The sequence below is a fragment of the Ensifer sp. ENS11 genome, assembly GCF_014851895.1.
In the GTDB taxonomy this organism is placed as follows: Bacteria; Pseudomonadota; Alphaproteobacteria; order Rhizobiales; family Rhizobiaceae; genus Ensifer; species Ensifer canadensis.
In genome coordinates, this window is record NZ_JACVAN010000002.1 from 562,999 (window position 1) to 613,445 (window position 50,447).

The 50,447-nt window shown below is 62.5% G+C and carries 42 protein-coding genes, 3 pseudogenes and 1 riboswitch (1 of these 46 running past the window's edge); of the genes and pseudogenes, 23 read left to right on the forward strand and 22 right to left on the reverse strand.

Annotated elements, in window-relative coordinates; all coding sequences use genetic code 11:
- Positions 1-183, forward strand: the 3' end of a protein-coding gene (locus tag IB264_RS06880; RefSeq protein WP_025426170.1) for an invasion associated locus B family protein. It extends 348 nt beyond the left edge of the window; only the last 183 of its 531 coding nucleotides appear in the window; the start codon falls outside the window, past its left edge; its stop codon occupies positions 181-183.
- A gap of 142 nt (positions 184-325) precedes the next feature.
- Here the strand turns inward: IB264_RS06880 and ribB are convergent, their stop codons facing one another.
- From ribB to IB264_RS35560, 4 genes and pseudogenes are all read right to left on the reverse strand, one after another.
- Positions 326-1,426, reverse strand: a complete 1,101-nt coding sequence (gene ribB / locus IB264_RS06885; RefSeq protein ID WP_025426169.1) for a 3,4-dihydroxy-2-butanone-4-phosphate synthase — start codon at positions 1,424-1,426, stop codon at positions 326-328.
- A gap of 113 nt (positions 1,427-1,539) precedes the next feature.
- A complete protein-coding gene (gene aroC, locus IB264_RS06890; protein WP_025426168.1) occupies positions 1,540-2,640 on the reverse strand; it encodes a chorismate synthase in 1,101 nt (366 codons plus the stop codon).
- 222 nt (positions 2,641-2,862) lie between these two features.
- Entirely contained in the window at positions 2,863-4,917 is a 2,055-nt protein-coding gene (locus tag IB264_RS06895) for a bifunctional diguanylate cyclase/phosphodiesterase (protein WP_144239136.1), read from the reverse strand.
- Positions 4,918-5,399: 482 nt separating this feature from the next.
- Positions 5,400-5,774: pseudogene (locus IB264_RS35560) on the reverse strand (CHASE domain-containing protein); the annotation flags it as partial.
- A gap of 6 nt (positions 5,775-5,780) precedes the next feature.
- Between IB264_RS35560 and IB264_RS35565 the strand changes: the two are divergent.
- Both IB264_RS35565 and IB264_RS06905 read left to right on the forward strand, forming a co-directional pair.
- Positions 5,781-6,086 (forward strand): hypothetical protein, encoded by a 306-nt coding sequence (locus tag IB264_RS35565; protein WP_375154957.1) that lies wholly within the window; start codon positions 5,781-5,783, stop codon positions 6,084-6,086.
- A 252-nt stretch (positions 6,087-6,338) separates the two neighbouring features.
- Positions 6,339-6,599 (forward strand): DUF1344 domain-containing protein, encoded by a 261-nt coding sequence (locus IB264_RS06905; protein WP_025426167.1) that lies wholly within the window; start codon positions 6,339-6,341, stop codon positions 6,597-6,599.
- A gap of 157 nt (positions 6,600-6,756) precedes the next feature.
- Here IB264_RS06905 and IB264_RS06910 read toward each other — a convergent pair whose 3' ends face one another.
- From IB264_RS06910 to IB264_RS06925, 4 genes are all read right to left on the reverse strand, one after another.
- On the reverse strand, positions 6,757-7,341 hold the full coding sequence (locus IB264_RS06910) for a histidine phosphatase family protein (protein ID WP_025426166.1): 585 nt from the start codon (positions 7,339-7,341) through the stop codon (positions 6,757-6,759).
- A 49-nt stretch (positions 7,342-7,390) separates the two neighbouring features.
- Positions 7,391-8,209 (reverse strand): enoyl-ACP reductase FabI, encoded by an 819-nt coding sequence (gene fabI / locus IB264_RS06915; RefSeq protein WP_025426165.1) that lies wholly within the window; start codon positions 8,207-8,209, stop codon positions 7,391-7,393.
- A 205-nt stretch (positions 8,210-8,414) separates the two neighbouring features.
- On the reverse strand, positions 8,415-9,473 hold the full coding sequence (locus IB264_RS06920; protein ID WP_025426164.1) for a DnaJ C-terminal domain-containing protein: 1,059 nt from the start codon (positions 9,471-9,473) through the stop codon (positions 8,415-8,417).
- 212 nt (positions 9,474-9,685) lie between these two features.
- Positions 9,686-10,138 (reverse strand): RT0821/Lpp0805 family surface protein, encoded by a 453-nt coding sequence (locus IB264_RS06925; protein ID WP_025426163.1) that lies wholly within the window; start codon positions 10,136-10,138, stop codon positions 9,686-9,688.
- Between the two features lie 140 nt (positions 10,139-10,278).
- On the opposite strand from IB264_RS06925, the gene pdxH reads away from it, so the two are divergent.
- The gene (gene pdxH, locus IB264_RS06930; protein WP_025426162.1) at positions 10,279-10,899 is read left to right on the forward strand and encodes a pyridoxamine 5'-phosphate oxidase; all 621 of its coding nucleotides are present in this window, start codon (positions 10,279-10,281) and stop codon (positions 10,897-10,899) included.
- Between the two features lie 118 nt (positions 10,900-11,017).
- Here pdxH and IB264_RS06935 read toward each other — a convergent pair whose 3' ends face one another.
- Positions 11,018-12,067 carry a polysaccharide deacetylase family protein gene (locus IB264_RS06935; protein WP_192433219.1) on the reverse strand — a complete coding sequence of 350 codons (1,050 nt, stop codon included), beginning with the start codon at positions 12,065-12,067 and terminating at the stop codon, positions 11,018-11,020.
- Positions 12,068-12,391: 324 nt separating this feature from the next.
- Between IB264_RS06935 and IB264_RS06940 the strand changes: the two genes are divergently transcribed.
- Positions 12,392-13,657: a D-alanyl-D-alanine carboxypeptidase family protein gene (locus tag IB264_RS06940; protein WP_025426160.1), complete on the forward strand. Its 1,266-nt coding sequence runs from the start codon at positions 12,392-12,394 to the stop codon at positions 13,655-13,657.
- Positions 13,658-13,671: 14 nt separating this feature from the next.
- Here the strand turns inward: IB264_RS06940 and tldD are convergent, their stop codons facing one another.
- On the reverse strand, positions 13,672-15,087 hold the full coding sequence (tldD, locus tag IB264_RS06945) for a metalloprotease TldD (protein WP_057211534.1): 1,416 nt from the start codon (positions 15,085-15,087) through the stop codon (positions 13,672-13,674).
- A 77-nt stretch (positions 15,088-15,164) separates the two neighbouring features.
- A complete protein-coding gene (locus tag IB264_RS06950; protein WP_025426158.1) occupies positions 15,165-16,364 on the reverse strand; it encodes a winged helix-turn-helix domain-containing protein in 1,200 nt (399 codons plus the stop codon).
- Between the two features lie 113 nt (positions 16,365-16,477).
- Between IB264_RS06950 and IB264_RS06955 the strand changes: the two genes are divergently transcribed.
- The 5 genes from IB264_RS06955 to IB264_RS06975 are packed head-to-tail and all read left to right on the forward strand — an operon-like array spanning position 16,478 to position 21,035.
- The gene (locus IB264_RS06955) at positions 16,478-17,158 is read left to right on the forward strand and encodes an energy-coupling factor ABC transporter ATP-binding protein (RefSeq protein ID WP_025426157.1); all 681 of its coding nucleotides are present in this window, start codon (positions 16,478-16,480) and stop codon (positions 17,156-17,158) included.
- Entirely contained in the window at positions 17,152-17,757 is a 606-nt protein-coding gene (locus IB264_RS06960; protein WP_025426156.1) for an energy-coupling factor transporter transmembrane protein EcfT, read from the forward strand. Before IB264_RS06955 ends, IB264_RS06960 begins: the two co-directional genes overlap by 7 nt.
- Before the next feature lie 36 nt (positions 17,758-17,793).
- Positions 17,794-18,357: a biotin transporter BioY gene (locus IB264_RS06965; RefSeq protein WP_025426155.1), complete on the forward strand. Its 564-nt coding sequence runs from the start codon at positions 17,794-17,796 to the stop codon at positions 18,355-18,357.
- Positions 18,358-18,361: 4 nt separating this feature from the next.
- Entirely contained in the window at positions 18,362-19,864 is a 1,503-nt protein-coding gene (locus IB264_RS06970; protein WP_025426154.1) for a class I adenylate-forming enzyme family protein, read from the forward strand.
- Positions 19,848-21,035 (forward strand): thiolase family protein, encoded by a 1,188-nt coding sequence (locus IB264_RS06975; RefSeq protein WP_025426153.1) that lies wholly within the window; start codon positions 19,848-19,850, stop codon positions 21,033-21,035. The genes IB264_RS06970 and IB264_RS06975 overlap by 17 nt, the downstream gene beginning before the upstream one ends.
- A 12-nt stretch (positions 21,036-21,047) precedes the next feature.
- On the opposite strand, the gene IB264_RS06980 is transcribed toward IB264_RS06975, so the two are convergent.
- On the reverse strand, positions 21,048-21,449 hold the full coding sequence (locus IB264_RS06980; RefSeq protein WP_025426152.1) for a thioesterase family protein: 402 nt from the start codon (positions 21,447-21,449) through the stop codon (positions 21,048-21,050).
- 16 nt (positions 21,450-21,465) lie between these two features.
- Here IB264_RS06980 and IB264_RS06985 point away from each other — a divergent pair, with 16 nt between their 5' ends.
- From IB264_RS06985 to dxs, 5 genes are all read left to right on the forward strand, one after another.
- The gene (locus IB264_RS06985) at positions 21,466-22,440 is read left to right on the forward strand and encodes a zinc-dependent alcohol dehydrogenase family protein (protein ID WP_192433221.1); all 975 of its coding nucleotides are present in this window, start codon (positions 21,466-21,468) and stop codon (positions 22,438-22,440) included.
- A 63-nt stretch (positions 22,441-22,503) separates the two neighbouring features.
- On the forward strand, positions 22,504-23,433 hold the full coding sequence (locus tag IB264_RS06990) for a histone deacetylase family protein (protein ID WP_025426150.1): 930 nt from the start codon (positions 22,504-22,506) through the stop codon (positions 23,431-23,433).
- A 2-nt stretch (positions 23,434-23,435) separates the two neighbouring features.
- Positions 23,436-23,687 (forward strand): exodeoxyribonuclease VII small subunit, encoded by a 252-nt coding sequence (locus IB264_RS06995; protein ID WP_025426149.1) that lies wholly within the window; start codon positions 23,436-23,438, stop codon positions 23,685-23,687.
- A gap of 110 nt (positions 23,688-23,797) precedes the next feature.
- Positions 23,798-24,721: a pirin family protein gene (locus IB264_RS07000; protein ID WP_025426148.1), complete on the forward strand. Its 924-nt coding sequence runs from the start codon at positions 23,798-23,800 to the stop codon at positions 24,719-24,721.
- 236 nt (positions 24,722-24,957) lie between these two features.
- A complete protein-coding gene (gene dxs, locus IB264_RS07005) occupies positions 24,958-26,871 on the forward strand; it encodes a 1-deoxy-D-xylulose-5-phosphate synthase (protein WP_038575941.1) in 1,914 nt (637 codons plus the stop codon).
- Positions 26,872-26,873: 2 nt separating this feature from the next.
- Here the strand turns inward: dxs and IB264_RS07010 are convergent.
- Positions 26,874-27,821, reverse strand: a pseudogene (locus IB264_RS07010) (methyl-accepting chemotaxis protein); the annotation flags it as partial.
- Positions 27,822-27,936: 115 nt separating this feature from the next.
- Here IB264_RS07010 and IB264_RS07015 point away from each other — a divergent pair.
- Together IB264_RS07015 and IB264_RS07020 are read left to right on the forward strand one after the other, a co-directional pair.
- On the forward strand, positions 27,937-28,707 hold the full coding sequence (locus IB264_RS07015; protein WP_025426145.1) for a TlyA family RNA methyltransferase: 771 nt from the start codon (positions 27,937-27,939) through the stop codon (positions 28,705-28,707).
- Entirely contained in the window at positions 28,704-29,954 is a 1,251-nt protein-coding gene (locus tag IB264_RS07020; protein WP_025426144.1) for a class I SAM-dependent RNA methyltransferase, read from the forward strand. The genes IB264_RS07015 and IB264_RS07020 overlap by 4 nt, the downstream gene beginning before the upstream one ends.
- Positions 29,955-30,008: 54 nt before the next feature.
- Here the strand turns inward: IB264_RS07020 and IB264_RS07025 are convergent, their stop codons facing one another.
- The 4 genes from IB264_RS07025 to IB264_RS07040 all read right to left on the reverse strand — a co-directional run bounded on the left by IB264_RS07025 (position 30,009) and on the right by IB264_RS07040 (position 37,552).
- Positions 30,009-32,225: a methyl-accepting chemotaxis protein gene (locus IB264_RS07025; protein ID WP_309141642.1), complete on the reverse strand. Its 2,217-nt coding sequence runs from the start codon at positions 32,223-32,225 to the stop codon at positions 30,009-30,011.
- 341 nt (positions 32,226-32,566) lie between these two features.
- Entirely contained in the window at positions 32,567-34,645 is a 2,079-nt protein-coding gene (gene mcpU, locus IB264_RS07030; RefSeq protein ID WP_225906252.1) for a methyl-accepting chemotaxis protein McpU, read from the reverse strand.
- A 361-nt stretch (positions 34,646-35,006) separates the two neighbouring features.
- Positions 35,007-35,759, reverse strand: a complete 753-nt coding sequence (locus IB264_RS07035) for a crotonase/enoyl-CoA hydratase family protein (protein WP_025426141.1) — start codon at positions 35,757-35,759, stop codon at positions 35,007-35,009.
- Positions 35,760-35,770: 11 nt separating this feature from the next.
- A complete protein-coding gene (locus IB264_RS07040) occupies positions 35,771-37,552 on the reverse strand; it encodes an acyl-CoA dehydrogenase (RefSeq protein WP_025426140.1) in 1,782 nt (593 codons plus the stop codon).
- 197 nt (positions 37,553-37,749) lie between these two features.
- Here IB264_RS07040 and IB264_RS07045 point away from each other — a divergent pair, with 197 nt between their 5' ends.
- Entirely contained in the window at positions 37,750-38,739 is a 990-nt protein-coding gene (locus tag IB264_RS07045; RefSeq protein ID WP_025426139.1) for a transporter, read from the forward strand.
- Positions 38,740-38,802: 63 nt separating this feature from the next.
- On the opposite strand, the gene IB264_RS07050 is transcribed toward IB264_RS07045, so the two are convergent.
- Positions 38,803-39,234: a BA14K family protein gene (locus IB264_RS07050; RefSeq protein WP_025426138.1), complete on the reverse strand. Its 432-nt coding sequence runs from the start codon at positions 39,232-39,234 to the stop codon at positions 38,803-38,805.
- Between the two features lie 410 nt (positions 39,235-39,644).
- On the opposite strand from IB264_RS07050, the gene IB264_RS07055 reads away from it, so the two are divergent.
- The gene (locus IB264_RS07055) at positions 39,645-40,712 is read left to right on the forward strand and encodes a glycoside hydrolase family 25 protein (RefSeq protein WP_057211590.1); all 1,068 of its coding nucleotides are present in this window, start codon (positions 39,645-39,647) and stop codon (positions 40,710-40,712) included.
- 47 nt (positions 40,713-40,759) lie between these two features.
- Here the strand turns inward: IB264_RS07055 and IB264_RS07060 are convergent, their stop codons facing one another.
- Positions 40,760-41,854, reverse strand: a complete 1,095-nt coding sequence (locus IB264_RS07060) for a hybrid-cluster NAD(P)-dependent oxidoreductase (RefSeq protein WP_057212461.1) — start codon at positions 41,852-41,854, stop codon at positions 40,760-40,762.
- Position 41,855: 1 nt separating this feature from the next.
- Positions 41,856-43,100 (reverse strand): aromatic ring-hydroxylating dioxygenase subunit alpha, encoded by a 1,245-nt coding sequence (locus IB264_RS07065; protein WP_025426135.1) that lies wholly within the window; start codon positions 43,098-43,100, stop codon positions 41,856-41,858.
- A 105-nt stretch (positions 43,101-43,205) separates the two neighbouring features.
- Positions 43,206-43,408, reverse strand: a riboswitch (cobalamin riboswitch).
- A 316-nt stretch (positions 43,409-43,724) separates the two neighbouring features.
- On the opposite strand from IB264_RS07065, the gene IB264_RS07070 reads away from it, so the two are divergent.
- From IB264_RS07070 to IB264_RS07080, 3 genes are all read left to right on the forward strand, one after another.
- Positions 43,725-44,324, forward strand: coding sequence for a DUF6656 family protein (locus IB264_RS07070; RefSeq protein ID WP_025426134.1), 600 nt, complete (start codon positions 43,725-43,727; stop codon positions 44,322-44,324).
- Positions 44,325-44,410: 86 nt separating this feature from the next.
- Positions 44,411-45,385 carry an L-threonylcarbamoyladenylate synthase gene (locus IB264_RS07075; RefSeq protein ID WP_025426133.1) on the forward strand — a complete coding sequence of 325 codons (975 nt, stop codon included), beginning with the start codon at positions 44,411-44,413 and terminating at the stop codon, positions 45,383-45,385.
- Between the two features lie 152 nt (positions 45,386-45,537).
- The gene (locus IB264_RS07080; protein ID WP_025426132.1) at positions 45,538-46,971 is read left to right on the forward strand and encodes an FAD-binding oxidoreductase; all 1,434 of its coding nucleotides are present in this window, start codon (positions 45,538-45,540) and stop codon (positions 46,969-46,971) included.
- 9 nt (positions 46,972-46,980) lie between these two features.
- On the opposite strand, the gene IB264_RS07085 is transcribed toward IB264_RS07080, so the two are convergent.
- Complete coding sequence (locus tag IB264_RS07085; RefSeq protein ID WP_025426131.1) at positions 46,981-49,431, reverse strand: DUF1217 domain-containing protein; 2,451 nt, start codon at positions 49,429-49,431, stop codon at positions 46,981-46,983.
- A 327-nt stretch (positions 49,432-49,758) separates the two neighbouring features.
- On the opposite strand from IB264_RS07085, the gene IB264_RS07090 reads away from it, so the two are divergent.
- Positions 49,759-50,325, forward strand: coding sequence for a DUF6101 family protein (locus IB264_RS07090; RefSeq protein WP_025426130.1), 567 nt, complete (start codon positions 49,759-49,761; stop codon positions 50,323-50,325).
- Between the two features lie 16 nt (positions 50,326-50,341).
- Here the strand turns inward: IB264_RS07090 and IB264_RS07095 are convergent.
- Positions 50,342-50,447: pseudogene (locus tag IB264_RS07095) on the reverse strand (IS5/IS1182 family transposase); the annotation flags it as partial.

Sequence of the window (50,447 nt, forward strand, 5' to 3'; positions counted from 1 at the left end):
GCCTATTTCGTGCGCTGCTTCTCCGACGGCTGCTATGCCGAGGTCGTGCTCGAAGACGAACTGTTGAAGACCTTCCGTTCCGGCGCGACGGCAACCTTCATCGTCTTCCAGTCGCCGGAAGAAGGCATTGGCATTCCGGTCGACCTCAAAGGCTTCGGCGAAGGCTACGACGCCCTGCCGTGATGGCACTCGCCACAGACCGATTTTCAAAGCCGCGCCTCGTGCGCGGCTTTTTCGTTTCGAACACCAAGAACCGCGCAAAAAAAGCAAAAGCCCGGATGTTCGTCCGGGCTTGCGAGGTGTGCAGACGTGCAATCGCTCAGCGTCAGATGATGTCTGTCGCGGCGATCTTGATGCCGAAGCCTTCGAGGCCGACATAGTGGCGCTCGCGTGAGGCGATGAGCCGGATGGAGCTGATGCCGAGATCCTTCAGAATCTGTGCGCCGAGGCCGATCTCCAGCCACTCGCTTTCACGAGCCTGCGCCTCGTCATGGGCTTCGCGTTCATGCTTGCCCTTGCGGGCGGTCTGCGACACGCCGACGCCGACCGAGCCTTCGCGCAGATAGACGATGACGCCCCTGCCCTCTTCGGCCATGCGCTTCATGATCCGGTCGATCTGGCAGTCCTTGCCGAAAACGTCGGCACCGACATTTTCAAGGTGCAGGCGAACCGGAATGTCGACGCCGTCGCGGATGTCGCCGAAGACGACGGCGAGGTGTTGCATCGGATCCCAGGGGAGCGAGTAGGAATGTCCCTTGGCCATGCCGTAGGGTGTCTCGATGTCGAACGAACCGCCCTGCTCGATCAGCGTTTCCTTGCGCTGACGGTAGGCGATCAGGTCGGCGACGGAAACCTGCTTCAAACCGTGCTTTTCGGCAAACGCGCTGACCTGCGGGCCGCGCGTGACGGTACCGTCGTCATTGACCAGTTCGCAGATGACGCCGATCGGCGGCAGGCTTGCGAGCTTGCAGAGATCGACGGCCGCCTCCGTGTGGCCCGAGCGCATCAGAACGCCGCCTTCGCGGGCAACCAGCGGGAAGATGTGGCCCGGCCGCACAAAATCGGTCGGGCCGACATTGGGGTTGGCAAGGTTGCGCACCGTCAGCGTGCGATCGTCAGCGGAGATGCCGGTTGTCGTGCCGTGTTTGAAGTCGACCGAGACGGTAAAGGCGGTGGTGTGCGCCGAGTCGTTCTCTGCCACCATGGCATTGAGATTGAGGCGCTTTGCCTCTTCGCGCGGCATCGGCGTGCAGACGATGCCCGAGGTGTGGCGCACGATGAAGGCCATTTTCTCCGGCGTGCAATGGACCGCGGCGACGATCAGGTCGCCTTCGTTCTCACGGCCGCCATCGTCGGTGACGACGACAATCTCGCCGGCTTCGAAGGCACGGATGGCATCAACGACACGCTTCTGGTCATAGGACATCTTGTTCTTCCCGAATTACTTACAGCGGCGCGCCTGTCTAGGAGCGCAAGGGTCGCCGTAACACTTTGAGTTGCTGCATAATTTTGCCCTTAAATCGATCCCGATTTAAGGAGTTATGCAGTAAGCCGGCCGGTCTGGCCGCGGTCACGCAGGTAGTGATCCGCAATCGTGCAGGCAACCATTGCCTCGCCGATCGGCACGGCGCGGATGCCGACACAGGGGTCATGACGTCCCTTGGTGCGCACATCCACCTCGTTACCGTCACTGTCGATCGAACGACGCTCGGTGAGGATAGAAGAAGTCGGCTTGATCGCAAAGCGGGCGATGACCGGCTGGCCGGTCGAAATGCCGCCAAGGATGCCGCCGGCATTGTTGGACAGGAAGACCGGCTTGCCGTCTTCGCCGATGCGCATCTCGTCGGCATTTTCCTCGCCGGTAATTTCGGCGGCGCCAAAGCCGTTGCCGATCTCGACACCCTTGACGGCGTTGATCGACATCAGGTTTGCAGCGATGTCCTGGTCGAGCTTGGCGTAGATCGGCGCACCGATGCCGGCCGGCACGCCCTCGGCCACCACTTCGACGACGGCGCCGATGGACGAGCCGGACTTGCGGATGCCATCCAGATATGCCTCCCAGACGGGCACGATCGCCGGGTCCGGCGCAAAGAACGGATTGTTGTTGACCTCGGCCCAATCCCAGTTGGCGCGGTCGATCTTGTGCTTGCCGATCTGGACGAGTGCAGCGCGCACGACCAGCCCCGGCACCACCTTGCGGGCGATGCCGCCGGCAGCAACGCGCGCCGCCGTTTCGCGCGCCGACGAACGGCCGCCACCGCGGTAATCGCGAATACCGTATTTGACGTCGTAGGTGTAGTCGGCATGCCCCGGGCGATAACGCTTGGAGATCTCCGAATAATCCTTCGAACGCTGGTCGGTGTTTTCGATCAGCATCGAGATCGGTGTGCCGGTGGAAATCATCGTCTCACCGTCCTCATCCAGCATCACACCGGAGAGAACCTTGACGAGATCGTCCTCACGGCGCTGCGTGACGAAGCGTGACTGGCCGGGTTTGCGCTTGTCGAGCCAGGCCTGAAGTTCGCCGAGCGTGAAACGAATGCCGGGGGGGCAGCCGTCCACCACACAGCCAAGCGCCGGGCCGTGGCTTTCGCCCCAGGTGGTGACGCGGAAGAGGTGACCGAAGGTATTGTGCGACATAAGGCAACCGAACTCTGAGAAGCAACGGACGTACATGTTTCATGTACAGGCGCCCCTCTCTTAGTGCAAAGCCGGGACAGGGGGAAGTCTTTCCGACCACCGCTTAGGCACGTCGCGATCTTTCAGATCAACCCGTTGCGCTTCAGTTCTCTTGTTCCTGGGCGTGTCGCGCGAAACCGCGGCATATTTTTGCGGGACATATATCGGGAATTTGCAAGCGCCTCAGGAAGCGAGTCTCAACCCCCGATCTGTCGCAAATGCCAAGAAGTTCTCTGCGCTCAGCGGCTTCGAGAAGGCATAGCCCTGCAGCAGATCGCAGCCGAGAATGCCGAGCATCTCGGCATGTGCCATGGTCTCGACCCCTTCTGCCACCGTCTCGATGCCGAGCGAGCGAGCGATATCGATGATCGACCGGATCAACGCCTGTTCGGTGCGGGCGCCGAGAACCGGGACCACGAGCTGCCGGTCGATCTTCAACCGCTTCGGCTTGATCTTGAGCAGGCTGACGATAGACGTATGGCCCGTGCCGAAATCGTCGATCTCGATGTCGATACCGAGCTTCTTGATACCCTCGATATTGGCGGTGACGATGTCGTCGCTTTCATCGAGGAAGATCGACTCCACCAGCTCGAAGGAAATCTGCCCCGGCACGATGCTCAAGCCTTCGAGCGAGGCGAGTAGCCGCTCGTCCTGCAGGCGCTTGGCCGAGACATTGACGGAGATCTTCGGCACCCGCAGACCGGCAGCCGCCCATCGCATCTGGTCGGCCAGCGATTTCTCCAGGACGAGGCGGTCAAGCGCCGCGGTGACGTTCAGTTCATCGGCGATCGCCAGGAACTTGTCCGGCGTCAGAATGCCCTGGCGCGGATGGCGCCAGCGGATGAGCGCTTCCACACCGGAGAGTGCCAATGTCGAGGCGTCGAACTGCGGCTGGTACCAGGGCACGAACTCGTCGCGCTCGATGCCTTCGAGGATTTCATCGGCGACGCGCTTGGCGGTGACGACTTCAGCCTGGAGCATCTGGGTAAAGAACTGATAGCGGTTGCGGCCGTTTTCCTTCGCCCGGTAGAGCGCCATGTCGGCATTGACCAGCAGCTTGCGTGCGTCGGCATGCGCCTGGCGGGCCACGGCGACGCCGATGCTGACGCCGAAGCGACAGGGAAATCCGTTGTAATCGACGGGCTGGCGCATTTCCGCGATGATCCGATCGCAGAGCGCCGCAAGTTCGGCAGCGCCCGGCGCGCCGGTGACGACGACGACGAATTCGTCGCCCCCGATGCGCGCCACCATGTCACCCGGCGCCATGTTGGAACGCAGGATCTCCGACGCATGAACCAGCATCGCATCGCCGGCCGCATGGCCGAGCGTGTCGTTGATCTGCTTGAAACGGTCGAGGTCGATGTGAAGGATGGCAATGCTCTGGAGCGCATCGGTGTTCTGGCCGGTCAGACGCTCAAGCGCCTTGTCCAGCATCCGGCGATTGCCCAGGCCCGTCAGCGGATCGTGCAGCGAATTGTGCTCGATGCGGATGCGTGCCTGTTCGAGCTCGGCATTCTTGGCGTCGGCCATCGCCTTGGCGGCGCGCAATTGCTCGGTCATCACCACGTCGTCGGTCACATCAAGCGCGATGCCGACCAGTTTCCTGCGCCCCTCCGGCGAGACATGCAATTTGCCGACCGAACGAATGTGGCGGACAGCGCCCTCCGTCAGCACCACGCGGGCCTGGTGTACATAGGTTTCGCGCGCGCCGATCGCCGTGTTGACCGCCGATAGCGCGGATCCGCGATCGTCGGGATGCAGCGCGTTGAGCCATGTCGCTTCGTTCGTTGCGCCGTCGGTGTAGACCAACCCGTAGAGCTGGTGCATGCGCTCGTCCCAATAGGTGACGTTGCTGTCGAGATCCGCTTCCCACATGCCGCAGCGATAGCTGTCGAGCGCCAGATCGAGCCGACGCGACAGCTTTTCCAGATCCTGCTCGCGCTCGTAAAGCCCCATGAGGGCCTGCTCGAGCTCCAGGTTCTGCTGGTCAACCTGGGCCTTGGCAGCCCCAAGCCTTTCATTCTTGAGCACGTCATCGGTGACATCCCAGCTGATGCCGGTGATCTTGGACCGGCCATCAACCCCCTGATGGCCGGAGCCGACATTGCGGATATGGCGTATGCTGTCGTCGGCCAGCACGACCCGATACTGCGAGCGGTACTCCAGGCCCTCATCAAGGCTGCGGAAGAGCGCGTTGGCGGCGATACCGACATCATCGGGTGCACGGTCGAGCGCCATTCATCGTAGGTCGGCTCGTCATCATGGACCGTAAGCCCATGCAGATGGAACATGCGATCGTCCCAGGAGCGCTCCTGCGTGGCCTGGTCGATCTCCCATATGCCGATCTTGGAAGCTTCGAGCGCCAGGTTGAGACGATGCGAAAGCGTCATCACCTCGCCTTCGCGCGCCCGGAGCTTGGCGATGTTGCGCTGGCGCTCGTTGACCAGCCCGCCGGCCAGCAGAATAGGAATGACAACGACGGCGACCGCCGCCGCGATCGCCAAGCGCAGGTCCCTGCTGTTTTGGGGCAACTTTTCCCAGCCGCCGATCGGTGTCGCCGCCAACTCCCAGACACCACCAGGCAGAGTGAGCTGGCGTTTGGCCGGTGCCATTCGAAACACACTGTCGTCACCGAAGAAGGCATCCTGGATACGCTCCGGTTCCGACACGTCGCGGATTGCGAGATGCACGTCGACATGACGGTGGTCGCCGGTGAATTCCGGCGTTTCGACACCTTCCTCAAGCAGGCGGGCGGATCGGTAGAGAGCCCTTTCATCGAGGATTGCTTCAACGTAGCCCCATCGCTCCATGCGCCCCTGGATCTTGGCGAAGACCGGCAGGAAGAGTTCAAAGCCGTTGCGCCCGCTCGGCAAACGGATCGGCCCGATCATGACCGGTTTTACCGTGGACGATGCGCGCTCAACGGCGCGGCGAGTCGCCCCGAATTTGTTGAAGTCGGTGCCGACGAACCATTGCTGGCTTTCGCGCGGAAAGGCGATGCGAACAACGCCGCCCGGGGCCGCCGACGCACGCACCATTTGCGGATTCTGCAGCAGCAATTTGGTCGACATGATGGTGAAATCATCGGCGGTCATCTCGGGATGGACACCAATGCTGTTGGCGAAACCGTTGAGGGCCGCAATATTGGTATTGACCTCCGACTGGAGGCGATTGGCAATGAGGTTCAGTTCATTCTCGACGTCGATCCTGAGATCACTGCGGGCGTTTTCGCGGTTTTGGCGCTCATAGACATGGCCGCCGCTAAAGACGACGATGCCCGCGATGGCGGCCGGTATCAGCGACGGTTTCGCAAATCTGGCTGCCGCCCGAATGCGTTGGCGCAGAACGTCAACAATCTTCACTCTATTCCCCTCGATCCCCAACCGAAGGTAGCGATCGAGTCTTAAGATTGGCTTTCGTCACATTTCTTTGGAAAACCCTACAATTCATGGGGATACAGTGCTGATGCACCGCCGGCTCAGCCGGCGGAATGCTTGAAAACTGCACGTTTGGCGTTCAGTCTCCATCAACCGGCCGGGCATCCCCGAAATGGAGGGAAAGCCTGTCAAAAGCTACGGTGCAAGGCAATTTTTGCCACAATCGGGGATCAAAGGGTGATGACAAGAATAATCGCAGATACATTGAAAAGGGCAAGAAAGATGCGTTTTGTCATTGCCGCGCTCATGGCTACCGCCGGCTTGCTTGCGCCTTTGTCGGCCGTTGCCGAAAGTGCCGATGTAGAGGCCGTTATTACCGGGGTCGATACCGATCGCCTCAGCCTTCAGCTCGACGACGGCAAAAGCTATCAGGCGCCTGAAGAATTCAATTTTGAAGGTCTCACCGCCGGCGTCAAAGTTCTCGTGTTCTACACTGAGGTCGACGGCAAGCGCGTGATCAACGATCTGGAAATCGTTCAGTAAGACTATTTAAGAACCCAAGTCCCGCCCCTTGAGGGGCGGGTGTGCTGACCCGGCTTCGTCAGAGCTTTCCAGGAAAGGTGCGAAGCGGTTTTCCGTCAGGAAATGCGTGGAAACAAAAAGGTAGAGCATTTCTACCGGTCCGTTCAGGACGGAAGCCTCAGATCCAGCCGATGGAATTTCCGGCAATCCGCAACAGACGATCCTGCGGGATGGCAGCAGAAGCCGCCTCATCTTCGTCCATCTCACCAAAAAGCTTGAACAGCGCACGGATGACGCCGCCATGGCTGACGCAGACCGTCGGCTTGCTCACGTCCTTGAGCCATGCGGCAATCCGCCAGGACAGGATCTCGTAGCTTTCGGCATCATTGCCGGGCGGGATGAAATCCCATTTCACTTTGCGTCGCTCGGCGATGCGCTCCGGCACGGACCGTTTCAGCTCCGGTAGCGTAAAACCTTCCCAATCGCCGAAGGAGACTTCCTTCAGCCGGTCGTCGGTGCGGTAAGCGGTGGGATCAAGACCCATGGCCCGGCGAAGGCGCTCCATCGTTTCGCGGGTGCGACCGAGGGGGCTCGCGACGAAGTCGAACTGCGCGGCGTCGGCGCCGAGGATGGCACCAAGCGCAAGCCCGTTTCCGGTCGCCTGCTGGCGGCCGGTATCGTTGAGAGGGATGTCCTTCTGCCCCTGGAGGCGGCTTTCCGCATTCCAGTCCGTTTGTCCGTGACGGATCACATAGATCAGCACAACATTTCGCTCCGGGCAGGAGGCTGTTCGGGCCGGTCGGCGGCGCCGATCAATCCTTGATGACGGAGATATCCGGAGCGTCTACCGCCTTCATGCCGACGACATGGTAGCCGCTGTCGGCGTGGTGAACCTCACCCGTGACCGAGCGCGACAGGTCGGACAGCATGTAGAGGCCGACATCGCCGACTTCCTCGATGGTGACGGTGCGACGCAGCGGTGCGTTGTACTCGTTCCACTTCAGGATGTAGCGGAAGTCGCCGATACCGGAGGCGGCCAGTGTCTTGATCGGGCCGGCAGAGATCGCATTGACGCGGATGTTCTTCGGGCCAAGGTCGACCGCCAGGTATTTGACGCTCGCTTCGAGCGCGGCCTTGGCGACACCCATGACGTTGTAGTTCGGCATGACCTTTTCGGCGCCGTAGTACGTCAGCGTCAGCATCGAGCCGCCGTCCGTCATCAGCTTTTCAGCGCGCCGGGCGACCGAGGTGAAGGAATAGACCGAGATCTGCATCGTCTTGGCGAAGTTTTCCGGCGACGTGTCGACGTAGCGCCCGGTCAGTTCGTCCTTGTCGGAGAAACCGATCGCGTGAACGACGAAGTCGATCTTGCCCCAGTGCTTTTCAAGCGTCGAGAAAACCTCGTCGATGGTGGCTTCGTCGCTGACATCGCAGTGGCCGGCCATGAAACCGTCGATTTCCGCCAAGAGCGGCTCGACGCGCTTCTTCAGTGCATCACCCTGATAGGTCAGAGCAACTTCGCCGCCCTGGCCATGGATGGACTTCGCGATCCCCCATGCAATCGAACGGTTGTTCGCGACGCCCATGATGACGCCACGCTTGCCCTTCATCAAACCCGATGCCTGAGCCATGCATTGTCCCCAATACTATCTGCCGGCATCGACGATGGCCGACGCCAGACTTCACAAAATTCAAAAACGCCAGATCTGCGCTGTCAGCGCGCGTGCGGCAAATTGTCGAGAATTGCCTATGGCATAGCCGCTCCGGTGGTTCAAGCGCGGCCGGGATCAGGAACTGTTAGTCCCCGTAATATTGGTTCAGTGTGTCAGCAAACCGTCACAAATAAAAGCCGTCGCGCAGCGATTTCATGAGGTCGGTGACCTTGTCATCAGGCGTGTCGCGCAAAATGAGCCGCAACTCGACCAGCAGATCGCCGCGCGCGCCATAGGCACCCGGCAGCCCGAAGCCGTCGACGCGAATGACCTTGTCCGACCCGGACCAGGCCGGAACGACAACGGTCGCCTCACCGATCGGCGTAGCGATGACATGCTCGCAGCCCAGCACGGCGCTCTGCAGATCGACGGACAGTGTCGTGAACAGATCGAGTCCACTGGTTCGGAAATCGCCGCTCTGGTCGACGCGCAGGGTGACGACGACGTCGCCGCGTGTCATGCGGGTGACGCGATAGCCCTGCTCCGCCAGGCGGATCGTCTGTCCGTCGACGGCACCCGGCGGTATCTGGACCTTGAAGGTTTCACCGTCGGGCAATTCCAAGGACAGGCGTTGACGATCGATCAAGTCCTGGATGGTGACGGTCAGATCGACAGCGAGATCTGGAACCTTGTCGGCGGGTTTGGCCGCCCGGCCGCGAATGCGTCTGACGATGGCGGCCACCAGCTCGGCGGCGGGTGCTGCGGCACGCTGCATCAGCGGCGGCTCCGTCTTGGCGACCGCCTCCTGCTTCGGCTCAGTGACAGGCTCGGGTTTCGGCTCGGGGGCAGCGGCTGGCCTTTCGGGTGCTTTGGCCGCTGCCGGCTTCGGCGCGGGCCTGGCGGCGCTGGTACGGCTCTCTGTGCCGAAGATCCGCGAGACCGCCTCTTCGGCGGTTTCCGCATCGACCGGCTGCTCCTCCGGCTCGGGGCCGCGCATCTTCGCCTTCATCGCCTCCATGCGGCGCAGCTCGGCTTCGCGCCGGGCATAGTCGTAGCGGCTTCTCAGCTTCGGGTCGCGCAGCAGCTCGTAGGCCTTGCCTGCTTCGGCAAAGCGCTCGGCGGCAGTCGGGTCGTCCTGATTGTGGTCGGGATGGATGGCCTTGGCGACCGAGCGCCACGCCGCCTTGATTTCGTCCTGACCGGCGGTGCGCCGGACGCCGAGAATTGCATAGGGATCACGCATGGCTTGCTACCATCTTCTCTGATCGGCGGCCTCTCCCGGATGCCCGCCTTATGCCTCAAACCGGGGATCAAGTGCTGTGGCACGTCCCTTTCAGCGGCGAGGATGGGCAGAACTTGCTAAATATCGGTTAGCCGGGGCGACGACGGAGCAGGTCAAAACGACGATCGAACCGTTCCTGCCGCGGTTTGCCGAAACGTGGTTAACGCAGGATTTCAGGAGCGCGGACCGAAGCTGGTGAGATACCACTCGCCATCGCTGAGCTTGCAGGTGCTGCCGTCGAACTTGGCAATGCCCTCATAGGAATGGCGGGTCGTGGTGAAACGACGGCAAAGCATGCCGCTGGCGTTGTCTTCCTGAATGCTGCTGATGACGCCGGCGCTGCCGGACGTGGCGTTTGCCCAGGGAATAGGGTTGAGCGACCCCTGCCCGAGTTCGGCTGAGGTCACGGCGTTGCGAATCAGGACCGCATCGGAAAGGCCGTCGGAGGTTTTGGCAACGGGAACGGTACCGGTTGAAACGGTGCGATCGACACCACTGCCGAACATGTCGAGGCCGGCTCCCATGCAACCGGACATAATGAGCACGGGCAGGCAAATTGCCGCGCCACGCATCACCGAGAAGGAATACCCCTTCTTGCCATCGATCCACTTTGCTATGTCTTGCACGGCAATCCTGTCAGACTCGCAAGAGCCGCACGTTTCCCGAGGAAGTCAACAAGCAGGCTCTGACATTTTCGATGCGGAAACACCGCTCGGGCTCATCCCGAAGCGTTTCCGCGCCAGACATCACGGCGTTAGAAGGCAATATGGCGGTGAATGAGTTAACAAGCGGTGACTTCACGGAAGCAAATGAGCCCTTTTCCCTTTTCGGCACATGGCTGAAAGACGCGGAAGGCAGCGAGATCAACGACCCGAATGCCGTGGCGCTGGCGACCGTCGACCCCGACGGGTTGCCGAATGTGCGCATGGTTCTGCTCAAGGATTTCGACGAGCGCGGCTTCGTCTTCTACACCAATTTCGAAAGCCAGAAGGGCCGCGAAATTCTCGGCGCCCGCAAGGCCGCCATGTGTTTCCACTGGAAATCGCTCCGGCGCCAGGTACGGCTGCGCGGGCCTGTCGAAATCGTCTCGGAGGCCGAGGCGGACGAATATTTCAAGTCGCGACCGCGCGGCAGCCGCATCGGCGCCTGGGCTTCGAAACAGTCCCGTCCGCTCGAAAGCCGCTTCGCGTTGGAAAAAGCGGTTGCCGAATACACGGCCCGCCATGCGCTTGGCGAAATCCCCCGTCCGGAATACTGGTCCGGCTTTCGCATCCGCCCGACCTCGATCGAGTTCTGGCACGACCGGCCATTCCGACTGCACGACCGCCTGGAGTTCCGTCGCGAGACACCGGAAGGTGGCTGGGAAAAGGTGCGGATGTACCCATGATGGACGCGGTAGGCGGCGGCTGGAGCATTTCCAGGAAAAGTGTGCAGCGGTTTTCCGCCCGGAAATGCGCAAAAGTGAGAAGCTTGAGCGCTTCCGTTTCGTCTAAAGCGGAAAGATTCTAGCTTCGACCGAGCCGAAATGGAATGCCCGAGGCGAGCGCCGAAACGTAACGGGCACGCTGGAAATGGCCGTTAAGTGAAATGCGCGGCAAGGCGTCTAGCGGCGTCGCCGCCGCGACCGTGCCCGGCATGGTGGTGACCGCAACCGTAAAGCCGAGATCGGCTGCAAGCCTTTGATCGCGCGGCGAGACAGCCGGGCGATCCCCATAGGGATAGGCAAAGCTGCGCGGCCTTTGGCCGACAATGGCTTCGACGCGGGCGGCGGATGCCTCGATCTCCTGGCTTGCCTGTTCATCACCGAGCCGCGCGACGGCGCGGTGGCTTATGGTGTGCGCCCCGAGGCTGGCGAGCGGGTTTTCAATCAGGAGACGGAGACCGGCTTCGTCGAGCGTCAGCGTTTTGGTGATAGACAACGCATCGATCCCATGTTCCAGCGCCGCCGCGTCGAGCTCGGCAACCGAAACAATTTCCTCGCGACTGTGGATGTAGGCGGCCATACGGCCAAATATCGCGTGCTTGTCGGCGCTACTTTCAGCCTTGAGTACCTCCACGCCGCTACCGAAATCAAACCGGAACTGCGTGGTTGCCGAGAGCAGATCGGCCAGCGTTTCCCACCAGAGCGTATGGGTGCGGTCGACGAACCCGCCGGTCACGAAAACGGTGAACGGCACGCCGTGCCGCGTAAAGACCGGCTGGGCATGGTCGAGATTGTTGCGATACCCGTCGTCGAGGGTGAAGCAGGCGAAGGGCGCTGCACCCTCGTCGGCAAGCGCCGTCGGCAAATCGTCGAGCGCAATGAAGCGATAGCCGTCCCGCTTCAGCCGGGTGATGGCCCTATCGAGAAACTCCGGGGTGATTTCGAGATGGGCGTTCGGATCAAAGGCCCGGGCAACCCGCGGGCGGACGTGATGCAGGGTGAAAATAGCGCCGCGCCGACGGGCATCAGGCATCAGGCCAGCGCGGCTTAGACCGTGCGCCAACTCAAGCCCACCGGCGATTGCCGCGCGCCGCGCCCTCGTCCTGATGCTTGCCGTGATCCCACCCGCCATATCAGTCCATTCAAATCAGCCTGTATCGATCACTGCAGAACTCCTTGCGCCTCGGTCGATTTACGGAGAAGATCGTCTGGAGGGTTTCAAGCGTTACAGTGTCCCTGGCGCGCCAGACCTGGTGCACCACCATGGAGGTTAATGGCGGGAGCGTTAAACCTTGCTGAAGGACGTCGGCGTTAATTTCTGGTTTACCACCCCGACGAAAGTCGCAGGAAGAAATCGCATTCTGCCTCAAAGTTGCAGCAAAGACACGGCCTTGTCACAAAAAGGCACAGCGCGCCTGTCCGACGGCGCATTTCGATGGGGACTGACATGAAAGCTATCCGCCGCCTCCTTTTGGCGATGTGCGCTCTCGCTCTGGGGTCTGCGACGGCGTTTGCCGGCAGCGCTTCGTTGGTGCTCGATGCGCGCACGGGCAAAGTCCTGTCGTCGGAGAATGCGGACACGCTGAACCACCCGGCATCGCTCACCAAGATGATGACGCTGTACCTCACCTTCGAGGCGCTCCGGCGCGGCGACATGAACTGGGACAGCAAGATCAAGGTATCGAGGGCGGCGGCGGCCCAGCCGCCGATGAAACTGGGCCTGAAGCCGGGTAGCACGATCACCGTGCGCGAAGCAGTCTATGCCATGATCGTCCGCTCGGCGAACGACGCAGCCGCCGCGATGAGCGAAAGGCTCGGCGGTTCGGAGCAGAACTTCGCCAGGAAAATGACGGCCAAGGCGCGCCAACTGGGCATGAGCCGCACCGTCTTCATCAACGCATCCGGCCTGCCCGCAAGCAGGCAGGTGACCACCGCACGCGATATGTCGACGCTCGCGGTGGCGCTGATACGCGATTACCCCAGGGAATACCGGCTGTTTGCCACGCCGAGCTTCACGTTTCGCGGTCGCAAGATTCGCGGCCATAACAACCTGATGTACCGCTATGACGGCATGGACGGCATCAAGACCGGCTACACCAATGCCTCCGGCTTCAATCTCGTCAGTGCCGTCAGGGACGGCAACCGCCGCGTCATCGGCGTGGTGATGGGCGGGCGCACGGCGCGCAGCCGCGACGACAAGATGGCGGCATTGCTCAACCGCCATGTCGGCAAAGCCTCCAATGGCCGCCAGTTGGTGGCCGCTGCCAAGACGCGGAGTGCTGCTGCAGCTGAGGTCGAGGTCGCATCTGCCGCCACGATGTCGGACGTGCCGCTGCCCTTCACGGCAGCCCATCGTGCCAAGGGCGACAGCGTTGCGGCATTGATCGCCGCGTCATCCACGACGGTCGTGCCGGCCGAACGGCCGACGGCCATGGTCGAAGAGGAAAACGCCGCTGTCGTTCCAGCCGCCGGCCGCTGGCAGATCCAGATCTCGGCGGCACCTTCGGCTGAAGCGGCCCGCGCGCTTCTGGCACAGGCGCAAGCAGCCGGAGGCGACATGCTGGCGGAGGCGTCTCCCTATACGGAAGCGGTGGGCGAAGGCGCCGGCACCATCTATCGCGCCCGCTTCGTCGGCTTCAGCAGCCGTGATGCTGCCGCTTCCGCCTGCAGCGCGCTGAAGAAGCGCTCCTACGACTGCGTGCTGCTGCCCTCGCGAGGCTAAGGGAGCCATCGGCCTTAGGCCTGCGTGCCGCCGACGGTGATCTGGTCCATGCGCAGATGCGGCTGGCCGACGCCGACCGGCAACCATTGCCCGGCCTTGCCGCAGTTGCCGATGCCGGTGTCGAGCTTGGTGTCGTTGCCAACCATCGTCACGCGCTTCATCGCGTCGGGGCCATTGCCGATCAGCATCGCGCCCTTGACCGGCGCGCCGATCTTGCCGTTCTCGATCATGTAGGCCTCGGTGCAGCCGAAGACGAACTTGCCGGAGGTGATGTCCACCTGGCCACCACCGAAGGAGACGGCATAGATGCCCTTCTTCACCGAGGCGATGATTTCCTCGGGCGTCCGGTCGCCGGACAGCATGTAGGTGTTGGTCATGCGCGGCATCGGCACATGGGCATAACCCTGGCGCCGGCCGTTGCCGGTCGGCTGCATGCCCATCAGCCGGGCGTTCTGCCGGTCCTGCATGTAGCCAACGAGCTTGCCGTCCTCGATCAACACGTTGTAGCCCGATGGCGTGCCCTCATCATCGATCGAGATCGAGCCACGCCGGGCCTCGATCGTACCGTCATCGACGACTGTCACACCCTTGGCAGCAACCTGCTCGCCGAGCAGGCCGGCAAAAGCGGAGGTCTTCTTGCGGTTGAAGTCGCCTTCAAGGCCGTGGCCGACGGCTTCGTGCAGCATCACACCCGGCCAACCCGAGGCCAACACCACGTCCAGGGTACCGGCCGGCGCATCGATCGCGTCGAGATTGACGAGCGCCTGGCGTAGTGCCTCGTCGGCACCCTTCTTCCAGTTCTCCTCGGTGATGAAGTCGCCGAAGCCGCGGCGTCCGCCGATGCCGTAGGAGCCGCTTTCCTGACGGTCGCCATCGCCGGCAACCACGGAGATGTTGATGCGCGTCATCGGCCTGATGTCCTGAACCCGGTGGCCATCGGCGCGCAGGATATCGACCAGCTGCCAGCTTGCGGCGATCGAGGCCGTCACCTGCCTGACCTTGGGATCGCGTGCACGCAGATAGGCGTCGATTTCCTGCAGAAGCGCGACCTTCGCCTCAAAGCTCGGCTCGCCGATCGGGTTTTCGTCGCCATAGAGCTTCGTGTTGGTGCGTTGCGGCGCTGCGGCATAGGAGCCGGCATAACCGCGCGTCACCTGGCCGACTGCATCGGCGGCACGGCGAAGTGCTGCCAGCGACAGCTCACCGGCATGGGCATAGCCGACCGATTCGCCGGCGACCGCACGCAGACCAAAACCCTGGTCGGTGTTGAAGCTGCCGCCCTTCAGCCGGCCGTTGTCGAAGGAGAGCACTTCGGCCTGGGCATGTTCGAGAAACAGCTCACCATCGTCGGCGCCGGCAAGCGTCTCCGACAGAACCTTGCGGATCGCTGCCTCGTCGGCATCGAAGAGGCTCATCAGATCGGTGTTCATAGTCGTGCGCTCCCGCGTCATAAGTTCGATGGCCTCCATTTAGGAAGGCGAGCGGTTCAAGCCAAGAAAAATATCGATCAGGAGAGCGAAGCGTTCCAGCCATCGAGGCGTTCGATGCGCTCGACCCCGGCGAAGCGGGCGACGCGTTCGAGTTCTGCATCTATGCGCTCCATGCGCCCAGAGGACGGCTTGACGCCACGCTCCAGCCAGAGCCGGCGCACATCGAGACTGCCGCGCTTGCGGTCGGCCTTCATGTCGATGCGGCCGATCAGGCGATCGCCTTCGATCAGCGGGAAGACATAGTAGCCGTATTCCCGCTTCGGCTCAGGCACGAAGATCTCGATGCGATAGAAGAAGCCGAACAGCCGCTCGGTGCGATTGCGGTCGCGCAGCAACGGATCGAACGGGCTCAGCACGCGCACGCGGCCCGGCGGGTCGGGAATATCGCCAAGCTCGTCAGGAAAACCCGCAAGCGCATAGGACGACCGTGGCTTGCCGCCGTCGATCGGCTCGATCGACACGTCGATCAGTTCGTCGCGATGTTCCGCCACCCAGGCCTTCGCTTCGTCCGGAGAGACCAGATCCCAGAACGCGGCGATTTCGCCGTGGGTGGCAAAGCCCAAGCGTTCAAGGGCGCTGCGGCAGGCCCAGTCTATGAACTCGTGATGCTCCACCTCGCCATCCTGGTGGTGCGGCGGGATCACCCGCTCTGTCAGGTCGTAGACCTTCTGGAAATTCTCGCGCCTGGCGATCGCCAGCTTGCCGGTGCGCCACAGCACCTCAAGCGCAGTCTTCGACGGATGCCAGTTCCACCAGCCGCCGGACTCGTGTTCGGCCTCCTTGAGGTCGCGGGCAAGCACGGGACCGCCCTTGGCGATGCGCTCGTAGGTTTCGTCGCAGCCTTTTTCAAATCCCTCGCCGCGCCACTTGCTCCAACGGTCGACGATGGTCTCGCCTTCCCATTTGAAGCGGTGCTTCCAGTAGCGGTAGAAGCTGCTGGGGATGATCGAAGCGTCATGGGTCCAGTGCTCGAACAGTTCGCGGTCGTCTTCAAGCAGCGATGTCAAATGTTCGCGGCGATAGGTCTGGTTGCGCGAGAACAGGATCTGATGATGGGCGCGTTCCACCGTCGCGATGCTGTCAACCTGAACGAAGCCGATGTCATGGATCAGCTTCAGTAGGCCATCCTTGCCGAGCGCGCGGTGCGGCGCGCCGGAAAGGCCCTGCTTTGCGAGGAAGATGCGCCGGGCATCGCTATTGGAGAGCCGAATCGTCATGGGAGAAAGAGTAGGCTTTTATTCCCATATTTCAAACGGAACCTTGGCGCAAAGCGCATTGCCCTTGTCCGCCGACTTGGCCTATAGAGCAACCGCAAACCGCGAGGGACGGGATGGACATCCGCTTTACCGATTGCTCGGTCCGCTTCGGCGAACGGGTGGCGCTGCAGCCGCTGACGCTGACGATCACCGAAAGGCGTGTCGGCATTATCGGCCTCAATGGCTCCGGTAAGACAACCTTCGCGCGGCTGATCAACGGTCTAGTCAAACCTTCTGCCGGCAGCGTCACCGTCAATGGCCTCGATACGGTCAAGGACGAGCGCGCCGTGCTTTCCGAAGCCGGCTTCATCTTCCAGAATCCGCAGCACCAGCTGATCATGCCCGTCGTTGCCGATGACATCGGCTTCGGCCTGAAGAACCGCGGCCTCAAAGGCGAGGAAATCGACAAGCGGACGCAAGCGGTGCTGTCGCGCTTCGGCGTCGAGCACCTGGCGCGGCGCCGGGTTCACGAACTCTCCGGCGGCGAGACCCAGCTGATCGCCATGGCCAGCGTCGTCGTCACCGATCCCAAAATCCTGATCCTCGACGAGCCGACCAACCAGCTCGACCTACGCAACCGGCGGCGCGTCGCCGACACGATCGCGACACTTGACGAAGACACGCTGGTCATCACCCACGACCTGCCGCTGGTCGAAAATGTCGAGCGCCTGCTGCTCTTCCACGAAGGACGGCTTGCCGCCGATGGCGCGCCGCAGGAAACGATCCGCCACTACCACGAGATCGCCGGATGCTGACGAGCCTGCACATCGAGGGCAACAGCTGGCTGCACCGGCTGCCGGTGCGTGCGAAGCTTTTGGCACTGGTGGCGCTCAGCATCCTGCTTTTCCTCACCAGCTCGCTCGTCGTGCAGCTGATCGCCTTTGTGATTTCCGGCGGGCTCTATCTCTCGGTCGGCCTTTCCTGGCGCGAAGCGCTGAAACGCGTCGGCTTCGTCTTCTTCACGATCTTCTTTCTCGCGGCCGTGAACCTCTTCCTTCTCCCCTTGAACGAAGTCGCCGTCTTGACCCTGCGCCTGATGGCCCTGGTGCTTTTCGCCGCTGCCGTGACCGCAACGACGACGATCGGCGGCTTCATGGACGAGATCACGGTGCTGCTGACGCCCTTCGAACGCCTGGGCTGGGTGCGCGCTGCCGATGTCAGCCTGGCGCTTGGGCTCGTCCTGCGCTTTGTGCCAGACATTTTCACGCGCTATCAGGCCATTCGCGAAGCACACCGGGCGCGTGGGCTGCCGGTGCGACCGTTGACGATCATCGGACCACTGATCATCCTGACGCTCAAAGATGCGGATACGATCGCCGCGGCGATTGACGCGCGTGGTTTTCGCCGTCAATAAATTCGCGCATCCTAATAAGCAAGGAACCGGAACAGCATGAACACCAGAGATCTCGTCCTTATCGCCCTCTTTGCCGCGATCGTCGTCGTGCTCGGCCTCATTCCGCCGATCACGCTCGGCTTCATTCCCGTGCCGATCACCGCGCAGTCCATGGGCGTGATGCTCGCCGGCTGCATTCTCGGCGCCAAGCGCGGCGCTTTCGCCTTCCTGCTCTTCATTCTGCTCGTCGCCATTGGTCTGCCGGTGCTATCAGGCGGTCGTGGCGGTCTCGCCGTCTTTGCCGGCCCGTCTGGCGGCTTCATTCTCGGCTGGGTCGTTGCCACCTTCGTCACCGGCCTGATCGCGCAGCGCTTCGTCCGGGAAGGCCAGGCTGAACTGCACCAGTTCGTCGGCTTCTTCCTCGCCTCGGTAATCGGCGGCATCGTCGTGCTCTATGCGATCGGCATGCCCTGGGTATCGGCCGTCACCGGCACGCCGCTGCTCGCGGTTGCCACCGGTTCGCTCGCATTCCTTCCCGGCGACCTGCTGAAGGCCGCCATCGCGACGCTTGCCGCACGCGCCGTCTTCGCCGGCTATCCGCTGCTGCCGGTTCGCGCCTGAACCGATGCCGTTTGCCGCCGCCATTGCGCGCCACGCGGAACAAATCCCGCAAGTCCCGGCCTTCCGCATGGAAGGCCGGGTTTTCACATTCCGGGAGCTTGCGCTTTGCGCCGGCCAGCTCGTTTCCGCGTTCGGGAGATTGACGGCAGACACCGGGAATAAAAACGTCCTGCCCGCCACCACAAAGCTGATCGCACTGGAGATCGGCAACCATCCCCTTTTCGCTGCCGCATTCGTCGCCGCAACATCAGGCGGGCATTGCGTTGTTTTGATCGACCCACATCTGCCGGAGACAACGCGGGCGGCAATGCGTGAGCAATTGCGCCCCGACATCACGGTTCGCGCCGACGGCGAGGGGCTGCGGCTCGATGCGACCGCTTCCGGTCAAAGCCTGCTTTTCGCCGCCGGTTCAGACGAAGACATGACGCCGATCGCCATCGGCGCCGATGACGAGCCGTTTCTCGTCGTCTTCACTTCCGGTACCACGGGCATGCCGAAAGCGATCGTGCGCGATCGCGGGTCATGGCGGCGCAGCCTGAAGATGGGCCAGGATTTTTTTGGCATTAACAGCGACACGCGCACCTTCGCCCCCGGCCCGCTCGCCCATGGGCTGACGCTCTATGCGTTCGCCGAAACGCTTGTTGCCGGCGCCGAATTCGTCGGCATGGCGCATTTCGATGCGGCGCGTGCGTCCGAGACCATCGCCTCGCAGGATGTCAGACGGCTCGTGCTGGTACCGACGATGCTGAGGCGGCTCTGCGCATCGCCTTCCCATGCGGCATTGGCGTCGGTGCAGAAGATCACCGTTGCCGGCGCCAAGCTGACACCCGCCGATCGCGCAGCCGCTGCGACACCGTTTTCGCAAGCTGACATCGTCGAGTATTACGGAGCATCCGAACTCGGCTTCATCAGCGTTGCCGGTCCCGGCGACACAGCATCGGCGACCGCCGTCGGACGCGCCTTTCCCGGTGTCGGCCTAATCGTGCTCGACGAGAGCGAAAAGCCGCTACCGTCAGGCGAAGCCGGCACGATCTTCGTCAACAGCGACCTGATTTCGAGCGGCTATATCGGCACCGGAGATGGTGCGGGCCTCAGGCGTGTCGGCAGGCTCGCAACCGTCGGCGACCTCGGATTCCTTAGTGCCGACGGCACGCTGCATCTCGTCGGGCGCTCCGGCGGCATGGTGCTTTCCGGCGGCAACAACATCTATCCGCAGGAGGTCGAGGCGACGCTTGTCGGGCATGCCGATGTGCATGCGGCGTTCGTTCTCGGACTGGACCATCCCGATCTCGGCAGCGAACTCGTCGCCGTCATCGAGCCGAATGGTGCAACAATCGACCGAGCGGCGCTCGACCGTCATCTCGACAGCCATCTGCCGCGCTATAAACATCCACGACGGATCTGGCTTTGCCATACCTTACCGATGACGCAATCTGGTAAGGTGGCCGCCGGGACTCTCAAGCAATGGATTGTGGACGGACATGACGCCCTTGAGCCCTTCGTCTGACCCATCGCGCACACCGGTGATCGTGGCGGCCCTGCGTACGCCTGTTGGGCGCGTGCGCGGCGTGCTCGCGGAGGTCGAGCCGGCACGGCTCGCTGCGCCGTTGATCACCCGCATCCTCGCCGATGTCGGCCTGGCGGCGGAGGCGCTCGATGACGTCATCCTCGGCAATGCCGCCAACTGCGCCGGCAACCTTGGACGGCTGGCGGCACTTGAGGCCGGACTTCCGGTATCGACACCCGGCCTGACCATTGACCGGCAGTGCGGCGCCGGGCTCGAGGCCATCACCCTTGCCGCCCGTCTCATCCAGTCGGGCGCCGGTCGCTTCTACCTTGCCGGCGGCACCGAAAGCGCCAGTCGCGCCCATATTCGCCTGAGGCCGCCGACGACCCCTGGCGAAGAGCCTCAACCGATCAAGCGTTCGCGCATGGCACCGGACGAGATCGGTGACCCTGACATGGGCGTTGCCGCCGAAAACGTCGCCACAGCCTGCAGCATTTCCCGCGAAAGACAGGATGCGTTTGCGCTCGAAAGCCAGCGACGCGCCGTCGCCGCCCAGGGCGCGGGCCGGTTTACGCGCGAGATCGTACCGATCGAAACGACTGCGGGGATCGTCGAGGCCGACGAATGCCCGCGCGCCAATGCATCGCTCGAAACCCTGCAGCGGCTGAAACCCGTCTTCGTCCAGGACGGCACGGTGACCGCCGGAAATGCCTGCCCGATCAACGACGGCGCAGCGATGGTTCTGGTGACCAGCCTTGCCGAAGCGCGACGCCTGGGGCTTTCCTTTGCGCTCGAATTCATCGATGCGACGACCGCCGGTGTGCATCCCGATCTGCTCGGGCTCGGCCCGGTGCCGGCGATGGAAAAACTGAAAGCGCGCAATCCGGCGCTTGATGTCGATGCGATTGATTTCATCGAATTCAACGAGGCCTTCGCCTCGCAGGTGCTCGGCAGCCTAGATCAACTCGATATTTCGCCGGAACGGGTCAATCTCGACGGCGGTGCCATCGCCCTCGGCCATCCCTATGGCGCATCCGGCGCGATCCTCGTGGTGCGGCTGTTCACGCAGATGCTGGCAGTCCCGCGCGAAACGCAGGCACTGGCGATGATGGGCATCGGCGGCGGCATGGGCGGCGTCGCGCTGTTCCGCAGCCTGCGGCCTACCGAATAGGTTCGTGATGGTTCAGAGAATGTAGCTGCCGAGCCATTCGCGCGTTGCGGCCGGCACCGGCAGCGGCGTGTGCCGTTCGCGATCGACGGCAACCCAGACAATCTCGAGTTCTGCCGCAAGCTGGCCGGCCGCCTCGACGCGCACGGCAAAGCTCACCGAGCTTCCGCCGATCTTGGCGACAGTAACGATGAAGCGCGCCGGCTCGTCATAGCGCAGGCCGCGATGGAAGACACAGGCCGAGCGGCGAACGAGATAGGCAGGCTCATGGACGACCGACGGCCGGTGCCGCCAGAGTTGGGAAAGTGCCGCTTCGGCATGGGCATAGTAGGCGGCATTGTGCATGTGGCCATGCATGTCTATATCGCGAAACGGAATGCGGATTTCCGTGACGTTTTCCCGCTCCCTGCCGTCCATGCGAGGTCCTCTTAGAATGCGCTCCACCCTCGTTAGCCAGTTCGGCGATCCGCGACAAGTGATTGCGCTCGTCGATGCCGAGCGAATCCCGCCGGGGCACGGCGGGGTCGAGATCGCGCTCTCCCTGTCGGCCATCAATCCCTCCGACCTCATTCCCGTCACCGGCGCCTATAGTGCCCGGACGACCCTGCCCTTCGTGCCCGGCTTCGAGGGCGTCGGCACCGTCAGCCGCATCGGCGCTGGCGTTACGACCTTGAAGCCCGGCGATCGCGTGATCCCGATCGGCGCAAGCGGCCTTTGGCAGCAATATCTGGTACGGCCGGCCGAATGGTGCTTTGTCGTGCCTGACGATATCGACGACCGCCAGGCGGCCACCAGCTACGTCAACCCGCTGACGACGATCCGGCTCATCGAAGCGCTCAAGTCCCATTTCGGATCGGTGAACGGCCAGAGAATCGGCGTGACCGCAGCGGGTTCGGCCATCGGCGGCATGCTGCTGAAGCTCATGTCGGGCGAAGGCGCAAAACCGATAGGGATCGTGCGCAGCCAACGCAGCGCCGAGCGGCTTGCGTCCGACACACCCGGCAAAATCGTCATCGCCGATAAAGGGCATATCCCTTCGGGCCTTGCCTTCGACGCCATTGTCGACGCGGTCGGCGGCCCGTTTGCCGGCGAGCTCATCGGCCAGACGCTCCAGCTCGGCGCCGCATTCATCCAGTATGGCGCGCTTAGCGGTGTGCCCGTGCCGATACCGGCAATCCAGGCTCGGCCGGATGTACGCTTCTCCTTTCTGTGGCTGAGAACCTGGGTGCACGCCGCCGGTCGGCCAGCGATCGAAGCGGCTTTTGCGCAGAGTTTTGCCGGTCTGCGCACCGGGCTTTTCTCAAGCCGGATTGCGCAAACCTACCCGCTCAGTTGCCTGGATGAGGCCTTGGCGCATCAGGCGGATCCTCGCCGCGACGGCAAGCTGCTGCTTGATACGCGCTGTTGAAAATCAGTGCTTTCGCTTGGGCGCGCCATGGACGTTGGCAGGTTGGAGCACTAGTTTCGGCGCATGACCACGCTGCTCTATGAAAATCCGATCTTCCTGGAACACGAGGTTCCGGAAGGTCACCCTGAAAGGCCGGACCGGCTGAAAGCGCTGAACCTTGCGCTCGAGCACCCGAATTTCGCCGACCTCAAGCGCATAAAGGCGACGAAGGCGAGCGAAGACCTGGTGCTGCTCGCCCATCCGGAGGAGCATCTGCGCACCGTCAAGCGCGCCATCCCCGAAGAGGGCATCGCCAATCTGGAAGCTGACACCTATGCCAGCCCGTTCAGCCTCGAGGCGGCATTGACCGGCATCGGCGGTGCGGTTGAGGCGGTCGATGCAGTTTTCACGGGCAAGGCCGACAACGCTTTCGTCGCGGCGCGTCCGCCCGGCCACCACGCCGAGAAGAACAAGGCCATGGGCTTCTGCTTCTTCAACACCGTCGCGATTGCCGCCCGCCACGCACAGGTGGCGCATGGGGCAGAGCGCGTGGCGATCGTCGACTGGGACGTGCACCACGGCAACGGCACTCAGGACATCTTCTGGGACGATCCGTCGGTGCTTTTCTGCTCCACTCATCAGATGCCGCTTTATCCCGGCACCGGGGCCAAGGACGAAACCGGCGTGAAAGGCAACATCGTCAACGCGCCGCTCTCGCCCAATGCCGGCAGCGAGCATTTTCGCGAGGCGTTCCGCTCTCGTGTGCTGTCGGCGCTGACGAACTTCCGGCCGGATTTCATCCTGATCTCGGCCGGCTTCGATGCCCACTACCGCGATCCGCTGGCGCAGATCAACCTTGTCGCCGAGGACTTCGACTGGGCGACGGGCCGCCTGCACGAGATCGCCGACCGCAGCGCCGGCAACCGCATGGTCAGCCTGCTCGAGGGCGGCTATGACCTGCAGGGACTGGCCGAGTCGGCCGGCATGCATATTTTGAGATTGATGAGAGGGTAACCATGACCACCACCACGCAACCGGACGTTTCGGCCCTCTCCTTCGAGCAAGCCGTCGAAGAGCTGGAGCGCATCGTCTCGGCACTGGAACGCGGCGACGTCGCGCTCGACAAGTCGATCGAGATCTATGAGCGCGGCGAAGCGCTGAAGAAGCACTGCGAGGCGCTGTTGAAGGCTGCCGAAGACCGGATCGAAAAAATCAGGCTCGACCGTGCCGGCAAGCCGCAGGGCGTGGAACCGCTCGACGCGGAGTAAACGACGGGGGATTGGTCAACGTCCGGAAACGCTGCGTCTTCGCCTAGCGCCTACCCGCAACGTGCGTTAGGCGCTAGGCTCAGACCATACGAACAACGGGAGCGTGCACCATGTCCTTCTTTCCAGGCCCCGACCCGCTCGCCGGCGACAAGCCCGCCTGCGACGCCATCGAACACCTGATCATCCCGCGCACCAGCGACATCGGCGGATTGCAGGTTCGCCGCGCACTACCGACAGCGAAGCGGCGGCTTGTCGGGCCGTTCATCTTCTTCGACCGGATGGGACCGGCGCTGTTGCGTGCCGGCGAGGCGATCGACGTTCGGCCGCATCCGCATATCGGCCTTTCGACCGTGACCTATCTGTTCGACGGCGAAATCAAGCATCGCGACAGCCTCGGCACCGAAATGGTCATCCGCCCCGGCGACGTGAACCTGATGACCGCCGGCCGCGGCATCGTTCACTCCGAGCGTTCACCGGAAAACCAGCGCGGGCATGAACGCTCGGTTTCCGGGTTGCAGACCTGGCTGGCGCTCCCCGACCACAAGGAAGAGATCGACCCGATCTTCGACCATACCGAACGGCACATGCTGCCGCAGCTCAATGACGGCGGCATAGATGCCCGGGTGGTGATCGGCAGCTTCGAAGGGCAGAAGTCGCCGGTCTCGGTCTTTACCGACACGATCTATGTCGACCTCAACATCGCGCCCGGCAAAAGCGCGCCGTTTGCCGCCAATTGGGAAGAGCGTGCGATCTATATCCTCTCAGGCGAAGCGATCATCGCCGGCGACCACTTCGCCGACAATCAGCTGCTGGTCTTCCGGCCTGGCGACGAAATCACCGTCACCGCCGGTCCGCTCGGCTGTCATGTCATGCTGTTCGGCGGCGCAGCACTCGGCTCGGCCCGCCACATCTGGTGGAATTTCGTGTCATCGTCAAAGGACCGCATCGAGAAGGCCAAGGAAGAATGGCGCACCGGCCGCTTCGACATCGTGCCCGGCGACGAGGAGGAATTCGTGCCCCTTCCCACTGGTTGAGGGCATCGAACAACCGCGACCGCTTGCCGCTTCCAGTTGCCGCATGCTTCCTTAAATCGATTTCGATTCAGGGAATCATACGGTAGTGTCTAGGACAACGACGCAGGAAAGCCTAATTTTGCATTCAGCAACAATTGCGTCTAAAGAGCCGCTTTAACGGTACCACCAACTATCGCGCACCCGATCCGTGCGGTGCGCATGAGGCATGCAGCGTGACACAACTGCCAACGAACCCGATGCCGGCAACCCCCTTGCTCGACAAGGTGACCTTTCCCGACGATCTGAAGAAGATCGACGACAAGGATCTGCCGCAGCTTGCCGGCGAAGTTCGTGCAGAGATGATCGATGCGGTCTCGCGTACCGGTGGCCATCTCGGCGCGGGCCTCGGCGTCGTCGAGCTGACGATCGCCATCCACAAGATATTCAACACGCCGCATGACCGGCTGATCTTCGACGTCGGCCATCAGTGCTACCCGCACAAGATTCTGACCGGCCGTCGCGATCGCATCCGCACCTTGCGCCAGGAAGGCGGCCTGTCCGGCTTCACCCGTCGCGCCGAAAGCGAATACGACCCCTTCGGTGCCGCGCACTCCTCGACGTCGATTTCCGCCGGCCTCGGCATGGCTGTCGCCGCCGACCTCGACGGCAAGAACCGCAATGTCATCGCCATCATCGGCGACGGTGCGCTTTCGGCCGGCATGGCCTATGAAGCGCTCAACAATGCGGGCGCGCTCGATGCCCGCCTGATCGTCATCCTCAACGACAACGACATGTCGATCGCGCCACCGACCGGCGCGATGAGCGCCTATCTGGCGCGCCTCGCTTCCGGCCGCACCTACATGGGCATCCGCGAAGTCGGCAAGAAACTGACGGCCTATCTCGGCAAGACGGTCGACCGGGCGATCACCCGCGCGGTCGAGCATGCCCGCGGCTACGTCACCGGCGGCACGCTGTTCGAGGAAATGGGCTTCTATCATATCGGCCCGATCGACGGTCACTCGTTCGAGCACCTGCTGCCGGTACTGCGCAACGTTCGCGACAACGCCAAGGGGCCGGTGCTGATCCATGTGGTGACGCAGAAGGGCAAGGGCTATCCGCCCGCCGAAGCCGCTGCCGACAAGTATCACGGCGTCAACAAGTTCGACGTCATCACCGGCGCGCAGGCCAAGGCAAAGCCGAACGCGCCCGCCTACACCTCGGTCTTCGCCGAAGCCCTGACGCAGGAAGCCGGTTTCGACGACAAGATCGTTGCGGTCACCGCCGCCATGCCATCCGGCACCGGGCTCGACAAGTTCGCCCTCGCCCACCCCAAGCGCTGCTTCGACGTCGGAATCGCCGAACAGCACGCGGTGACCTTTGCGGCCGGTCTGGCATCTGAAGGCTACAAGCCGTTTGCCGCACTTTATTCCACCTTCCTGCAGCGCGGCTACGACCAGGTGGTCCACGACGTGGCGATCCAGGGCCTGCCTGTGCGTTTTCCGATCGACCGCGCCGGTTTCGTCGGCGCCGACGGGCCTACCCATGCCGGCTCCTTCGACACGACCTATCTCGCGACCCTGCCCGGCTTCGTCGTCATGGCAGCCGCCGACGAGGCAGAGCTGAAGCACATGGTGCGGACCGCTGTCGCCTATGATGCCGGCCCGATCTCGTTCCGCTATCCGCGCGGCGAAGGCGTGGGCGTCGAAATGCCGGAGCGCGGCCAGATCCTTGAAATCGGCAAGGGCCGCGTGGTCAAGCAAGGCTCCAAGGTGGCGCTGCTTTCCTTCGGCACGCGCCTTGCCGACTGTTTGTTGGCCGCCGAAGATCTCGACGCGGCGGGTCTTTCGACGACGGTTGCCGACGCGCGCTTTGCCAAGCCACTCGACCACGACCTCATCCGCCAGCTTGCCCGCCATCACGAAGTGCTTGTGACCATCGAGGAAGGCGCAGTCGGCGGTTTTGCCAGCCACGTGCTGCAGTTCCTCGCAGAAGACGGCCTGCTCGACGGTGGCCTGAAGGTGCGCCCGATGGTGATGCCTGACATCTGGATGGAGCAGGCAAAGCCCGAAGCGATGTATGCCTTGGCCGGCCTCGACCGCGCCGGCATCGTTTCTACGGTGTTCAAGGCACTCGGCCAGAAGCAGGATATCGGCATCGGCGCTGCCGGCTAAGGCTACGCGATCGAAGGCAGTCCGAAACACCAAAGCCCCGGCGATGAACCGGGGCTTTTGCTTTCTTGTGTGTCGTGGCGACGATCAGAATTCCTGCCAATCGTCCTGCGCCACCGCCGCATTGCCGTAAGACACGGGGCGGGCGGCACTCGCCGAGCGTATCGGTGCAGATGGCGCCGCCATAGTGGTGCCATGGTGCGCAGATCGCTTGGGGCGGTCATGCTGTTCGTGCGGCCCGGCAGCGTGAAGCGGGCGATGAGCTCGCGCAGACGGCCGGCCTCGCTGGCGAGCTGGGCGCTGGCGGCATTGGCCTCTTCGACCATCGCCGCGTTCTTCTGCGTCACCTGGTCCATCTGGTTGACGGCGGTGTTGACTTCGCTGAGCCCCACCGACTGTTCGCGCGCCGAGATGGCGATCGCGTCCATGTGCTGGTTGATGGTGGCCACATGGCCGCCAATCGCCTTCAGCGCCTCGCCGGTATCGCGCACCAGCTTGACCCCGCCTTCGACCTCGACGCTGGAATTGCGGATAAGCTCCTTGATCTCCTTGGCGGCCTTTGCCGAGCGCTGGGCCAGCTCGCGCACCTCCTGGGCAACGACCGCAAAGCCTTTGCCGGCCTCGCCCGCCCGCGCCGCTTCGACACCGGCATTGAGCGCCAGGAGGTTGGTTTGAAAGGCGATCTCGTCGATAACGCCGATGATGTTGGAGATCTGGCCGGAGGAGCTTTCGATCCGGCGCATCGCTTCCACGGCACTCGCCACCACGACGCCGGATTTGGCAGCGCTTGAATTCGCCTCTCCGGCCACGATGCGCGCCTTTTCGGCCCGCCGCGTCGAGCTCGTGACGTTGGCGGTGATCTCGTCGAGGGCCGCCGCGGTCTGTTCCAGCGATGCGGCCTGCTGCTCCGTGCGCCGCGACAGGTCGTCAGCACTTTCGCTTATTTCGCGTGATGTGATTACTTCCCTGTCTCCTTGGGGGTTTTATCACCACGTCTTACCCGCTCTGCCGAGCAGCCGTGCAGCGAGGGGGCTTGCCAATAGGCCGCCAACCCTCCATGAGAAACACATGTCAGAAGAACGCCAGAATGAAGAACACAAGAACAGAGTCCGCCTGGACCAGCTGCTGCTCAACACAGGACTGGTGGCTAGCCGTGCCCGTGCCCGCGACGCGATCCAGCGCGGCACCGTCAAGGTCGACGGCCGCACGGTCACCAAGCCGTCGTTGGCCTTTGCCGAGAGCGTGACCATCACCATCGATGACCCGGCGCAGGACTATGTTTCGCGCGCAGCGCTGAAGCTTGCCGCAGCGCTCGATCATTTCGCGCTCGATCCGACCGGTGAAAGCTGCGTCGATATCGGCGCCTCCACCGGCGGTTTCACCGAGGTGCTGTTGAAGCGCGGTGCCGATCACGTGGTTGCCATCGATGTCGGTCATGGCCAGATCCATCCGCGGATCTCGGGCGATCCGCGCGTCACCAGCATCGAGGGCCTCAACGCCCGGGCGATGACCGAGGACGACATCGACAACCGTGAAGTGACCTTCATCGTTTCCGACGTCTCCTTCATTTCGCTGAAGCTCGCCTTGCCGCCGGCACTCGAGATGGCGCTTCGCGGTGCGCACTGCATCCTGCTGGTCAAGCCGCAATTCGAGGCCGGTCGCGATGCGATCAGCAAGGCCGGACTGCTGAAGGATCCCGACAGCGCGCCGGCGGTTGCCGCCGAACTCGAGCGCTGGCTGGTCGAAGACATGGGCTGGCAGAGCCTCGGGCTGATCCCCTCGCCGATATCAGGCGGCGACGGCAACGTCGAGTTCCTGCTGGCCGGGAAAAAGCCATGAGCACGCAGACCCTGACCATCGCCCGTCTCGGCGCGCAGGGCGACGGCATTGCCGAAACCGAGGCTGGTCCGGTCTATGCGCCCTTCACGCTGCCGGGCGAGAGCGCGGCCCTTGCGGTCAACAAGTCTCAGGGCACGCTGATCTCGCTGCGCGAAGCATCGCCTGACCGGGTCGAACCGCACTGTCGCCACTTCGGCCCGGACGGTCAGAACGGCACCTGCGGCGGCTGCACGTTGCAGCACGCGGCCGACGGCCTCTACCAGACCTTCAAGCGCGACCTGGTGATCAACGCCTTGAAGTCGAAGGGATTGAAGCCTGATGTCGCGCCGCTGATAACAGCCCAACCCGGCGAGCGCCGCCGCGCCGTGTTCACGGCGCGCAAGACCGAAAAAGACCTGCTCCTCGGCTTCAACCAGGCGGAAAGCCACCACATCGTGGCGATTTCGGAATGTCCCGTCACGAGCCCGGGCATCGTCTCGCGGCTCGCCACCATCGGCAAGATCGGCGCGGCCATGGCCGTCAACGCCGAACCGTTCCGCATCACCGTTCTCGAAACGCTTTCCGGTCTCGACCTTTCGGTCGACGGCATCAAGGGATTTGGCGATCGCGAGCGCCGGCGCACCGTCGAGACGGTTCTCGGAGAACGCGGCATTGCCCGCGTCAGCCTCAATGGTGAGATCATCGTCGAGCCGACGAAGCCGGTGATCGAATTCGGCGGCGTCTCCGTCTCGCCGCCGCCCGGCGGCTTCACCCAGGCAACGCTTGCCGCTGAAGAGGCGATGGCAGCACTGGTGCTCGATCATATCGGCAAGGCAAAGCGGGTTGCGGACCTCTTTGCCGGCAGCGGCACATTCGCCCTGCGCATCGCCCGCAAGGCCCGCGTGCACGCGGTCGAAGGCGAGGACAAGGCGCTGAAGGCGCTCGACTTCTCCGCCCGCAACACGCAAGGGCTGAAGCCGGTGACGATCGAGAAGCGCGATCTCTTCCGCCGCCCGCTCATGGCGCAGGAACTGAAGGTTTACGATGCCATCGTCTTCGACCCGCCACGCGCGGGCGCGGACGTGCAGTGTCAGGAAATCGCCCGCTCCGGCGTCAAGAAGATCGTCGCCGTCTCCTGCAATCCGACAACGCTTGCCCGCGATCTCGCGATCCTCGTTGCTGCCGGCTACCGCATCACGTCGGTCACGCCGATCGACCAGTTCCTCTGGTCGGCCCATGTCGAGGCAGTCGCAACGCTCGAGAAATAGAAAAAGGCCCGGATGTCCGGGCCCTTTCTCATCGTTCAGACCGATGCACCCGACCTATGCCGCCCGCCGACGCGACGTTGGTGTCGGCGCATAGGCGCTCTGGGTATTGCCGAGGTTGAACTGGGCCAGAAGCGCATTGAGCGAAGCGGCTTCCGAAGCCAGGCCATGGCTTGCCGCCATCTGCTCTTCCACCATTGCCGCGTTCTGCTGCGTGCCCTGGTCCATGGTGTTGACTGCCGTGTTGATCTCCTGAAGGCCGGTCGACTGTTCGCGCGTCGCCGTGACGATCGCGCTCACATGCTTGTTGATCTCCTGCACTTCGGCAACGATCGTCTCCAGCGCCTTGCCGGTGTCGCCGACCAGCGTCACGCCGCTGCGCACCTGGTTGCCCGAGGTGGTGATCAGCGCCTTGATCTCCTTGGCGGCATTGGCCGAACGCTGTGCCAGTTCACGCACTTCCTGGGCAACGACGGCAAAGCCCTTGCCGGCATCACCGGCACGGGCCGCCTCGACGCCGGCATTCAGCGCCAGCAGGTTGGTCTGGAAGGCGATGTCGTCGATGACGCCGATGATGTTGGAGATTTCGCCCGACGATTTTTCGATCGCATGCATCGCCTCGACGGCGTTGGCAACGACCTCGCCGGACTTTTCGGCACCGGCCCGGGTGCGGGCGACCAGCACGCCGACTTCCTCCGCCCGGCGGGCAGAATCCTTGACCGTGGTGGTGATCTCTTCAAGCGCAGCTGCCGTCTCTTCGACCGAGGCTGCCTGCTGCTCGGTGCGGCGGGCCAGATCGTCGGCGGCCGAACGGATTTCCGTCGCACCGGCGTCGATGCCGCGGGCATTGGCACCAACGGCGCAGAGCGTGTCGTGCAGCTTGGCGACCGAGTTGTTGAAGTCGGCGCGCAGACGATCGAGACGATCGGCAAACGGATTGTCGATGCGGTAGGCGAGATCGCCGTCGGCCAGGCGGCCGAGACCGCTTGCCAGGCCATCGACGGCCTGCTGCACTTCGGCAGCATCACGGGCATCGCGAGCCTGGCGTTCCAGGCGCTCGCGCTCCGACAGTGAACGGTTGGCGTCGGCCTCGTCTTCGAGCTTGAGCTTGGCGATGGTCGCGTCGCGCAGCACCTGCAGCGAGCGGGCGAGATCGCCGATCTCGTCCTTGCACTCGGCTTCCGACAGGTCGACATCGGTCTTGCCCGCAGCGATTTCACCGGTGACGCCGATGACCGCCGCAACGCGCTTGCGGAATCGGGTGGCAAGCGTCCAACCGACCAGGATCATGATCAAGGCTGCGACGGCGATAACCGCGACGGAGATCATCGCAAGCTGCGAGAGACCGGCAAAGACGGTAGCCTGCGGCACGGATACGACGACGTACCAGGTTGTATCGGGCAGAAGCTTGACCGGCACGGCAACGGCGATGTGCACCGAGCCATCCGTGTGGGTGAGTTCAAACGCCTGCTCGGTCTTGCCCAGAAGCTGGCCCCAACCGCCGGCCTCAAGCCCGGTGTCCTTTAGCGATTTTCCAAGGAATGTCTGATCGGGATGGCTGATGATGCTGCCGCCCTGGCTGACCAGCGAAACGAATCCGGTATCGAACGGGGCCAGCTTGCCCAACTCGTTGGAAAGGTGGTCAAGCGCCATGTCGACGCCATCGACGCCGACGAAGGCATTGTCGAGCTTCAACGGCACCATGATCGACGTCATCAGCACGTCCTTGCCGTCGATCTTGTAGAAGTAAGGCTCGGTGATCATGTCGCGGCCAGTCTTCTTGGGGACCTGATAGTAATCTCCTGCGCCGGGCTTGTCGTAATCGACCAGCGCTTCGTACACGATCTTTTCCCCCGAACGGGCGATATAGGGAACGTAGCGGCCACTGGCATCGTGGCCCGGTTTGCCCGCATATTCCGCATCCTTGCCGTCAAACGCGTTCGGCTCCCAGCCGGTGCTGAGGCCAACGGCGAGCGGGTTGTCCGCGATCAGCTTTTTCAGCAGCGCAACCGTACCTTCGCGAGACGCCGTGCCACTGTCCTTCATGGCATAGAGGGCAGAGCGCATGTTGTTGGCGAGCGTTTTCGTCTCTGCGAACCTCGCCTCGACGTTGGCGGCGCTTGCATAGGCGGCGTTGGTCATCTCCGCAATGCTGCGCTCTTTCAGCTGCTGATAGGATAGCCAGAACACGATGGCAGCCGTGACCATACAGGTCAAAAGGCCAGTCATCACGATGGCAAACATGTTTCGTGCGGTCGCAGTCTTGAGAATCACCGTTCGTCTCCCTTCGCGCGATTGCTTGAAAAAGCAGATCGCGAGCAAACTTCGAACGCGTGATGGAAAGCCAAAACACGCGCAGCGTGAGGCAGGTGTCTGGAACACATCGGTGGCCCTGAGGCGAGCTTTTCGGGAGATGGACCCTATCGGCGGATGTGCGGTGCGAAGTCATTTCGCGGCAATCGGACGGTATGCCTCGACACTTTATCAAAACTTAAAAAAGGAAAGCCGGAACAACGAATTACGGCGCACGCGCCGATTTTCGAAAAACGGGCATCCAAAAACAAAGACCCGGAGTTGTGCTCCGGGCCCTGCTTCGCATCTAAGGTGTTTTACGTCTATGCGGCGCGACGGCGCGGCATAGCTGCCGGCGCATAGGCGCTCTGGGTATTGCCGAGGTTGAACTGGGCCAGAAGCGCATTGAGCGAAGCGGCTTCCGAAGCCAGGCCATGGCTTGCCGCCGTCTGCTCTTCCACCATTGCCGCGTTCTGCTGCGTGCCCTGGTCCATGGTGTTGACTGCCGTGTTGATCTCCTGAAGGCCGGTCGACTGTTCGCGCGTCGCCGTGACGATCGCGCTCACATGCTTGTTGATCTCCTGCACTTCGGCAACGATCGTCTCCAGCGCCTTGCCGGTGTCGCCGACCAGCGTCACGCCGCTGCGCACCTGGTTGCCCGAGGTGGTGATCAGCGCCTTGATCTCCTTGGCGGCATTGGCCGAACGCTGTGCCAGTTCACGCACTTCCTGGGCAACGACGGCAAAGCCCTTGCCGGCATCACCGGCACGGGCCGCCTCGACGCCGGCATTCAGCGCCAGCAGGTTGGTCTGGAAGGCGATGTCGTCGATGACGCCGATGATGTTGGAGATTTCGCCCGACGATTTTTCGATCGCATGCATCGCCTCGACGGCGTTGGCAACGACCTCGCCGGACTTTTCGGCACCGGCCCGGGTGCGGGCGACCAGCACGCCGACTTCCTCCGCCCGGCGGGCAGAATCCTTGACCGTGGTGGTGATCTCTTCAAGCGCAGCTGCCGTCTCTTCGACCGAGGCTGCCTGCTGCTCGGTGCGGCGGGCCAGATCGTCGGCGGCCGAACGGATTTCCGTCGCACCGGCGTCGATGCCGCGGGCATTGGCACCAACGGCGCAGAGCGTGTCGTGCAGCTTGGCGACCGAGTTGTTGAAGTCGGCGCGCAGACGATCGAGACGATCGGCAAACGGATTGTCGATGCGGTAGGCGAGATCGCCGTCGGCCAGGCGGCCGAGACCGCTTGCCAGGCCATCGACGGCCTGCTGCACTTCGGCAGCATCACGGGCATCGCGAGCCTGGCGTTCCAGGCGCTCGCGCTCCGACAGTGAACGGTTGGCGTCGGCCTCGTCTTCGAGGCGGGCACGCTCGACCGCATTGGAACGGAAGACGGCGACTGCGGCGGCCATCGAGCCGATCTGGTCGCGGCGATCTTCGCCGGGGATTTCGACGTTGAGATTGCCGGCGGCAAGCTTCTCCATCGCGCCGGTCATGTCGGTGACGGGGCGGATGACAAGGCGGTTGAGGAAGGTTGCGAGGAAGACGAGCATGACGCCGACGGCGAGAATGGTCGCGACGGTTGCGGCAATGCGGAACTGGTCGATCGCGGAATAGGCGACATCGGCGTCGATGACGAAGCCGACATACCATTCGACCGAGGGCAGGCCCTGAACCGGTACGAAGCTGACGATCATCGGCTTGCCATCGAGTTCGGTGTTCATGATGCCGGAGCTGATCGTCGGGGTGTCGATCGGGAAGGCGTCGGCAAGCGTCTTGGTGACGAGCTTGGAATCCGGGTGAACGAGGATCTGGCCGTCCTTGCTGGCGAGGAAGGCGAAGCCTTCGCCGCCGACGTCGATGCCCTTGACCATCGAGACCAGCGTTTCCAGTGAGAAGTCGCTGCCGGTGACGCCGTAAAGCTTGCCGTCGCGCTTGACCGGAACGGCAGCGCTGATGATGAGGTCGCCGGTCGAGGCGTCGACATAGGGCTCGGTGAGAACACGCGCGTCGGCTTTGACGGCCTGCTGATACCACGGGCGCTGGCGCGGATCGTAGCCCGCCGGCATCGGATTGTCCGGCCAGGTGATGAACTTGCCGCTCTCGTTGCCGACATAGGTCGAGATGAACTCGTTGGTCAGCACGTCGTTCTTGAGGATCGGCTGGACGCCGTTGTCATCGGTCGTCCGACCGGCGGCGTCGGCCACCATCGCCGTCAACGTGACGCGACCGTTGAGCCACTTGGCGACGCTCTGTGCGGCCTGGACGCCGGAGGACGAGATGTTTTCTTCGACCGCCTTGGTGGTTGTGTCGTACTGAAGCGTGTCGATATAGACGGAAAAGCCGGCAAAGGCGGTAACAACGACACCGGACGCGGCGACGAGAATGCGCGTCATGAGGTTCGATCGCTTGGACAAGATGGGCTCCTAACAGGGGCCGGCGTGCTTCGCCGGACATGAGCTCTCGATGATTTTCACGCGCAGCATCGCTCAGCCGCCGGAGTGGCGGTTGGTCAAGCCTCGGGAAAACGTTGAACATGCCAAAAAGGCGGGGCCAGCCATGCCTCATGCGGCCGGGGCCACCCTGGTGAGGGTAGGCCTATCGCGCCGCACGCTAGCGATCGCTATTTAAGAAGCGATTAAAATTGTCATATGCAAGTTCGGGATGCCGGCGGCAACGCGATCTTCACACAGGGACGGTTAAAGGACCGCCCCGACTTTGCTTGTCCGGCACCGAAAGGGATGCCGGGAAAACGTCCTAGCGACGCATGAAGGCCTCGAAAGCAGCCCTTGCCTCGGCGCTTTTCAGCTGCGCTGCGAAGTGCTTCGCCTCTTCGTCGATACGCGTGAGCACATCACTGCGGTCACCGCGGACGAGATCACGGGCGATGCGCAGCGCCTCCGGCGGCTTCTTGGCAAGGCGGGCGGCGAGCGAAAGCGTCTCTTCCTCGACGGCATCCTGGCCGACGATCTTCCAGATCAGTCCGGCTTCGAGCGCGTCGCGCGCTTCCAAGGGTTCGCCGGCGGCAAGCAGAGCGAAGGCACGCTGATGCCCCATGATGCGCGGCGCAATCAGGCTCGACGCCGCTTCCGGCACCAGGGCCAGATCGACGAAGGGCGTCTTAAACACCGAGCGGGCGGAAGTGATGGTCAGATCACAATGCAGGTGGATCGTCGTGCCAATGCCGATGGCAAGCCCGTCGACACCGGAGACGACCGGCTTGGCCGCACCCGCGAGCGCCTTCAGAAAATCGATGACCTCGGTGCCCATGCTGCCGCCCATGGCAAACGCCAGAAAGTCGGCCATGTCGTTGCCGGCGGAAAAGCAGCCTTCGGTGCCGAGGAACGCGGTCACGCGAACGGCCGGATCGCTGCCGGCAACCGTCAGCGCATTGGTCATCTTCGCGTACATGTCGCGCGTGATGGCGTTCTTCTTTTCCGGCCGGTTGAAGCGGATGACCTGCACGCCCGGATAGGCTTCCGGACGTTCGACAAGCACCTGGTCGGTCATGATATTTCCCCTCAACCCAAGACGGCGCGCGCGGCAGCAAGGCTGTCGGCACCGGTAACGACACGATCCTTCAAGGCGGAGGTTTCCGCCAGCATGTTTTCCGCGGCGAACCGACTGAGCGCGATGCGTTGCTCGTCCTTACCGTCAGACGCTTCGGCCAGACCGCCCTTGGCGAGGTAGGCGCCGGTCAAGGCGAGACCGAACAGGCGCTGACAGGCCGTGGCTCCTGCCAGTGCCTCGGAGAGTTTACCGGCCGAAACAGCAGCAATCAGCCATTCCGTCGCCTCGGAGAGATCGTCGAGCGCAGCATCTAGTCGCGCCGCAGTTTCGCCGAATCCCTCACGGTTGGAGGCGCGGACCGCGCCACCTATCTCGCGCAATTCGGCAATGAAGCCACGGACGTGTTCGCCGCCCGAAAGCGGCAGTTTGCGCGTGACGAGATCGATCGCCTGAATGCCGTTGGTGCCCTCGTAAATCGGGGCGATGCGGGCATCGCGCAGGTAACGAGCGGCACCGGTCTCCTCGATGAAGCCCATGCCGCCATGAACCTGGATGCCAAGCGAGGCAACGTCGACGCCGGCATCGGTCGCAAACGACTTGGCGATCGGCGTCAGCAGGCTGGAGCGCTCCTGCCAGAACTTCGCCTTGTCGCCGTCTGCCGCATGGCCCATGTCCACCGCATGCGCACAGGCATAGGCGATGGCGCGCGACCCTTGTGTCAGGGCCTTCATCGTCAGCAGCATGCGGGCAACATCCGGGTGCTCGATGATCGGGCTCATGCCCTGGCCGGACCAGCCGGGCGCCTTGCCCTGCGTGCGTTCCTTGGCAAAGGCGATTGCCTTCTGGGTGGCGGCGTCGGCAATCGCGACGCCCTGCATGCCGACGGCAAGACGGGCGTTGTTCATCATCGTGAACATGCAGGCAAGGCCGCGGTTTTCTTCGCCGATGAGGTAGCCGATCGCGCCTTTCTCTGCGCCGAACTTGCCGTCGCCATAGATCATCGTGCAGGTCGGCGAACCGTGGATACCGAGCTTGTGCTCGAGCGAATGGCAGAACAGATCGTTGCGCTCGCCGAGCGAACCGTCGGCGTTCACCAGGAACTTCGGCACGAGGAACAGCGAAATGCCCTTGGTGCCTGCAGGCGCATCCGGCAGCCGCGCCAGGACGAGGTGGACGATGTTGTCGGTGAAATCGTGTTCGCCCCAGGTGATGAAGATCTTCTGGCCGAAAATGCGATAGGTGCCGTCGTCGCGACGTTCGGCCCGGGTCTTGAGAACGCCAAGATCGGAGCCGGCATGCGGCTCCGTCAGGTTCATGGTGCCGGTCCATTCGCCGGATACCATCTTCGGCAGGTAGGTTGCCTTCAGAGCCTCGGAGCCATGCTTCTCCAGCGCGTCGACGGCGCCCATGGTAAGCGTGGGCCCGAGCGCAAATGCCATCGAACCGGCGTTCCACATTTCCATGGCCGCGACATGCAGCATATGCGGCAGGTTCTGGCCGCCGAATTCTTCCGGAGCCGTCAACCCGTTCCAGCCGCCGCCGATCCAGCTGTGATAGAGATCGCGCCAACCGTCAGGCGTCTGAACCTTGCCATCGACGAGACGGGAACCCTGCTTGTCGCCGACGTCGCCGAGCGGCGCCACTTCCTCGGTCGCGAAACGTCCTGCCTCCGACAGGATCGCATCCACGAGATCCTCGCCGAGGTCGCCGAGAGCGCCGCTTTCCAGCGCCCCGGCCATTCCGGCCACGTGCTTCAGCGTGAATGCAATCTCGTCAACGGGTGCCTTGTACATGATGATCCTCCCAGATACCGGGCGCTTTCGCAGCTGCCGGCGCATCTTCGTTTGGCCGAACACTATTGATTTTTACGTAAACGTCAACGTCAATTCAGCCCGCGTTGTGATGGTTGCCGGTGCGGACGGCATCGTAACAAAACTGTCATCAACGGCGCATAGAAGCCAGTAACGATGGCCCTCGCCAAGGCGTTCAAATGAACCTGATTTCCCCCGAGATACCCGGCCTGGTCTGGGCCTACCGCTTCCTGCCTGGCGAAAGCCGATGCCAGCGCATCGCCAACGATGCCTCGATCGACGGTCTCATCAAGGGCGACGGCTGGGTCTGGCTGCATCTGGCGCTTTCGGACGCGCGAACGCCGGCGCTCATCGAGCGGATCGGCAACCTGCCGCCGGCAGCCGTAACGACGCTGACCAGCCACGACACCCAGGCGGCCATCACTGTCTCCGACGATATCGTGCACGGAACGCTGGTCGATTTCGAGCGCACTTTCGATGCGGTGACGAAGACGATCGGCTGGCTGCATTTTGCCGTCAGCGACAGGGTGATCATCACGACGCGGCTGCACCCGCTGCGCAGCATCGACCGGGTAAAGGCCGCAGTCGAAAAGAGCACCAAATGCGCGCGGCCGATCGACCTCTTCGAGATGCTGGTGGTCGAATTCCAGCGCACGCTGATCTCGCTGGTGCTCGAACTGACCGAAGAGCTGAATGTCATCGAAGATCACGTCTATGGCGAAGCCGGTCACCGGCAGCAGCCGGGCCTGGCGCCATTGCGCCGCACCGTGGTTCGCCTTCACCGGCACCTGCGCACGATCCTTGCTCTCCTTCGCCGCGCCGGCGCGTCGGACGAAGACGAGGTGCCGCCCGGTTTCATCGACGTCACCGAGCGCCTCTACGATCGGCTCGAGGCCGTGGATCGCGACGTCTTCGCACTCCAGGAGCGCGCCCGATTGCTGCACGAAGAGATCGACAGCAAGATTTCCTCCGAAACCAACCGGCACCTCTATATTCTGTCGCTGATGACAGCCTTCCTATTGCCGCCGACGCTGGTCACCGGTTTCTTCGGCATGAACACCGGCGCCCTTCCCTTCGCCGATGGCAGCGGCACGCTGTATGCCGCGCTGTTCATCGCGCTTTCCATGGGCCTTGCGTGGTGGATCCTCAGGCGGATCGGCATTCTCTGACCTTGCCGGCATCAGAAAAGGCCGGACAATGCCCGGCCTTTTTGCTGTCTCTTCCTTGCCCTCTTAGCTATTGGGCGAGTAGCACTGCCGGCGCGCCGCGCCGTAGGGCTGGTAGGTGTTGTCGTAGGCCCGGTAGGAGCGGTAGCGGTCGTAGCACCATTGCACATGGCGGCTGCCATAGGCAGGCGCAGGCCGCGTGTAGCGCGGCGGCTGGGCAACGGCTCCGCCGATGATCACGCCGGCGCCGAAGGCCGCCATCGGGTACCACCAGCCATTATAATAACGATAGCCCGGACGGCGATAGTTATAGCCGCGATAGCCATTGTAATAATAATATCCGCCGCGCCGTTCGTAGCCGGGGCGGTGATACTGGACCTCGGTGGCATCACTCTGCCGTTCAACACGCAGCGGAGCCGGCATGAAAGCCTGGGACGGCACAGCCGAAGTCATCAAGACCGCGGCAGCAATCGCTGCGGCGAACCACTTGCCTGTCATTGTTCTCATATAACTCTCCATACGAGCACTTGCGCCGCTTCCGACGCCAGCGAGCCACCTTCACAACCGCCAGTTTGCGCGATTTCAGCCGCGTGTCGATACGTATCCTGATTACGGTCCGATCGAAAACGGTCGCCGGCTAACGTCTAAGTGACGGGTTTTGTTCCATGTTCCGGCATACAAAGTTGACTCGCCTGCCGCCTCGACGGACGGCGAAAGAGACTGGCTTCACGCCTGTGACAGTACACATGGAGCTGCAGATATCGGACCGACAAGGGACAGCGACAGCAATAGAAGCACCCTCTGATATACAGCCATAAGTCTCTATACATTCGCCACCGTCTCAAGCACAGTCGGCTCGGGGACTGGGATTTACGATCAATTAACTGTAGAGTCGGCAATCTCACTGAATGGCAAAGCGGTATATCTCCACCTTACGGATGATTCTGCGCCTCGCGACCCTCCTGGGTCTGGCTTTCGCGGCGGTGAACGCACGCGCCGGCGAACTGGAGCCCTGGAAGTCGAAGTCCAACGCCATCATCGTCGACGCTTATGAAATGAACAGCATCGACTGGGAGACAATGCTTTCCGACAAGCGTATCTCCGGCTTCATCGCCAAGGCCTCCGACGGCCTGCCGGAAAGCTTCTCCTGCACCGGCGATCATGGCGGCGACACTGTCGCCCACTGCAAGACGATGTGGCGCAAATACGCCGTCAGCCGCGAGCTCTACCAGACACGGCGGATGATCGCCCGCTCCCATGGGCTGCTGTGGGGCGCCTATCATCTTGCCCGCCCCGGCAACCCGGTCGATCAGGCCAACCATTTTCTCGATTATGCGAGCCCGCGCGACGACGAGTTGATGGTGCTCGATCTCGAAGGCATCGACCCGGACAAATTCATGTCGCTCGAAGACGCGGCGATCTTTGCCGGACATATCAAGACCCGCACCGGCCGCTACCCGATGCTCTACACCAATCATGTCACGGCCAAATACATCGCGGCCAACCGCGCGAAGCACCGACTGCTGTCGCGACTACCCCTGTGGTATGCCCGCTACAAGCCGGATATCCGCAATGTGTTTCCGATCGGCAACTGGGACAGCTATGCGCTGTGGCAATTCTCGTCAGGGATCAATTGCGGCAAACGCCGCTGTCCCTATCGTGTGCCCGGTACACTTGACGACATCGACGTCAATGTCGCGGCTATGAGCAGCGCCACCTTGCGACCGATCTGGGCCGGCGGCGCCCTGTTGCCGGAAAAGGCACTGCCGCTCGTTCTCATTGCCAGAGCCGACGACGGGGTCGGCGCCGCCAGCGCTGCCCAGGCGACGGCGAAAATCGAAAGCCAGCCGTTGCTTATCAGCCGCGCCGAAGCTGCCAGCGCCGCCGGCGAAGGCGTCGACATGATGGCGACCGGGTCGATCGATTTCGGTCGGCACGACCGCGCCGTGCGGCTGGCGGCCGCGGCCAGCCGCTGACGGGTCGGTCGCGGAAAGAACACGCTCCCCGCGACCATCAAGCATTGTCAGGCTTCGATCTGTACATCTCCAAGCGGCCGCGAGCAGCAGGCGAGGATGTAGCCCTCATCGATTTCGTCGTCGAGAATACCTCCGTTGTGGTTCATCTCGACCTCGCCGGCGACTTTCATCACCCGGCACGTACCGCAGATGCCGCCTTCACAGGCCGCACCGATCCTGACGCCGTTGGCCCGCGCCGCCTGCAGGATCGTCTGGCCGGGCTTGGCCTCGATCTCCTTGCCGCTCATGGTGAAGACCACCTTGGCGCCTTGCGCTTCGGCGTCGGCTGCCGCCCCTGCCCTGACTGCTATCTCCTCGGCTGCCGGTGCTGCCGCCGGCTGGAAGCTTTCCTCGTGATAGCGGCTCATGTCGAAACCGGCCGCCTTCAGCAACTCGCGCACGCCGCGCATGAACGGCTCCGGACCGCAGCAAAACACTGTGCGCTCCATGAAGTCGGGTGCAAGCAGCGGCAGCTTGGCGCCGTCGATGCGGCCGCGCAGCCCGTGCCATCCGTGCCTTGACTCATGCCCCTCGACCACGAAGCCGAGGTTTAGCCCGGACATCTGGCGCGCCAGCACTTCCAGTTCCGAGCGGAACAGAAGGTCGTCTGGCCGGCGGGCGCAGGAAATGAAGGTGACGTCGGTCTCGGGAACGCAGTCCGCCATCCAGCGCGTCATCGACATCATCGGCGTGACGCCGGAGCCTGCCGATATGAAGAGATATTTTTCGCCGGGATGGCGCACGAAGCTGAAATCGCCGAGCGGACCGAACGCCTTCAGCCGCATGCCGGGCTTCAGGTGATCGAACATCCAGCGCGTGCCGATGCTATCGGCTTGCGCCTTGACGGTGACGGCGATCGACAACGGCCGGGAGGGCGTCGACGACAGCGTGTAGGTGCGCATGACCGGCTCGTCGGCGACCGGCAGCTCGAGCGTGACGAACTGCCCAGGCAGATAGCGGAACCAGGCCGGCTTTTCCGCCCGGAAGGTAAAGGTCATCACATCGGCGGTCTCGATCACGGCCGATGTGCATTCGAGCATGTTCTGCCTGTCGATCCAGACATGAAGCTCGTCGAAATGATGGAACGAGGATGCCATCTGCATGTCAGGCGACCCGGGAAAGCGGAGCAGCCTCGCCCTGCAGGCGCTGTTCCATGAACTTGCAATACCACTCGACGAACTGCATCACGCCGCCTTCGTGTTCGGGCGAATAGGGGCCTGACTGGTAGGCCGGCGAGCGAATACCAAAGGCGTTCTCCTCGACGATCTGGCGGTCCTGATCGTTGGTCTCGGTCCAGACATGCGTCAGTTGCTCGAGATTGTAGTCGACGCCTTCAACCGCGTCCTTGTTGACCAGCCACTTGGTCGTCACCTGCGTCAGCTCCGGGCCGAGCGGCAGGACGCGGAAGGTGATGGCGTGGTCGGCCAGCACATGGTTCCAGGTCGAGGGATAATGGAAGAGCAGGAGCGTGCCGATATGCTTCTGGCTAACGTCTGCCGACAGTTGCCGCCGCACGGCGCGGGCGCCGGACATGGTGTAGCTCTCGGCGTCGTCGATCAACGGCATGCGCGCCGAGCGGAACTGGCCGGTCTCGGACATCCGGAACTCGCTCGGCAGTCCGGCTGCTTCGCATTTCGCCCAATGCGCGGCAATGACGGGATCATCCTTGGCGCCCTGCACACCGGTCGCCGTCGGCGCTTCGGGATAGGTGCGGCAAAGTTCGGGGTGGTTGGCGGCACAATGGTAGCACTCCCGGTTGTTTTCCCAGACGAGTTTCCAGTTGCCCTTTTCGATGATCGTGCTTTCGAAGGCGACCTTGGTTTCACCCAGGCGGTGCGGCGCAAGATAGGGCGCGACCATGTCGCGGAACGGGCCGAAATCCATCGGCTGCTCGGACAGGTTGATGAAGATGTAACCGCCGACGGTCTCGCAGTGGATCGGCTTCAGGCCGTGGGCCGCCTTGTCGAAATCCTCGCCCATCTGGCGGGCAAAGAGCAGCGCGCCGTCGAGCTCATAGGTCCATTGGTGATAGGGACAGACGAGCTTGGCCGAAGAGCCCTTGTGCTGCGCGCAGACGCGAGAACCGCGATGACGGCAGGAATTGTGCAGGGCGCGGATCGTGCCCTGTCGGTCGCGAACGATAATGACAGGATAATCGCCGACCTGGACGGTGAAATAGTTACCGGCACGCGGGATCTCGCAGTCGTGGCCGATGAACAACCAGTCCTTGTACCAGATGCTTTCGAGATCCTGCCTGTAGTAGTCGGGGTCGATGTAGAAGGCCCGGTCGAGGCTGTAGCCGTCGCGTCGACCCTTCAGCTTGCGGAGCATATCGCCCTTGATGTCCATGTCCTGTCCTCGTTCGCCTTGTTTCGGAGAGGCAGGACTGGAACCCGCACGGGCGCATTGCCTGTGCGATGACGGCTCCGATCCGGCTGCCCGCCGCAACCCGTTACGGTCTGTTCGCGTCAAGGCTGGTTTCCGGGCTCAGGAGCCGTCCGCAAGGACCAGCCCGGCGCCTTCCCGGACGGAACCGTCCAGTGGCTTTGTGCCGTGGCTTTCGCTCCACCACCGTTGCGGGGGCAGCGCCGGGTTTTGACCGGCTTCCCAATTCTCCGCCTTCCCTAAAAGACAGCACCTTGAGTAGGCATATCTAATCGCGGAAGCCATCGTCGTAGCTGCCGATTAACGACATCCGATTCCAGAAAGACGACACAGCACATCAAGCGCACCAAACGCCCTGTGATTGATCATTTTTCATTGTAAACAATAGGATAGCTCAAGGATTGAGCAATTGTCGCTTTTTCCGGCAAGGCTTGCGAGAAAGCGCGGATCCTTCGCCATTTTGCGACATGTCTTCCCGTGACGCGGGGCAAGGCCCACCGACGCGAGTGAAATCTTCCATTAACCATAATGCATTAGCGTCGCCTGACGGAGAAACCGGCCGAACCGGCAAACAGCGCATTGAAGTTCATGGCAAAGCTCAAATACTACGACGCCGCAGCCGAGAAGCTGCCAACGATCGCTCCGAAGACAGCGGTCCACACCGAGTTCCTGCGCACCGGCCGCATAGAAAGGCGTCAATGGTCGCAGCGCGAGCGGCGTTATCTGAGCTATGACGAGGTTGCCGAGCGCACCGCCCACAAGCTGACGACCGCCGGCGAAACGACGCACAAGCGGATGAACGGCTTCCATACCTCGATCCAGTTTCCCAAGATGATCTTCCACCGCACGCTCACCGGTCGGCCGCATCTCGGCTATTGCCATGTCACGGCGGCGAGAACACATCTCGCCCCGTCCAAGGACGTCACCTGGTCGTTCTATTTCGCCAACTTCTTCTGTGACCTCGGCGACGAGAAACACTTCTTCGAACGCATCCAGACCGGCTATTCCCGAATGTACTTCGCCGTTGCCATCGAGCCCGATGCGCCAGAGGGGCAGATGACCATCAATCGCAGCGTTCGCGACAACGGGCTGCTCTTTCGTACCGACGACCCGAAAGTCGCGCTCAAGAACGTGCTGATGCTCGGCGCGCGCGACGAGGCATTGAAGCGCATCATTCGCAGCCTCTGAAGCGCAGACCCGGTTGCCTGAAGAAAATCGTTCTGTTTTCACCGTGGCTCCTTTAAGGAAGCCTCGGAAAGGGAAACGGAAGCGACATGGCCGAAATCATCGATACACGGACCGAGCCGGAACGGGCGATCGAGCGTGCCTGTGCGGTGCTTGCCGAAGGCGAGCCCGTCGCGATTCCGACCGAGACGGTCTACGGCCTGGCAGCGGACGCCACCAATCCCGATGCGATCAGCCGTATTTATGAGATGAAGGGGCGTCCACGCTTCAACCCACTGATATCGCATGTGTCAGACATGGCGATGGCTGAAGCCCATGTGACATTCGATTCGTTGTCGCGGCGCCTGGCCGAAGCGTTCTGGCCCGGCCCGCTGACGTTGATCCTGCCCCAGCGCACAACAAGCACCGTGCACGCGCTTGCCTCGGCCGGCCTCGACACGCTCGGCATCCGCATGCCTGATGGCTTTTCACGTCGGGTGATTGCCCGCTTCGGCCGCCCGCTCGCCGCACCGAGCGCCAATACGTCGGGCAAGATCAGTCCCACAAGCGCTGCCCATGTGGAAGCCGATCTCGGGCCGCGCCTCAAGCTCATTCTCGACGCCGGCTCTGCGGAGATCGGGCTTGAATCGACGATCATCAAGGTCGAGGACGGCGCGCTGCGCCTGCTGCGTCCGGGCGGTCTCGACGTCTTCGAAATCGAAAGGCTGACCGGCCTTACCGTCTCGAGGCCGCAGAGCGCCGGAGCGACTATCGAGGCCCCGGGCATGCTCGCCTCGCACTACGCGCCGGGCGCAGCTGTCCGGCTCGACGCCGCCGACGTGCGTCCGGGAGAAGCGCTGATCCGGTTCGGCAATGCGTCGCTCCCCGGCGAAGAGCACGCCGCGATCGTACTCGACCTCAGCCCGGCAGGCAGCCTGCGCGAGGCAGCTGCCAATCTTTTCGACTATATGAAGAGGGCGGATGCCAGCGGCTCCGCAACCATCGCCTTCGGCCCCATCCCTTCGGAAGGGTTGGGAGAGGCGATCCTCGACCGGCTGCAGCGTGCTGCCGCCCCCAGAGACTGACCGACAGGCACTTTTCCAGCGCCGTGCGTCAAATATGACGCGCAAAGGACGCTGTAACGCTCTAAACCCGCTGCATAATTTTGTCCTTAATTCGATTCCGATTTAAGGAATTATGCAGTAGCGCCGTCGGGCGCATTTGCGAAGGCAGGGCCATGACGACGACGCTCCCCTCTCCCGAACTGATCGCCTCCTTCATCGACATCGTCGGCAGCGCCAATGCCTTGACGAACCCGGCGGACCTCGCGCCCTACCTCATCGAATCCCGCGGGCTCTACAAGGGCACCACCCCGATGGTGCTTCGCCCCGGTTCGGTCGAGGAGGTGTCGCGCATCATGAAGCTTGCAAGCGCGACCCGAACGGCAATCGTTCCGCAAGGCGGTAACACCGGCCATGTGGCGGGTCAGATCCCGCGCGAGGGCAAGGCCGATATCGTCCTGTCGCTGCAGAGGCTGAACCGGATTCGCGACATCGACCCCGTCGGCAATGTCATCGTTGCCGACGCCGGCTGCATCCTTGCCGATATCCAGAAGGCGGCCGATGATAACGATCGACTGTTTCCGCTGTCGCTCGGGTCGGAAGGCTCGGCCCGCATCGGCGGCAACCTCTCGACCAATGCCGGCGGCACCGCAGTGTTAGCCTATGGCAACATGCGCCAGCTTTGCCTCGGCCTCGAAGTGGTTCTGCCGACCGGCGAGATCTGGGACGGGCTGCGCCGGCTGAAGAAAGACAATACCGGCTACGACCTGCGCGACCTGTTCATCGGCGCCGAAGGTACGCTCGGCGTGATCACCGGCGCGGTGCTCAGGATGTTTCCGAAGCCCCTTGGCCATCAGGTGGCCTTTGCCGGCGTCGGCAGCGTCGAACATGCGCTGGCCCTCTTCGACAAGGCCTCGAGCCTCTGCGGCACTGCGCTCACCGGCTTCGAACTGATGCCGCGCCTCGGCGTCGAGTTCACGACAAAGCATATTCCAGGCGTGCGCGACCCGATGGAAACCGTTCACCCGTGGTATGTACTCATCGACATTTCCACCTCCGATTCCGCCGAGAGTGCCGAACGCATGGTGCACGAACTGCTGGAGCAGGGCATCGTCGCCGACCTGGTCGAGAACGCAGTGATTGCGACCAGCGAAGAACAGCGCAAGGCGCTGTGGCACATGCGCGAAAGCATGTCGCCAGCGCAGAAGCCGGAAGGCGGCTCGATCAAGCACGACGTTTCCGTCCCCGTATCGAGCATCCCCGCCTTCATGAAGGAGGCCGATACGGCCGTCATGCAGGCGATGCCGGGCGCACGCATCTGCTCATTCGGCCATATGGGCGATGGCAACATTCACTACAACATCTCGCAGCCCCTCGGCGCCGACAAACAGGCATTCCTCGACCGTTGGCGGGAAATGAACGCCATCGTTCATGGCATCGTGCTGAAGTACAACGGCTCGATCTCGGCCGAACACGGCATCGGGCAGTTGAAGCGCGACGAGCTCGCCGAGGTCCGCCCCGAGATCGAAATCGAGTTGATGCGCCGCATCAAGCACGCGTTCGACCCGGCGGGCATCATGAACCCTGACAAGGTGTTGCGGGCAGACTGACGACGCTTTTTACCGGCCGCCGGCTCTCAGCTGTGCAAGCGAGAACAATGCGTCGGCACTGATGCCGCCGCCGCTGCCGCCCGTCAGGATGGCAAGCCCCGGATTGACGTCGGTGTTGTTCTCGACGTCATAAAGCGCGGTAAAACGCTTCAGCAGCTTTTCGAGTTCCTCGGGATCCTGAAGGTCCTTGATATCCATGAGGCGCTCGATGTAAGCGGCCTGCATCTCGATCTTGGCGCTCGCGAGGCCCTCGGGCATGCTGTAGGCGGTCCGAACAACCTGCATCAGTGCGTTGTCGGCGAGCAGGTCGTAGGGTGTGGTGATTTCCGGCGCCTTGCGCTTGAAATAAAGCGCCAGCCGAACACCGGCATTGTCCTCGCCCTCGCTCTCCTCAAGCGTCTGGTTGAGGTAGAGGTCGAACGTCATAGTGAGCCCACGCCGCGTCTGTATCTGCCCGGCTTCGCCTGTAACTATCTTTCCGTCCTTGTCGAAATTGAAGGCGGAAACGATCTCGCGATACTTCAAGCCGTTCGGATCGGTGTTGATGAAGCTCTTGCGATCGTTGAGGTCGGAGGTGAACATCTGCTTGAGGTAGTCGGTTTTGACACCCTCCGGGTCAATGCCGGCGCCGATCAGCACGATATCGACGAGGCGCTTGTCCTTGAGGAAATCGTCAAGCGTCTCGATCTTCTGAATCTGCGTCGTGTAGTACTTGCTTTCCCCTTCCGCCTTCGCCTTGGCGGTCTTCTTTTCGTCCTCCGTGCCGAAGCGCGATTTCTCGACGATGTAGGCCTTGGCAGTATTGACGATGTCGGCCTCGTTCTGCGCCAGCTTGGGTGAGCCAAGCGTACCGTCCGCGTTGAAATTAAACGCTTTCACCAGCTTGATATAGCGTTCATCACGCAAGGAGTTGGCGTAGCTCGTCGGATTGTTGAGATCACTGGTCAGAATCTGCTTCAGCTTGCGCGGTGTCAGGTCTTCGTTTTCGAGGCCAAAGGCGCTGAGTACGAAGGACCGCAATTCGCTGTTGCCAACGAGACTATCGACGTTGCTCATGGTCTTGATCAGCAGCTTGTAGCGGCTGATCTTGCCCTCGTCCTCTGCATCGTCCGCGTCGTTGTAGTGGACCATATAGCCGCTGGTGGTGGTATTGGTCTGTTCGGCGGTCTGTGCCTTGGCGCCTGCCGGCAGCGTCCCGTCGGGCTGGAAATTGAACGCGGCATGCAGGGCCTTGTAGGCCTTGTTGTATTCACCGCCAAACTTGTTGACGTAGCTGTTCGGGTCGTTGATGTCGCTGGTGAGAATGTTCTCGATCGTCGCGCTCACGGTGGTGGTGGGCAAGCCGAAAGCCGTTCTGACGTAGTCCGCGATGCGCGGGTCGGCCACAAGCTCCGCAACGGTCGTGATCGAACCGATCTTCTGCTCGAAATAATCCCGGTTAAGGATGGCTCCCGATGGCGTCAGCCGAGGGCTGCTGAAGATATAGGCCTCATTCAGCATCTTCTTCTTTTCGTCGGTGATCGCCTTGCTGCCCGCGGCCACGCTACCATCGGCTTCGAAGTTGAAGGCGCCGTTCAATTGCCTGTAGGCATCGAGCATGCTGATCTGCCTATTCAGCATGTTCACTTCGGTCGAAAGTTGATTCATCAATGCGGTCGACTCGTTACCGACCGGCGGCAGCTTGGTGTTGAGATCGGCGACGATGGCGTTCTTGGCGTCGATCTGCGCCTGGATCCCAGGCTTGTCCGCCGCTGGCGCCTCTGCAAGCTGTGCCGTCAGCGTCGCGATGTCCTTCATCGCAGTTGCCCGCGTGTCAAAGTCAGTCAGCGTCTTCGTGGCTTCGGTAAGCCGGGTCTGCGCCGTGGTCTGGGAATTGGCAAGATCCGCCGGCTCGGCGGTCAACGCGTATCTGACCTGATCATAGGAGTAGTTGCGCGCATCGATGCCAAAGATGCCGAAGGCATAGGAACGCAAACGTTCATTTCCGAGGAACTGATCGACGTTGGTGACGAGATCCATAGCTGCGTTGAAATAGGCGTTGTCTCCTTTGAGAACAGTGTCGAGATTGGCGACCCGTTCATTATAGAGACCGATCAGTGCATCCTGTTGCGCCGTCGTCTGTGCCGCGGCTGACGATGTGCTGAAGCTGAACGCTTCGGCAAAGTTGCGATAGCGTTCGTCCGTGAGGCGGTTGGCAAAACTGTCCGTATCCTTCAGATCGCTTTCAAGCACCTTGCGCATGAAGGCCTTGGCATAGGTCATGTCTTCGAGACCGTGTGCCTTCATGGCGTAGGAATAGAGCCGGTAATCGTCGAGGAAATCGTCGACCGTTTTCACGTTGCCGATATTTTCCTTGTAGTACTGCGCTTCGCGCGCGACCAGCGGCCGGTCGGCAACACGATCGAGGCTGGTCCTCAAGTCGCTCGTGATCCGGCTGTAATTGAGATAGGTCGAAACCATGCCTGCTGCCCCGTCGCTTAACCCAGGGGCGGGTCACACCAATCCCCCGAAACAGAATTCTGACACGGCATGATTGCACGACAGGCTTGTGTGTGGCTTTTCGCCGGCCGCGACCAGGCCATTGCCAAGAATGCGAGCCACCGCGTTGACGAAACGGAAACCTTGGCTGCTCGGCTTTTGCTAACCATCGAAAAACGCAAAGTTTTCTTAACCGCGATTTTTAAGTCGGCCGGAAGGGGAGCCGCCTATTCTCCAGCCCATAGAGGACGAAAAGTCCCGAAGAGAAGACCGGAAATCGGCTCTCAAGGAAAAACAAGGGCGATTGAAATGCGCAATACACTCTCTCAACCCGCATGGGTCGAAAACACGCTCCGGCTCGATCCGAAGCGCTTTCCTCAGCAGGCAAGCTACGTCCTGCGTGGCCACACAGGCAATGTCACGATCAGCCTGGACGAGCGTGGCGCGGTTCTGCGCAAGGTGCTACCATCAAGCGGCCTGCCGCTTTCGATCGCACTGCCGGCGCGGGCATTCAAAGGGGTCGCGGCACGCGCGATCGACCACGGCGACGGAGACGTTACAGTGACGCTTGAACTTCATCATGACGATCCGGACCTTTGTGTTCCGCTGCTCGTTGCACATGATCTTTCCGACATTGCTGCCGATTGGCGCGCCTGGGCCGAAGCCTATCGCATTCCGATGCTGATGGTCGAAGCCGATGGCGTCGCTCGCGCCCTCGAAGAGCATCTCGGCGAGGTTCGCACCGCACCGCTCAAGCCGCGGCGCCGCCACTCCTTCTTTGCCGACCGCAGGCCGCGCTTCCTCGTGCGCCGCTCCACCGGCCGGCTTGGCGTCAACATGAAGATCGACGGGCGCGAAATCATCGCCCGCAGCTAGGCTCAGGACTCATTGATCAGAGCCAGAAGATGACGGTCGCGGCGATGCATATTGCGGAGAAGAAGGTGTGCGCGCATCGGTCGTAGCGGGTTGCGATGCGCCGCCAGTCCTTGAGCTTTGCG

Coding starts and splice junctions, on each gene's coding strand:
- IB264_RS06905 (WP_025426167.1), top strand. CDS start 6,339: ATGCGTTTTGTCATTGCCGCGCTCATGGCTACCGCCGGCTTGCTTGCG.
- IB264_RS07090 (WP_025426130.1), top strand. CDS start 49,759: ATGCGCAATACACTCTCTCAACCCGCATGGGTCGAAAACACGCTCCGG.
- IB264_RS06935 (WP_192433219.1), bottom strand. CDS start 12,067: ATGGCGGGTGGGATCACGGCAAGCATCAGGACGAGGGCGCGGCGCGCG.
- IB264_RS06995 (WP_025426149.1), top strand. CDS start 23,436: ATGACCACCACCACGCAACCGGACGTTTCGGCCCTCTCCTTCGAGCAA.
- IB264_RS07040 (WP_025426140.1), bottom strand. CDS start 37,552: ATGTACAAGGCACCCGTTGACGAGATTGCATTCACGCTGAAGCACGTG.
- dxs (WP_038575941.1), top strand. CDS start 24,958: ATGCCGGCAACCCCCTTGCTCGACAAGGTGACCTTTCCCGACGATCTG.
- pdxH (WP_025426162.1), top strand. CDS start 10,279: ATGGCGGTGAATGAGTTAACAAGCGGTGACTTCACGGAAGCAAATGAG.
- IB264_RS07050 (WP_025426138.1), bottom strand. CDS start 39,234: ATGACAGGCAAGTGGTTCGCCGCAGCGATTGCTGCCGCGGTCTTGATG.
- IB264_RS06970 (WP_025426154.1), top strand. CDS start 18,362: ATGCCGTTTGCCGCCGCCATTGCGCGCCACGCGGAACAAATCCCGCAA.
- IB264_RS06950 (WP_025426158.1), bottom strand. CDS start 16,364: ATGACGATTCGGCTCTCCAATAGCGATGCCCGGCGCATCTTCCTCGCA.
- IB264_RS06920 (WP_025426164.1), bottom strand. CDS start 9,473: ATGCGTGATCCCTATGCAATTCTCGGCGTCCGGCGCACCGCCGGTCAG.
- IB264_RS07015 (WP_025426145.1), top strand. CDS start 27,937: ATGTCAGAAGAACGCCAGAATGAAGAACACAAGAACAGAGTCCGCCTG.
- ribB (WP_025426169.1), bottom strand. CDS start 1,426: ATGTCCTATGACCAGAAGCGTGTCGTTGATGCCATCCGTGCCTTCGAA.
- fabI (WP_025426165.1), bottom strand. CDS start 8,209: ATGGCTCAGGCATCGGGTTTGATGAAGGGCAAGCGTGGCGTCATCATG.
- IB264_RS06980 (WP_025426152.1), bottom strand. CDS start 21,449: ATGGACGGCAGGGAGCGGGAAAACGTCACGGAAATCCGCATTCCGTTT.
- IB264_RS07060 (WP_057212461.1), bottom strand. CDS start 41,854: ATGCAGATGGCATCCTCGTTCCATCATTTCGACGAGCTTCATGTCTGG.
- IB264_RS06985 (WP_192433221.1), top strand. CDS start 21,466: ATGCGCTCCACCCTCGTTAGCCAGTTCGGCGATCCGCGACAAGTGATT.
- IB264_RS07045 (WP_025426139.1), top strand. CDS start 37,750: ATGAACCTGATTTCCCCCGAGATACCCGGCCTGGTCTGGGCCTACCGC.
- IB264_RS07055 (WP_057211590.1), top strand. CDS start 39,645: ATGGCAAAGCGGTATATCTCCACCTTACGGATGATTCTGCGCCTCGCG.
- IB264_RS07065 (WP_025426135.1), bottom strand. CDS start 43,100: ATGGACATCAAGGGCGATATGCTCCGCAAGCTGAAGGGTCGACGCGAC.
- IB264_RS06960 (WP_025426156.1), top strand. CDS start 17,152: ATGCTGACGAGCCTGCACATCGAGGGCAACAGCTGGCTGCACCGGCTG.
- tldD (WP_057211534.1), bottom strand. CDS start 15,087: ATGAACACCGATCTGATGAGCCTCTTCGATGCCGACGAGGCAGCGATC.
- IB264_RS06965 (WP_025426155.1), top strand. CDS start 17,794: ATGAACACCAGAGATCTCGTCCTTATCGCCCTCTTTGCCGCGATCGTC.
- IB264_RS35565 (WP_375154957.1), top strand. CDS start 5,781: ATGGACACCAATGCTGTTGGCGAAACCGTTGAGGGCCGCAATATTGGT.
- aroC (WP_025426168.1), bottom strand. CDS start 2,640: ATGTCGCACAATACCTTCGGTCACCTCTTCCGCGTCACCACCTGGGGC.
- IB264_RS07000 (WP_025426148.1), top strand. CDS start 23,798: ATGTCCTTCTTTCCAGGCCCCGACCCGCTCGCCGGCGACAAGCCCGCC.
- IB264_RS07080 (WP_025426132.1), top strand. CDS start 45,538: ATGACGACGACGCTCCCCTCTCCCGAACTGATCGCCTCCTTCATCGAC.
- IB264_RS06990 (WP_025426150.1), top strand. CDS start 22,504: ATGACCACGCTGCTCTATGAAAATCCGATCTTCCTGGAACACGAGGTT.
- mcpU (WP_225906252.1), bottom strand. CDS start 34,645: ATGACGCGCATTCTCGTCGCCGCGTCCGGTGTCGTTGTTACCGCCTTT.
- IB264_RS07020 (WP_025426144.1), top strand. CDS start 28,704: ATGAGCACGCAGACCCTGACCATCGCCCGTCTCGGCGCGCAGGGCGAC.
- IB264_RS07075 (WP_025426133.1), top strand. CDS start 44,411: ATGGCCGAAATCATCGATACACGGACCGAGCCGGAACGGGCGATCGAG.
- IB264_RS07035 (WP_025426141.1), bottom strand. CDS start 35,759: ATGACCGACCAGGTGCTTGTCGAACGTCCGGAAGCCTATCCGGGCGTG.
- IB264_RS07070 (WP_025426134.1), top strand. CDS start 43,725: ATGGCAAAGCTCAAATACTACGACGCCGCAGCCGAGAAGCTGCCAACG.
- IB264_RS06895 (WP_144239136.1), bottom strand. CDS start 4,917: ATGGCGCTCGACCGTGCACCCGATGATGTCGGTATCGCCGCCAACGCG.
- IB264_RS07085 (WP_025426131.1), bottom strand. CDS start 49,431: ATGGTTTCGACCTATCTCAATTACAGCCGGATCACGAGCGACTTGAGG.
- IB264_RS06955 (WP_025426157.1), top strand. CDS start 16,478: ATGGACATCCGCTTTACCGATTGCTCGGTCCGCTTCGGCGAACGGGTG.